The organism is Micromonospora sp. WMMD736, assembly GCF_049179015.1.
Taxonomy (GTDB): Bacteria; Actinomycetota; Actinomycetes; order Mycobacteriales; family Micromonosporaceae; genus Micromonospora.
This window is the reverse complement of record NZ_JBMHMI010000001.1, coordinates 4,262,876-4,319,269: the sequence shown is the minus strand read 5'-3', so window position 1 is coordinate 4,319,269 and position 56,394 is coordinate 4,262,876. Positions and strand designations below refer to the sequence as shown.

Sequence of the window (56,394 nt, the reverse complement as noted above, 5' to 3'; positions counted from 1 at the left end):
GCAACGTGCAGTTCCAGGCCCTGGGCTCGGGCGGCCTCGGCAAGTTCCTCAAGCAGAAGCTCACCGGCGAGGGCGTCCCGCTGATGAAGGTCACCGGTCAGGGTGACGTCTTCCTCGCCGAACTGGCCAAGGACGTCCACATCATCGACCTGGAGCCGGGCGACGCGCTCTCCATCAACGGCTCCAGCGTGCTCGCCTTCGACTCGACCCTGCAGTACGACATCAGGATGGTCGGCGGCGCCGGCATGGCCTCCTCGTCCGGGCTGTTCAACTGCGTGTTCAGCGGCTACGGCCGGATCGCCATCACGACCAAGGGCACCCCGGTGGTGCTCAACGTGGACGCCCCCACGTACGTCGACCCGCAGGCCGCCGTCTGCTGGTCGGCCAACCTCCAGACCGGCTACCACCGGGCCGAGCAGCTCGGTCTCGGCACGCTGCTCGGTCGGCGCACCGGCGAGTCGTTCACCATGAGCTTCGCCGGTCAGGGCTTCGTCGTGGTGCAGCCGTCCGAGGAGCCGCCCGTCATGGGCAGCGGTCAGCAGCAGCAGGAGGGCGGCCTGCTCGGCGGTCTGCTGAGCTGAGCGTCGACGCGGCCGGGGCGCGCGCCACCCGCCCCGGTCAACTCATCTCGCCGGTGCGCAGTCGCGCCAGCCAGGCCGCCGCGTCGGCGTAGTCGACGTCCGACAGGCCGGCAGGCGCGGGCACCCGCCGCTCGCCGGCCTCGACCCAACGGTGTCGGGGGTAGGACCCGAGGAAGCGGACCTCCGCGCACACCCGGCGCAGTCCTTGCAACGCCTCACCGAGGCGTACGTCGGCAACGTGCCCGGTGCAGTCGAGGAAGAAGACGTACCGGCCCAGCGCCTCACCGGTCGGGCGGGACTCGATCCGGGTCAGGTTCACCCCCCGTACGGCCAGCTCGACCAGCACCGACAGCAGCGCGCCCACCCGGTCGTGGGCGATGTAGACGGCCAGCGAGGTGAGGTCGTCACCACTCGGCGGTGGGGGTGGCCCGGGACGGGAGACCAGCACGAACCGGGTCACCGCGTCGGGGTGGTCGGCGATCTTGTCGGCGAGCAGCGTGAGCCGGTGCCGGGCCGCCCCGATGGGCGCGCAGATCGCCGCGTCGTACTCGCCGGACCCGACGCCGGCCGCCGCCGCGCCGTTGGAGAGGACATCGACGACCGTCGCGTCGGGCACGTGGTCGCGCAGCCAGCCCCGGCACTGGGTGGATGCCTGCGGGTGTGCCGCGATCGAGCGGACCGTCGACAGCGCGGTGCCCGTTCGCGCGGCGAGCACGAACTCCACCGGCAGGATCACCTCGCGGGTGATCACCAGTGGCTCACCTTCGACGATCTCGTCGAGGGTGACGCCGACTGCCCCGCCGATCGAGTTCTCCAGCGGTACGAGGGCGGCGTCGGCATCCCCGGCCCGGATGCTGTCGAGCGCCTCCCCCACGCTGCGAGCCGGCGTACGGGAGCCCTGTTCGGCGGCCGGGATGGTGCGCAGGGCCTGCTCGGCGAAGGTGCCCTCGGGGCCGAGGTAGACGAAGCGCGTAGGTGGTGTTCCGGGCATGCCGCCCAGACTACGCACCCGGTCCGATCGACGGAGAAGGATCGCAGGCGAGCGTACGGATCCCGGCCGGCCCGGTGGCACGGACCTCGATGGTGCACACGTCGGTGCCGGCCGTGACCAGTTGCAGAGCCGCTGGCCCGCCCTGGGTGACGACCTGAAGCTCCTCGTGCCCGGTCACCTCCAGCACGGTGTACTGCCAGTCCCCGGCGCACAACGGGCCGGTGCGGACCCGGACCCGGACGTTGTCCGGGAGCACCGAGGCCCGGCCGCGGAGCAACTGCACCACCCGCTGCCCGGTCGGCCCGTTCCGGCAGGCCGTCGCCACCAGGCCGGGCTCCGGGGTGGCCGGGCCGGTGGTCGGTGGCGGTGCGGTCGGCGCGGTCGGCGCGGTCGAGGGGGTGCCCGTCGCGACGACGGTCGGGCCCGACGGCCTGGGACTGCTGGCCCCGGTGGGCACGCCGGCCGGGTCACGCAGCTCGGGAGGGGCTCCGCAGCCGGTCAGCGCTCCGATCGTGAGGAGCGCCAGCAGCGCGGCCCGCACGGGCGCGGTGGGGGCAGCCGGGTGGCGGGGTGGGGTGAACGGCACGGGCCGGTCCTCGGGACATCGGGATACGTCGCGGCCGGGGTGGCCGAGCCCATCGTAGGGCGAGCGGTCGGCCGGGTGAAGCTCAGCCGAGGACGCGGTGTCCGGCGCGTTCCAACGCGGTCGTGCCCTCGGCCAGTCGGACGGCCGGCAGCAGCACGTAGTCGGTCTCGAAGGTGGAGAAGGTGACCATGCTGACCCGGGCCGCGGCGAGTGGGTCCACGAGGGCCGCGAGCGTGCCGGTGCCGTCCAGGCCCGCTGGAGCGGCCACTCGGAGGCAGCGCCAGATGGTCTCCACCACGGCCTCGTCGGGCAACCGGTCGGCCGGGCAGATCACCGAGATCCCGTCGGCGGTCCAGCTCACCATGACGACGTCGGCGCGACCCAGTCCGCTCGACAACGCGGCCGGCAGGGTGGTGCCGCCACCCAGCCGGGACACGGCGTACTCCCCCGGCAACAGAGTGATATCGAGCATGAGGGCACCTTACGGCGTGGAAGCGAGCCCATCCGGGCATCGCCGCGTGCGGCGAACGCCACAAAACGCCGCAGGTCAGACCTCGGAGAAGAAGGTGAGCGAGCCCGCGACGACGCCGTCGGAGAGCACCGGGGTGGAGATCGCGTCGACCGTCGCGTCGGGGCCGCCGGTGGAGGCGGCCTGCACCCGCAGCAGGCCCCGGGCGAGCCGGCCGGAAGAGAGCGCCAACAGGGGCGGAATCTTGTCGATCTCGGCTTCGGTCAGCTCGCCCCGGTTGGCGGTGAAGTCGAGCAGGCGAAGACCGCCGTCGAGGAGCGGACGCCCGATCAGGCCGGCGGGCTCGCCCAGGCAGAGCAGCGCGCAGCCGGCGGCGGAGATGGCCACCACGCGGGTGTCGGCGTCGATGAGCAGGCAGGGCTCGTCCGCCCGCCCGACGGTCGAGGACCACTGGCCGACATTGTCGAACTCGGGCTCTGTCGAGGCTCGGGCCGACGGCGCGAACACTTCCGAGAGCGAGAGTTCGACGTGGGCCACCGCGCCTCCTATGTACAACGACGGACTGTCCACGCTAGCCGGTCAACGACGGATTCACCGAGCGAGCCGGGTCACCGCACCACAGCGGAGAACCTCCGGGCGGCCGGCGACGGCGCGGGAGCCGGTGGGTAGGTGGGGGACCGGGGCCGCGTGGCGTCGCCGGTGACGTTACCGGCGGTGGGCCGCCTTGTCAGCGGCCGTTCGGCCCTCCTCGTACCACCGGTAGTCGGCCGATGGACGGTACGTGCCGCTCAGCCAGGTGCTCGGGTGCTGCGCCACCCGGGCCAGCTTCTCGGCCGTGGTCGGGCTGATCCGGTTGCCCCCGGCGACGAGGAGCCGGTCCAGCTCCCGGTGGGTGGCCATCAGACAGTCCTTCGGGAGGCCGTAGACGCTGATCACGCCAGAACCCACGAAGGTCAGCACCGGCGTCACCGGGATGGTCAGCCCCACCGCGTCGGAGAGGGCCTTGCTGGCCCGCTTGGCGTCCCGTCGGGCCTCGGTCACGTACGGGGGTCGCTTCCCGTTGATCTGTACGACGTCCCCGGCGACGAGCACCCGGGCCCGGCCGTGGTCGGCGACGGTCACCGCGAACAGCCCGCTCGGCCCGATGGCGAGGAATCCGGCGCGGTCGTCCTGGGCGCGGTCGAGCAGGACGTCCGCCACGTCGGTGCGGGGCCACTCGATGACGTGCCAGGACGGCCCGAGGTGGTCGAGTTGACCGAGCGCCCGCGCTCCGGCTGCCTCCAGCCGCCGGGCGCCTCGCTCGGCACGACGGCGGCGGGCCCACTCGAGCGGTGTGGGGCGGACCGGTTCCAGAGCCCCCGGCGCCTCGACGCGGGGGTGGGGCACCGCAATGGGCGGCAGTGCCCGTGCGGTCGGTACGGCTCGTCGTGCGGGAAAGACAGTCATCGCGACCTCCGGCAAAAGGTCCCTCGAAGTTATGTCCTCACTACCCTACGTTGCCACTGTGGGTGTTCGGCAAGCCGGAGCGCCGGAGTGACTGTGGATGAATGCCATATTCATCCACAGTTCTTTTCTCGGATGCCGCCAAACCCTGCCCTACGCTGCGGGAGTGACCCACTACGTCGACAGTGAAGTCGGCCGGCTCGGCACCGTCCTGCTGCACCGGCCCGGCCCGGAACTGGCCCGGCTCACCCCGCGCAACAACGACTCGCTCCTGTTCGACGCGATCCCCTGGGTCGGCCGCGCCCAGGAGGAGCACGACGCCTTCGCGGCCGCGCTGCGCGAACGCGGGGTCGAAGTGCTCTACCTGGCCACCCTGCTGGCCGAGACGCTGGCCGTCGAGGACGCCCGCGCCGAACTGACCGAGCAGGTGCTGCGCTCGCGCCGCCTCGGCGACACGCTCCGCGCCCGGGTCGCCGATCACCTCGCCTACCTGGACCCGGTCGCGCTGGCCGACGTGCTGACCGCCGGGCTGGCCCACGAGGAGCTGCGGATCAGCTCGGAGCGGCCGGGCGGGCTCGTCTACACCCTGATGGACCGCCACGACTTCGTCATCGACCCGCTGCCCAACCTGCTCTTCACCCGGGACTCGTCGCTGTGGATCGGCGACCGGGTCGGCGTCACCAGCCTCGCCATGCCGGCCCGCCGCCGGGAGACCACCCTGACCGACGCCATCTACCGGCACCACCCCCGGTTCGCCGGCACCGACTTCGTCTACCGGCCCGACCTGGAACACCTGGAGGGCGGGGACGTGTTGCTGCTCGCACCCGGCGTGCTCGCGGTCGGCGTGGGTGAGCGGACCACTCCGGCGGGCGCGGAACGCCTCGGCCGGCAGGTCTTCGCCGCCGGCCTGGCCCACACCATCCTGGTGGTGCCGATCGCCCAGAAGCGCGCCACGATGCACCTGGACACGGTCTGCACGATGGTCGACGTCGACGCCGTCCTGATGTATCCGAACATCGCCAGCACGCTCTCGGCGTACACCGTCATCGCCGGCGCGGACGGCGAGGACCCACGGGTGGACGGCCCGGCGCCCTTCCTGCGGGCCGCTGCCGACGCGATGGACCTGGACCAGCTCCGGGTCATCGACACCGGCCTGGACCCGGTGACGGCGGAACGCGAGCAGTGGGACGACGGCAACAACACCCTCGCCCTCGCGCCCCGGCTCTGCGTCGGTTATGAGCGCAACACGGAGACCAACGCGCAGTTGGAGCGGGCCGGCATCGAGATCATCCCGATTGCCGGGTCGGAGCTGGGCTCCGGCCGGGGCGGCCCGCGCTGCATGTCCTGCCCGATCGTCCGCGAGCCGCTGCGCGTCCGCGGCTGAACCCGGCCACCGCTGCCCGGTGGGGCGTAACGGGCAGCGGTAGCCGGGTCAGCGCAGGGTGAGCTGGCGGCCGAGCAGCCCCTGGCGGGCCCGCCGACCTGCGGCGTCCAACGCCTCGGTGCTGGCGAGGGCCTCCGCGTAGCGCTTGGCGAACTGTGCGACCGGGTCCTCCCACTCGCTCGCCGGCGTCTCCTCCGGCAGGTCCCAGACGGGGACCAGCCGGCCGTGGGCGCGGAACATCCCGGCGAACTTCGTCTGGTCGCCGAGCGTCAGCGTGCCGGCCGCGCCGAGCCGGGCCAGCGCGTCGAGGGCGGCGTCCTCGTCGTCCGGCAGCACCCAGCGCACGTGCGACTTCTCGGGGACCCGGCACCAGTACGCGGCCTTCGCGGCGGTCATCCGCACGGTCGGGTAGATGGCGGCGTTCGCCCGTTCCAGGGAAGCCTGGACGCCCGGGTCGTCGGTCGCGCCGGGATCGAGCCAGAACTCGAACCCGTCGTGCATGGTGATCTCCAGCGGGCCGTCCACCAGGATGTCCTGGAGTCGCGGCCCGGCCCCGGGCAGCGGCGGCACGGACACCTGGCCGCCCGGCTCGGTGCGTAGCGCGCAGAGCAGTGCCTCGGCCAGGTCCCGGGAGACGTCGCCGGACTGCTGGTGCCGCTGGAGTCCGATGAGCACCTGGCCGTCCGGCTTGCTCACGGCGGGCGCGGCCATCGGCAGCACCGTGGCCAGGGTCGCCGACCGGTCGCCGAACTCCTCGACCAGGGCGGGCGCCAGTCGCAGCGGGGCGGACGCGGCGGGCACCAGCTCGCGCAGCGCGATCCACTCAGGCTCGTCCACCAGGCCCTCGAAGGGGCGCGGCACGAAAACGTCCCGCACCTTGTCCCGACGGGGGGTGGTGTCGCTGGCTGCTCGCTGGCTCTTTCGACGCTTGCTCACGGCGTCACAGCCTAGAGCCCTCGACCGTGCACCGTGGCCCGGACCCGCCACCGGGGAGTCAGTTCGCCGCGACCAGCCGGGGAGTGGGATCGAACTCCGCCCAGACGCGCTGGCCCATGCCGTCCCGCTCGACGCCCCAGCGGGTCGCCAGGCCGGCCACGATGTGCAGGCCCCGCCCGTCCGCCGCGTCGAGGCCGGCGGTGCGGATCCGGGGGCCGGTGGCCGCGCCGCCGTCGGTCACCCGCAACTGGATCCGTGGGCCGTTGGCGGACGGCCGCAGCCGCCAGGCCACCCGGACCACACCGCCGGGCAGGGGACGGGCGTGCCGGACCGAGTTGCCCACCAGTTCGGCCAGCACCGCGATCAGGTCCGCGAGGAGCGCCGGGGGTACGACGTCCGCCAGGTCGTCGGCGAGCCGATGCCGGGCCAGTCGTGCGCCGGCGGGGTGATGGGGAACCACCACGCACCACGCCCGATCCCTCGCCGCCGTCGCCACCGTCGCCTCCACGTCGCGCCCCGCTGGTCAACCGCGCGGTAGTCGCACCTCTGCGACCGTACCGCCGTCGGTCCTCGGACGTAGGGATACCCATCCATTCTGTTGTTCAACGATCCGACGGACGAGATAGAGGCCGAGCCCCGCTCCGGGGTAACCGCGCCGGTCACCGGACTCGCCCTGCCAGAACCGGTCGAAAGCGCGTTCCACGTGCTCCGGCCGGATGCTGATGCCGCGGTCACTCACCCGGAACGCGACCAACTGACCGTCGACCCCGGCAGTGACTTCAATGGGGGAGCCCGGCGGCGAGTACTTTCCGGCATTGGTCACCAGCTCGGTCAGGACGGTCGCCAGGCTGGGCCGGTGGCCGAGCGCCTTGGGCAGGTCGACGGGCAGCCGAAGCGTCAGCCGGTGCCGTAGCTCCGCCGGCAGGTCCACCACTGCGGCGCGCAGCGCCGCACCGAGGTCGAACGGGGTGGGCGGCTCGTCCGCGGGTCCTGTCTCGGCCGCCGAGGAGAGCAGCCGGTCGACCAGCCGGGCCAGTTCGTTGGCGCGCTGCCCGATCACCCGGGCCGCCTGCCGCCGGTCGCCGTCGGTCAGCGACTCCCAGTGGTCGGTGAGGGTGTCCGCGTACCCCTTGATGACGGTGACCGGCGTGCGTAGCTCGTGGCTGGTCACCGCGACGAACAGTTCCCGGTCGTGGTCGCGGCGCTGCTGGTCGGTGATGTCGCGGAAGGTGACCACCCGCAGCGCGCCCGGGCCGGGCAGGTCGCCGGAGGTGATGCGCAGCCAGCGCCCGTCCGGCAGCCGGTGGTCGCGGACCTGCCCGGCGGGCGGCAGCGGCAACGGCAGCGGCCGGTTCAGGGCCTGATCCGTCGCGCAGCCGGTCACCTGGACGGCGGCCGGGTTCCACAGCCGGACGTGCCCGTCCCGGTCGACCACCGCCAGCCCGTCGGCGAGCGCCGCCACCACCGGCCCGTCCCCGTGCACCGGCAATCCGCTCTGGTCGCCGTACATGTGGGCGACGCAGGAGGCGAGGTACGCGATGACGCCCTGCTGCTCGGCGCCCGGCTCGTCGTCGCCCGGATAGAGGGCGTGCAGGCTGCCGACGGTGTGACCGCCGATCTCGGCCCGGGAGACCACCATCCGGCGTAGTCCGCTGCCGGCCAGTTCGGCGGCGAGCTTGCCGCTCAGGTCGGTCACCCGGACCTGGCTCACCCGGGGGCCGGAGAGCAGGCGGACCGTGTCCGGGTCGTCCGCCGCGAGCGGCCGGCCGAGGGCCCACTCCGCCGCGCCGGTGGCCGCGATCACCCGGCCGCCGGTCGGACCGAACTCGACGAACGCCATCCCGCTCGCGCGCAGCGCCGGTTGGGTCATCCGGAGGAGTTGGGTGAGGACCGGCAGGCCCGCGTCCCCCGCATTGATCATCTCGATCACGACGGTGTGGCCGGCGAGGAGAGCGGGAAAGTCGATACGCTCCGGCATGTGCCGAGTCTGCCCCGCCGGCCCGGCTTTCGGCACCCCTGGTCGTCGTGTGTTCAGCGGTCCCGCCGGGCCAGGACGTGCGCCGGTCGGTCCGTGATGATCCCGTCCACCTCCTCGGCCAGCACCAGCTCCACGTCGGCCGGCTCGTTGACCGTCCAGACGTACACCTGGTTACCGGCGGCGCGCAGCGCGGGCAGCAGGTGGGGGCGGGCCCGGAGCAGGCCGATGCCCGGGCCGGCGATGCGGGCGCCGAACGGCAACCGGCCGAGACGCAGCCAGGGTGGCAGCACCTCCAGCAGCAGCACCGTGGGCAGCGCCGGGGCCAGCTCCCGGATCCGTCGTACGGCCAGCGGAGAGAACGACATGACGGTCACCTGGACCGGATCGTCGGGTGCCGGATCGACCAGCCCGTACTGCCGTAGCAGGTCGACCAGCCGCCGCTCCACCAGTGAGCCGAAGCGCGACGGATGCTTCGTCTCCACGAGCAACCGGACGGGCCGCCCGGCGGCGAGCACCGCGTCGAGCAGCCGGGCCAGGGTCAACAGCCGGGTGTGCGACTCGTCCGGCGGCAGGTCACCGCCCGGCGCGCCGGCCGGATGCCACGAACCGAAGTCCAGCGCGTCCAACTCGGCGAGAGTACGCGCGCTGACCAGCCCGCGACCGTTGCTCGTGCGGTCCAGCCGCCGGTCGTGTACGCAGACCAGATGACCGTCCCGGGTCAGCCGGACGTCGCACTCCAGCCCGTCGGCACCCTCGTCGAGGGCGCGCAGGTATGCGGCGAGGGTGTGCTCCGGAAGGTCGTACGAGGCGCCGCGGTGCGCGAAGACCAGTGGTCCGCCCATCCCGCCCGCCTCAGATGACCTGGCCGGGCTGCCCGTTCGCGTCGACCACCGGCCGGCCGACCGCCGCCCACTGGCGCATCCCGCCGTCGGCGTTGCGTACCTGCCCCCAACCGTTATTGATTAGGTAGGCGACGACCTGGGCGGATCGTCCACCGGAGCGGCAGATGACGGCCACGTCCCGGTCGGTCGGCACCTCGGCCAGCCGAGCGGGCAACTCCATCATCGGCAGGTGGTGTGCGGTGGGGGCGTGGCCGGCCGCCCATTCGTCGGCCTCCCGCACGTCGAGCAGGTAGGTGTCGTCGGCGATCTCGGTCACGGGCACGGTGGGAACCTGGGGTCCGAACACAGGAAGCAACACTAGATCCTCGGCGGCCGGATCGGCACCGACCCGGCCGTCGCCACGGTTACAACCGGGTCACCCAGCGCGGGTTGGCCTGCGCCCAGGCCGGTACGCGGGTGCCCCGGACCGCCTCGAACAGCCCATTGCCGCCGTTGTCGAGCACCACGTACGAGACCTGGTCGATGGTCTGCGGGGACGAGGGCACCTGGACGCCGCGCATCCCGTCGGGCGGCAGCGCGCGGAGCGCGACGAGCAGGTCCTCGAGGGGTACGCCGTTGGTGTCGACGGTCAGCGAGCCACCGACCGCCCGGAGCACCTGGTCCAGCTTCACCGGATTGTTCCGCAGGTCGGCGTCGCCGGCGCTGTCCAGCATCGCCCGCAGGAGTTGCTGCTGGTGGCGTTGTCGGTCGAAGTCGCCCCCGGGCAGGTCGTAGCGCTGCCGTACGTAGTCCAGCGCCTGTGCCCCGTCCATCCGCTGGCAGCCGGTCCGGAAGACCCGATTGGTGTGGATCGAGCGCACCTCGGTGTCGACGCACATCTGCACCCCGCCCAGGAGGTCGATCACCTTCCGGAAGCCGGCGAAGTCGATCAGGGCGGCACCGTCGAACCGGATGCCGGTGAGCCGGTTCAGGGTGGTGGAGAGCAGTCGGCTGCCGGCCGGTCCGCCGCCGCCGTGCTCGTACGCGGCATTGATCTTGTCGGGGCCGCCGCCGAAGCCGTTCGCCGGTGGGATGGCGACCAGCAGGTCACGCGGAATGGAGACCAGATACGCCGCACGCCGTCCGGCGGGCACGTGCACGATGAGGATGGTGTCGGAGCGCTGGTCCGGCTCGCTGCTGCCGGCCCGCCGGTCGGTGCCGATCAGCAGGTAGTTGAGCGCCCCGTCGAGGTCGGTCCGGTCGGTGCGGGCGTCGGCGTCGAGCAACTGCTCCTTGGTGACCGTTCGGTCGTACCGGTGGGTCAGTGTCTTGAGGCCCGCCACGGCGAGCCCGGCCAGCAGGACGAGGGCCAGGCCGACACCGAGCAGGAGGCGTGGCCAGCGATCGCGGCGCGACCCGGCCGGGCGTGCCCGGCTGGCCGCGTTCCGTCCCCACCTGGACGTGACCGCCTCCCCGCAGCCGATACGTGAACATTGCTCACGTCAGGCTACGGTCAGTGACGGGACCGTCGCCGGGCTTTGCGCGACTTGGTCCCGCGCGCGCCCGCTACTTCCGGCCGGAGATCACCTGGGGGTGGGTGAAGACGAACTCGGCGAGCTTGTCCTGCTTGACCGCCTCGAACATCTCCATCGTCTCCGCGCTCAACGCCTCACGGTTGTTGCCGTTGCCGTTGAAGTTGCCGTTGTTGGTCTTCAACATGGTCAACTCGTTCGCGGTCACGCCACGCATGGTGAAGATGAAGTTCTCGATCGGCACGCCGCCGGTGTCCAGGACGAAGGCCTTGCCGGCCGCCTTGATCAACGAGTTCATCTTGGCCGGGTTGGTCAGCATGCCGCCGTCGGTGGCCTTCCGGGCCATCGCCTTGATCAGCTGCTGCTGGTTCTGCTGCCGGTCGTAGTCGCCGCCGGGGAGGCCGTAGCGCTGCCGGGCGTAGTCGAGGGCGGCCCAGCCCTCCATCTCCTGGCAGCCCTTCTTGTGCACCACCGGGGTCATCGACTTGCCGGTCTTCTTGGCGTCGGCGTTCCACATCGGCTTGCCGTCGACGAACGACATGTGCTTCGACTTGACCTCGTGGCTGACGCAGATCTTGACCGTGCCCAACGTGTCGATGACGTTCTTGAAGCCGCCGAAGTTGATGATCGCCGCGCCGTCGAAGCTGACCCCGGTGAGGCGCTTGATCGTCTGAGCCATCAACTGGGCGCCACCCTCCCAGCCGCCGCCGTTCCGGGCACCGGCCTGGAAAGCGGCGTTGATCTTGTCGGTGCCGCCGGGGAAGCCGCTCTTCTTGAAGGGCGGGATCTGCGCCTCGGTGTCCCGGGGGATCGAGATCAGGTACGCCTGGTCGTGCGAGGCCGGGATGTGCAGGATGATGATGCTGTCCGACCGGACGTCGTCGGCGGCCCACCGCTCCCGCGCGTCCACGCCGAGCAGCAGCATGTCGATCGGGCCGTCCAGGCTCGCGCCGCCCTCGGCGTCGGTCTTGCCGGCTTCACCGAGCAGGTTGCGCTGGGCGATGTCGCCGGTGGCCTGACCGATCAGCACCTTCGAGCCGACGATGGCAACCCCGCTGCTGAGCATCAGTACCGCGCCGAAGATCACGGTCAGCCGGGCCCAGAGCGGATCCCTGCGCCGGGGCCGCTTCTTTGCCGGCCCCTTGCCGCCCGTCCGACTGCCACCATCACCCGGCGGACGACCGCCCGGACCACCGCCCGACGGGCCGGGCTGCACCGGTATGGACGCAGCGATACGACCGCTCTGCGCGGCGGATTTCGTGGACGGAGGGCGACGGCTGGCCTGAACCGGCATTCGTGCTCCAGCTCGTGATCAGGAGGGGGCGGCACCACTGTACGTACATCAATTCGACTTTGCGAGTTCATCTGGACTCAATTGGGACGACAGGTCCGGTCAACCGGGCGATCGGTCGTACTCGATCACCGAAACGGTGAGTCCATCTCGCGTTGGGTAACCCGCCGCCCCCTCCGCGCGCTCAGCCGCCGTCGGAGTTCTTCGGCGGGTTGGCCTTCACCCAGTCCGCCATCGTGTCCGCCGACATGGCCTTGTACATCGCCAGCGCCTTCTCCCGGTCCGAGACCACCACCGACTCGCCGTTGATCGTGTCGCTGCCCGAGTTCGGGCTGGTCAGGAACGTCAGGTTCTCGCCGCGCAGGTTGCGGAACTGCACCGCCATATCGGTCAACGAGAAACCCTGGTCGACGGTCACCGCCGCGGTCACCGACTTGAGGAAGTCGTTGAGCTTCTTCGGGTTCGCCAAGGTGCCCGTGCTCGCCGCCTTGTCCATCAGCGCCCGCAGGAACTCCTGCTGGTGCCGCATCCGGGCGAAGTCGCCGTCCGGGAACTGCTTGCGCTGCCGGATCCAGTCCAGCGCCTCCGCGCCGTCCATGTGGTTGGTGCCCTTGGTGAACGTCCGGTACGGCTTGTGGATCGAGGTGATCGTCCGCTCCACCTTCAGGTCCACCCCGCCGAGGGCGTCGGTGACCTCCTTGAAGCCGCCGAAGTCGATCGCCATGACGTGGTCGATCCGCACGTCGCTGAAGCACTCGACGGTACGGACCGCCAGCGGCAGGCCACCGAAGGCGAACGCCGCGTTGATCTTCGCGCGCTGGCCGGAGCCGCAGTCCGCGCCGGCGCTCTCCGGGATCGGCACGTACAGGTCACGCGGAATGGAGACCAGGTACGCCTCCTGGTGGTCGGCGGGGATGTGCATCACGATGATGGTGTCGGCCCGCCACTGGCTCTTGGTGTCGACCGGCGCGTCCGGGTCCCGGGAGTCGCTGCCGACCAGCAGGATGTTCAACGCGCCGTCGACAGCCTTCGCCGGCCGACCGCCGGTGATCTCCGCGAAGGGGTCGGTGCGGGCCAGGTCGTTGTTGAGGTTGCGCGCGTACAGCCACGCGCCCAGGCCGCCGAGCAGCGCCAGCACCAGCACCGCGATGCCCGCCACCAGGCCGATCCGGCCCCAGCGGGGGCGGGGGCCACGCCGTCCCGGCCCACCGGTGCCACCCGGTCCGCCGGGTCCCGTCGGTCCCACCGGGCCGCGCGGGCCGCCCGGCCGGTCGTCGTACGACGGGTAGAAGCGCGCCTCGGCCGGACGGGCGCGCCCGGAGGCGCCCCGGTCGGGGCCGGGCACCGAGGCGCGCCCGGCGCTGCGGTGCAGGTACGGATGGGGAACGCCGGCAGAGGTCGCTGACATGCAAATCAGGGTACGTAGCGGGAGCCACTACCGCCCTCAGGTGACACTCAGCGATCGGCGGTCCGCCGCGAACCGGCTACCCTAGCCGCGCCCGGAAGTACTCGATCGTGCGTCGCAGGCCGTCTTCCGGCGTCACGGTCGGCTCGTATCCGAGCAGTTCACGGGCGAGGGTCAGATCGGGGCGGCGCATCTCGGGGTCGTCGGCGCTACGCGTGATGTACGTCACCTCCGAGTTGCTGTCGGAGAGCGACACGATCAACTCGGCGAGTTGACGCATCGACATCTCGTGCTCGGTGCCGCAGTTGACCGGGCCGGTTTCGGTCGAGTCGAGCAGCAGCAGGATGCCCCGCACCAGATCCTCGACGAAGCAGATCGACCGGGTCTGGTTGCCGGTGCCGTGCACGGTGATGGGCTCGTCGCGCAGCGCCTGGGAGATGAACGTCGGGATGGCGCGACCGTCGTCCGGGCGCATCCGCGGGCCGTATGTGTTGAAGATCCGCACGATTGCGGCGTCCAGCCCCCGGTACCGGTGGTACGCCATGGTGGCCGCCTCGGAGAAGCGCTTCGCCTCGTCGTAGACGCTGCGTACGCCGATGGGGTTGACGTTGCCCCAGTAGGTCTCGCGCTGCGGGTGCTCCTTCGGGTCCCCGTACGCCTCGGAGGTGGAGGCCATCAGGAACCGGGCACCGTCGGCGACCGCGCGGTCCAGCAGGTGCAGGGTGCCCACCGAGCCGACCCGCAGGATCTCCACCGGAAGCTGGGCGAAGTCGGTGGGGCTGGCCGGAGAGGCCATGTGCAGGATCGCGTCGAAGCGCTCGGCCAGCGCGGGGTGGTGCGTCGGCAGACCGTCGGAGATGTCCGCCTCGACCAGGGTGAAGGTCGGCCGGTCCAGCAGGTGGGCGACGTTCTCCTTGGACCCGGTGACGAAGTTGTCCAGCGCCACCACCGTGCAGCCCCGGGCGAGCAGGGAGTCGACCAGGTGCGACGGAACGAAGCCGGCGCCGCCGGTGACGAGAATGCGGTGACCGGAACCGAAGCGCTCAACAACCTTCATGCCGGTCAGCCTACCGACCCCCCTGAGCAGCCAGAGGCCCCCTGTCGACGCGTGGCGTCGACAGGGGGCCCAGTGCCTCGATCAGTGGGCGCCCGCGCCGGTGAGGGAGCGGACCTCCAGCTCGGCGTACTTGTCCTCGTCGTGCTCCTTGGAGATGAGCGTGCCGACGAACCCGCAGAGGAACCCGAACGGGATGGACAGGATGCCCGGGTTGGACAGCGGGAACCACTGCCAGTCGTGGTCCGGGAACATCGACGTCGCCGCGCCCGAGACCACCGGTGAGAAGAACACCAGCACCACGGCCGAGAGCAGGCCGCCGTAGATCGCCCACACCGCTCCGGAGGTGTTGAACCGCTTCCAGAACAGGCTGTAGAGGATCGCCGGCAGGTTGCCCGAGGCGGCGACCGCGAAGGCCAGCGCCACCAGGAACGCCACGTTGAGGTTCTGCGCGTAGATCGACAGCAGGATCGAGATCGCGCCGATCACCAGGGCGGAGATCCGGGCGACCCGTACCTCCTGGCGCTCGGAGGTCTCGCCCTTCTTCAGGACGTTCGCGTAGAAGTCGTGGGCCAGGCTGGACGAGGAGGCCAGCGTCAACCCGGCGACCACGGCCAGGATGGTGGCGAAGGCGACCGCCGCGATGATCGCCAGCAGGGCCGCACCACCCAGTTCACCACCGAAGAACTCCAGGCCGAGCGCCTCGGCCAACTGCGGCGCGGCGGTGTTGCCGGCCTTGTCCTGTGCGGTGATCGCCTCGCCGCCCACCATCGCCGCCGCGCCGAAGCCGAGGGCCAGGGTGAGCAGGTAGAAGGTGCCGATGATGCCGATGGCCCAGAGCACGCTCTTACGGGCCGCCTTGGCGGTCGGCACGGTGTAGAAGCGGATCAGGATGTGCGGCAGACCGGCGGTGCCGAGCACCAGGGCGATGCCGAGCGAGAGCAGGTCCATCTTGTTGTAGAACGTCTGCGTGGCGTTCCCGGCGACCTCGACCCCGTACCGCAGGCCCGGTTCCAGGAGCTTGTCGCCCTTGCCGGACGCGGAGGCGGCGGCGCCCAGCAGCTCGGAGAGGTTGAAGTGGTACTTCGCCAGCACCAGCACGGTCATCAGCAGCGCGCCGCTCATCAGCAGGAACGCCTTGACGATCTGCACGTACGTGGTGCCCTTCATGCCACCCACGGTCACGTAGATGATCATCAGGGCGCCGACCATGATGATGGTCGCCACCTTGGCGGTGGCGGCGTCCATGCCGAGGAACGTCGTCCCGGGCTTGATGCCGAGCAGCAGCGCGACGAGCGCGCCGGCGCCGACCATCTGGGCGAGCAGGTAGAAGATCGAGACGGTGATGGTGGAGACGGCGGCCGCCGTCCGCACCGGACGCTGCCGCATCCGGAACGCCAGCACGTCGGCCATCGTGTACCGGCCGGAGTTGCGCAGCAGCTCCGCGACCAGCAGGAGGGCCACCAGCCAGGCGACCAGGAACCCGATCGAGTAGAGGAAGCCGTCGTAGCCGTAGAGCGCGATGATGCCGGCGATGCCGAGGAACGAGGCGGCCGACATGTAGTCGCCGCCGATCGCCATGCCGTTCTGGAACCCGGAGAAGGACCGGCCGCCGGCGTAGAAGTCGGTGGCCGTCTTGGTCTGCCGGCTGGCCCAGATGGTGATGCCCAGGGTCACCGCCACGAACACCAGGAACAGCGTGATGGTCAGGTTGCGGGCCGTGTGGTTCGTCGCGTCGGCCGCGAGGAGCAGGTCAGCCGCGTGGACCGTCGTCATGGGTCACCTCCCCGATCTCGGCGCGGATCCGGTCGGCGACCGGGTCGATCTTGCGGTCGGCGTACCGGGAGTAGAGCCAGGCGATCAGGAACGTCGAGACGAACTGGAGCAGGCCGAAGACCAGGGCAACGTTGATGTTGCTGCCGAACAGCTTCGTGCCCATGAAGTCCCGGGCGTACGCGGAGAGAATGACGTAGAGCGCGTACCACAGGAAGAACGCGACGGTCATCGGGAAGACGAAGCCGCGCAGCGCGCGCCGCAACCCGGCGAACTCGTCTGACTGTTGTACGGCCAGGTACTTGTCCGGCTGGGAAGCGGTCGGCGCGGGTGTGTCCGTGGACATCTGTGGATCACCACCTTCACAGGCGTCGGGGGTAGTTGCGCGCACCGTAGGAGGCACGCTCCCCGACGGGGAAGGTCGAGATCGACGCCGGTCGTGGAGTGCGCCGAGCGGTTGACTGGGTGCGCCGAGTGACCCAAGTCACTCCGGTGACCGGTCGCGCTTCCTGGTCAGCCCGGCAGCTCGTGGTACCGCCCCCGGTAGTGCAGGAGCGGCGTGGTGTCCTCGATCAGGTCGACGGCCTCGATGGTGGCCTCCACCAGCAGACCCCAGCCGTACTCCCGGGCGGTGTCCAGCTGGCACCCCGCCCAGCCGCCGGCGTCGGACGGCACCGGCCCGTAGGGCGTGTCGGTCCACGACCCGGCGGCGAAGAGTCCTCCCGGCGCGGGAAAGAGGCCGGCGAAGCGGTCGGCGAGCTGCCGGTGTGGCGGGCCGAGTGGTGCGACCGCGAACCGGCCCGCCTCCTCGGCGGCCGCCCAGAGGTCGGACTCCGGGTCGATCAGCCCGAGCAGTCGGTCCGGCTCCCCCTCCGCGACCATCGTCGACGACACCGTCAGACCGGCCGGGCCGGGCGCCGTCCAGAGGGTGACCGGCGCGGCGAGCCGACCCCGCAGCCGGCGGGCCGGTGACCGTTGCCCGGTCGGCACGGCGAACGGGTCGGTGTGGTGGATCTCGGCGCCCGGCTCATGATTCACGTGAAACATTGTGCCGCCCCGGCCCCGCACCCAACCGACGAAGCGCGCGTGCAGGTCGGCGGGTCGCCCGTTCAGCCGGGCGAGCTGGTCGCCCGCCTCCGCCACAGCGGTCGCATCGGCAGGTGCGGCCGACTCACCGCACACCTCCGGCGGCCGCCGGGAGGCAACACCTCAGTGAGCGTGATGCCTGTGCGTCATCAAGATGACCCACCGGCATCACGCTTGTGAGGGTGGCAGGTCCCCGGGCGCCGCGCGACGCGCCGCCGCGTGCCGGCTCGATCGCGCCCGGCACGGCCGTCGCTCACGTTCAGCCCGTCGGCCTGGGCCGATTTCCTCGCGGCCCACGCGTCTCGCGGCCCGGTCGCCTAGATGACCTATCACGGGAGTTGACCGCCGACGTCCACCGGTCGAGGACGTGTCGCTGCGAGTTGACCCTCGGTCACGGCAGGGACAGGTGCTCCCGTGCGGCACGACCTCGGGCGCTTCAGCGATCTTCGACCATCAGACGCACCAACACCCCCGCTCACCGAGCCCTTGGAACAGGTCGGCTAGCGACGGGGCGTGACGGTGGCCAGCAGCTCCGGCTGACGCCGGTCCAGTACGTCACCGGCCAGGTACGCGCCGAGCAGCGCCGCGCCCAGCCCGTACCCCGTGCCGAGCGGAAGGGCCAGCCAGAGCCAGGCGTCGCCGAGCAGCGCGGCGGCAACCACCATCGGCACCCCGATGACCGCCGTGGTGATCATGGCCAGCAGGGTGAGCACCCCCTTCGCCATACCGGCACCGCTGTTCATCCCGAACGGGTTGCTCGTCTCCGGCAGTGAGTACGCCCCGAGCACCGAGAGGAAGCTGTTCACCGCCAGCCCGGCGCCGTAGGTGGCGAGCAGACTGCCGACCATCAGCCCGATCCACTGCGGTCGACTGAGCAGTACCGACAGCACCACCGCGACGAGCGCCAGCATCGGCAGGACGTACAGCGAGAACGCGGTCATCCGCGCGCGCAGCTCGACCCCACCGGGCACGCCGGCCACGACGTTCGCGGCGTACGCGCTGCCGTCGAAGCCGAACTGGTTGGCGAGGGTGGCCGAGGCGACGATGCCGACGAGGAGCAGGGAGAGGGTGACCACGACCGGTGAGCTGTCGCCGGCCGCTGCCGTGAGCCCTCCGTCCTGCGACGCGAAGTCCCCGCCCATCACGTTGATCAGGACGGGCACGAAGATCCCGACCACCGCGATGGTGATCAGGTTGGCTCGGCGACGAGCGTCGCGCCACCAGTAGCGCGCCTCGCGGGCGACGAGTGCGCCGAACCGGTCCCGCCGCGCCCAGGTGGCGGCCCGGGGAAAGAGTTGGGCGACCGCGCCGCCGTCGACGCTGCGTCGGGCCGGTGCCGGGCCGGCGGTCGCCGAGCCCACCATCGCCGACTCCAGCGATCGCGACCACCAGGTCAGCAGGGCGGCGATGGCCGCCACCGTGATCAGCAGCTTGAGCGGGGCGGCCCACACCCGCCCCTGCGCCACGTCGATGCCGGCGGTCCACGGTGCCCCGAACGGGGTCCACCCGAGCACCGACGCGGGCCCGGTCAGTCGGGTCCAGTCCGTCTGGCGCAGCGCCGCCAAGCCGAAGACCTGCAACGGACCGAGGAGCGCGGCGGTCACCGCCAGCAGTACGGCAGCCAGGTCGCGTACCCGACGGGACCGCAGCATGCTGGCGAAGGCACTGGTCACCGCGCGGCTCGCGGCCACACAGAGCAACAACCCGGAGAGTACGCCGAGCACCGCCACCACACCGGCGGACCAACCGCCCAGCGCCCAGGCGGTCAGCACCAGCCCCAGCGAGGCGATCGACGCCGCGAGTACCGGAACGCTGACCAGCGCGGCGGCGAACAGGCCGACGACCAGGGTGCGGCGCGGCAGCGGCAGCAGCGCGAACCGGGCCGGATCGAGTGTCTCGTCCACCCCGAAGAAGACCAGCGGCAGCAGCAGCCAACCGAGCACGAGCAGGCCCCCGCCGGCCGCCGCGACCAGCACCGCGTACTGGCCGTTGCCCGTCATGCCCGGCGCGGCGAACAGGAAGAAGCCACTGGCCGCGAACCAGAGGCCGACCAGCGCCCCGCCGACGAACATGGCGATCCGCCAGCCCTGGCCCCGGAAGTTGTTGCCCATCACCCGCAGCTTGAGCCGCACGAAGTGCCGCGCCGAGACCCTTCGCGCCGGGGTTGCGGGCGCAGTGGCCGCGGTGGCCGGGGTCACCGAGACAGCCATGACAACTCGTCACCGGTCGCGGTACGCCCGCCGACCACCTCGACGAAGACCTGCTCCAGCGACCGGTCGCCCCGGACGTCCGCGATCGTGCCGACCCGCTTGATGGTGCCCTGGGCCAGGATCGCCACGTGCGAGCAGAGCCGCTCGACGACCTCCATCACGTGACTGGAGAAGACCACCGTGCCGCCTCCGGCCGCGTACCGGGTGAGGATGTCGCGGATCAGCGCCGCCGACACCGGGTCGACCGCCTCGAACGGCTCGTCCAGCACCAGCACCCGGGGGCCGTGCAGCAACGCGCAGGCCAGGCCGATCTTCTTCTTCATGCCCGCCGAGTAGTCCACCACCAGCGTCCGGCCGGCGTCGCCGAGCGCCAGTACGTCCAGCAGTTCCGCGGCCCGCTGGTCGACCACCGCCGGGTCCATCCCCCGCAGCAGCCCGTGGTACGCCAGCAGTTCCGCGCCGCTGAGCCGGTCGAACAGCCGTACGCCGTCGGGCATCACGCCGAGCAGTTGCTTGGCCGTGACCGGGTCGCGCCACACGTCCTGACCGAGCACCCACGCCGAGCCGGCGTCCGGTCGTAACAGGCCGACCGCCATCGACAGGGTGGTGGTCTTGCCGGCGCCGTTGGGACCGAGCAGCCCGTAGAAGGACCCGGCGGGCACGTCCAGGTCGACACCGGCGACCGCCACCGTGCCGTCGAACCGCTTAGCCAGACCACGCAGCACGAGCGCGGGATGCTCACCAGTCATGGCCCGACGTTATCCGCCGACCGCCAGATCCGCCGTCCGGCGACAGGCGGACCCACGATCATCCCCAAGACGTAGCCCCTGCCCCGCGCGGGAAGTCGATCACGCGACCGTCACAGCCCCGGGTACGGGTGCGCCCGACCGTTCTCGCTCTCCCACTCGACGACCGCCCGCGTGCGGTCCGGGTCCTCGGCAAGCAGTCGCCAGTACTGCGCAACGACCCGCCGGGTCTCCGCCAGCGGATAACGGGCGTGCAAGACATCCCGCCAGAGATTCTGCAGGTCGACGCCTTCCGCGCTCAGCTCGGCGGCCCAGGCGTTCCCCTCCCAGCTCTCGCTCTCCTTGCGCCCGGCGGCGATGTCCTCAAGATCGGCCAACAGGTCGAGGCAGAGTTCGTGCACGCTCTGGATGTCGTCGGTCAACCACATCCCGAGGCAGGCGAGCCGCTGGTCCGTCGACTGGTACTCGGCGATGCGCTCCTTGGACCAGTGGAACTCGATAGTGCTCAAGGAGTGCCTCCAGGCAGAGTGGGGTAGCCGTGGCTGAGGGTGTCGGTTTCTGGATCGTAGAAGCCTTTCAGATGGACACCGTTGAACTTGCCTGACCACCGTCCAGTCTGTGGATCCTTGACGACATCTGGCGAGTTGAATCCACGCGTGATCGCGTTGTCGACGTCCTGCGGTGTCCAGTGGTCGGGGAAGAAGGTGCTACCACCGCGTTTCTCCTGCCACTCACCATTGCGTCGGTTCTGCATGGCGACCTTGCCGTTGTAGACGCCGGTTCGGCTGTCTCGTTTCGTCACCTTGATCAGCTTTGCGCCCGGTGGGTCGATGCCGCCCGGTCGGTGGTGCCAGCCCGACGCTCTGCCGTCGCGTTCCCCGAGCAGGGTGTGCCGCAGGCGTTCCGGCGTCATGCCGTCCGTCCGTTGACCGCGCCGCGCTCGTGCCCGCTGTTTGCGCAGGTGGGAGAGGGCGGCTCGAATGAATGTTCCCCGCCCGCGCTTACCCATCGAGGAGCGCGCCGATCACCTGGTCGATCAGCAGGCCGACGATCTCGCGGGTGATCATCTGGAAGATGGGGATCTCCGCCAGCGAGGCGCCGAACGTGGCCACCGCCGTCGCCACCGCCTGGGCGATCTCCACCGACAGGATCACCAGCTGCACGATGACCTGGATCTTCAGGGCGAGGACGATGGCGCCGATGATGATCAGGCCGGTGCCGGCCAGGGTGGCGGCGAGCGCGCCGTCCTGTAGCACCTGCACCGGCCCGTCCTGCTCGGTCCAGTACGCCTGGAAGGCGTCGATGTCGGCGCCCGCGTTGCCGGCGCCGACCGGCTGGGCCGCCTGTCCCGCCTCCGTCGTCAGGTTCTGCAGGGTGCCGCTGAAGGCGAGCCACCGTTGGCCCATCTCGACCAGCGCGGTCTCGTCCGCCTGCGGCCAGTCGTACCCGATCATGCTGAGGAAGCTGGTCAGCTCACCCGGCAGTTGCAGTCCCACGTCGCCTCACCCGAGTTCCTGGCCGAGCCCGCTGAGGTGGGCCGTGATGGCCCGCTCGTCCTCCTCGACGAGGTGTGCCATCCGGTTGAGGTCCACGCCGACGACGCCAAGCTCCTCGATCGCCGACTCGAAGCACTCCGCGGCGTACGCGGTCACCTCCTCGCAGGCCGCGCCGATCAGGCTGCCGATGTCGTCGTTGCCCCAGGGTGCCCCGAACCCCTGCAGGTCGGTCAGGAAGGTGCGCAGTTCGGTGAGGAAACGATCGGAGATGTCCTGGAGGCTGGTGCCTGCCCCGCGCAGACTGTCCGGGTCGACCATGCGGGCCACGTCAGGGCCTTCCGCCGGAGGCGAGCCGGTCCTGCACGCTGCCGAGGGTGTCGATGAGACCCTGCAACTGCGGTACGGCACCACGTTGCAGCTCACGCAACTGTTCCAGCATGGCAGCCGTGTCTGGCGTGGCGGTCGCGTCGGCCAGCGCCGCCCGTAGGTCTGCCAGGGCCGCGTTGGTGGCCGTACGGATCTCCTCGGCCAGGCTCTCCGACGCCGATCGCATCAGCTTCGGGTCGATCCACACCGACTCGATCTGTCCACCCGGGACGGCGACCACGCGTACCAGCCCGTCGGCAGCCTCACCGACGCCCTGTACGGGCGGCGCAGCTTCGCTGGGCGCTGCTGGACCGCCTCCGGCGTGACCGCGGTCGAGCGTCGACAACAGCTCCGAAATGGACCTGCTCAAATCCGAGGGGTTTGCCACGATCCGCAGTGTAGTAATCCCGCGACCGTCACCTCAGCCCCGAAGCCGTCCCACCCTCGCGTCGATCTTGCACATTCTGTCGCCTTATTGCGAAGAATGACCGCTATGCCGCGACAGAAAGTGCAAGATCGCGGGGTGGGGGTGGGGGCGGGGGGTGGGGGGCTACAGGCGGAGGGCTTCGGGGGTGTGCAGGCGGAGCATGGTGGCGGCTACGTCGGCCGGTGCTCGGCGGCGGGTCGCCATCGACACCGCGACCATCACCGTGAAGGCCAGCGGGACCGTCCAGGCGGCCGGCTGCGCGGTGAGGGTGGCGGGCCAGCCGGACAGCGGCGGGCCGAGGACGGTCACCAGCACCGCTCCGATGGCTGCCCCGCCGCCGGCCAGCACCCCGGCGGCCGCGCCCAGGTCGGTCAGACCGCGCCACCAGATGCCCAGCACCAGCAGCGGGCAGAAGCTCGACGCGGCGACGGCGAAGGCCAACCCGACCACCTGTGAGACGTCCAGGCCGGAGACGTGCAAGGCCAGCGCCGCCGGTACGCCCCCGGCGATGACGGTCGCCCAGCGGAAGCCGCGTACCGAGCCGCGGCCGAGCACGTCCGTCGAGATCACCCCGGCGACGCTGGTCAGCAGGCCCGACGAGGTGGACAGGAAGGCGGCGAACGCTCCCGCCGCGACCAGCGCGGCGAGCAGCCGCCCGGCCAGCCCGTCACCGAGGACCGCGCCGGGCAGCAGGACCACCACGGCGTCGGTCTGCCCGCTGACGAGCAGTTGCGGGGTGTAGATCCGGCCCAGCACCCCGTACAGGGTGGGCAGCAGGTAGAAGGCGCCGACCAGGGCCAGCACCACCAGTGTCGTCCGGCGGGCCGCCGCGCCATCGGGGTTGGTGTAGAAGCGGACCAGCACGTGCGGCAGCCCCATGGTGCCCAGGAAGGTGGCCAGGATCAGCGAGTACGTGCCGAACAGGCCCCGGTCGTCGGCGCCCGCGGCGCTGGGCAGCAGCCAGTCCGCCGCGTCGGTGGTTACTCCGGACACCTGCGGCACCGGGTCGCCGGCCGCGAAGGTCAGCTCGTCTCCGGGGCGTACCTCCCGGATGTCACCGTCGGCCAGGGTGAGGGTCGCGCGGTGCTCGACCACGACGGTGGTCGCGGCCCGGAACGTCGGTCCGTCCGGCGGCGTCACCGCCGGGCGGGCATCGGCCTGCCACTGCAGCGCCAGGAAGATCACGGGTACGGCGAGAGCGGTCAACTTGAGCCAGTACTGGAACGCCTGGACGAAGGTAATGGCCCGCATCCCGCCGAGCGCCACGTTCGCGGTGACCACGGCCGCGACCAGCAGGGCACCCACCGGGTACGGGGAGCCGGCCACCGTGGCCAGCGTGAGCCCGGCACCCTGCAACTGCGGCACCAGGTAGAGCCAGCCGATGAAGATCACGAAGGCGGTGGCGAGGATGCGCAGGCGGCGTGAGCCCAGCCGCAGCTCGCAGAAGTCGGGCAGCGTGAACGCCCCGGAGCGGCGCAGTGGCGCGGCCACGAACAGCAGCAGAGCCAGGTAACCCGCGGCGAAGCCGACCGGGTACCAGAGCACGTCCACGCCGTACTTGAGGACCAGGCCGGCGATGCCGAGGAAGCTCGCGGCCGACAGGTACTCCCCGCCGATGGCGGCGGCGTTCCACGTCGGACTGATCGCCCGAGAGGCGACCAGGAAGTCGGACGTGGTCCGGGCCAGCCGCAGCCCGTAGAAGCCGATGCCGACGGTGACCAGGGTGACCGCGACGATGGCCGGAACCACGTAGTCGTTGCCCACGTCACTGCTCCGGCCGTTGCACCAGGTCGGTGAAGTCCTGCTCGTTGCGCTCGGCCAGCCGCACGTACGCCCAGCCCACCGCGATCAGGAACGGGAACGACGCCACCCCGAGCAGCAGCCACGGCAGGTTGACGCCGGCCACGGTGGTCCGGCCGAGTGACGGCGCGATGGCGAACAGCCAGGGCAGGCCGCCCAGCCCGATGGCGACCACCAGCGACAACCGCAACGCCAGCGCGAGCTGGGCCCGGACCAGGCCACGGACCAGCGCCTCGCCGACCTGGGTCTGCTGGGCCAGCTCGGCGCGGGTCCGCTCGGAGCGCGTGTCGCGCCGGGTGATGTCGGCCAACACGATCCGTTCCCGCCGGGGCGGCGGGACCGCACCACCCGACCCCACGTCAGGGAGTTGCTTGGCCACCCGGGCAGTCTTGCCCGCCTCGCGCGATTGTCAAGCGTCGACGCTCACCAGTACCGCAGGCCGAGGCAGTACGTCGAGGTGGTGTTCACCGGAATCCTGTCCAGTTCGGGGCGGGCACGCTCCCGGCCGACGTTCGTCGCCCAGAGGCCGTCCCGGGGCAGGTCGGCGGCGAGCCGGGACAGCGCGCAGATCCGCATCGGCTCGGGCAGCCGGGCCAGGGCCGGTACGGCGTCCGCCGACAGTCCGGACACGTAGTCGGCGTCCAACCGGCCGGTCTCGAGGTACCTGTCGACGTTCCGGTCAGCGATCAGTCGATCGGGGTTGACCAGGGCCAGCCCGAGCAGCGCCAACACCGCCGTGCCGATCACCAGTCGGGGCAGCCAGGTGGCCCGTAGCCGTACCACGGCCACGCCGACCAGCACGAACAGCAGCCCGAGCCACAGTTCGACGGTGGCCACGACGAGCCGCAGGCGGGTGGCGCCGTACGCGTCGGCGTAGACCTGCATCCGGTAGAGCGCCGAAGCCACGATCACCAGGCTGAGCGCGGTGAGCGCCCCGAGCAGTGTGCGGACCAGCAGCCGGTCGGTCGGCGTGGCCTTGGGTGCCCGACGGGCGGCGACGGCGATCACCAGCAGGGTGAGGCCGGTGACGGCGAGCAGTTGCCAGAAGCCACCGCGCGCGTACTGCGCGTAGGTGAGCCCGGCCGTGCGCAGCACGTGCGCCGAGCCACCGAACAGCACCGTCAACTGGACCAGTACGAACGCCGCGAACAGGGCATCGAGCAGTACCAGCGGGAGCGTCCACTCCAGCCGGTGCGCCGGCCGTGCCGGCGACGGCCGCAGGTCGTCGAGGTGGGGCGGCCGACTGACCAGGTACGCGGCACCCAGCAGACCGCCGCCGATCAGCAGCAGACGGAACGTCCACCCGATCGTGCCGGGTAGCGAGATGTCGGGCAACAAGCCGCTGACCAGGTCGGCGAAGACCGCGTCGGCGGAGGAGAAGAGCAGGCCGAACAGCATCAGCAGACCGGCGGAGATCGCCACGCTGGTCAGGACCCGTCCGACGGCGATACCCGAGCCGGCCGGTCGGTTGTCGCGCAGCCCGCGTACCGCCCAGGGGAGCGCCCGTACCGTCGCGGCCGGCGGCAGGACCGCAGCCAGCAGCATGCCGAGCGGGCTCCGCCCGCCGGTCACCGTGAGCGTCCCGGTCACCACGGCGGCAAGCAGGCAGAGTGCGAAGAGCCAGCCGGCTGCCCGGAGAGTGCCCACGCCCACCAACGCGACGGTCGCGGCGGCCCAGACGACCTGCGCCGCCCGCCCCGATGCCCCCGTGGCATCGGGACGGGCGGTGGTCGCCGGGGCAACCCGGCCTGTCGACGTGGCCTGGGTCGCCGCTGTGGTGGGTGGAGCGGTCGACGAGGTCGTACGCACGACGGCGGCGACGGCGAGGACGGCGGTGCCGGCCAGCGCGGCCACCAGCCAACCGAGTCCGGGACGAACCATCGTGATCGTCGACGCGCCGAGGACGGCAGCCGCCGTCAGGACCGCCAGGACGAGCGGCCGCGCGGCACCCGCTGGTCCGGGCCAGCGCCGCTCGATCAGCGACGGTGGCCGGGGCACAGCCGCCATCGGCTGGGGCCAGGCCGGGAGCGGCCGCCCAGGGCCGATGGCCGGTGCGGCGGGGCCACCAGGCTGCGGTGCGGCTGGGCCACCGGTCGGCGGTGCCGCTGGGCCGCTGGTCGGCGGTGCCGCCGGGCCGCCGGTCGGTGGTGTCGACGGGTTGGCTGTCGGCCCCGCCGGTGCTTCGGCGACCGGCGTCGCCGGGCCGCTGGTCGGAGGCGGAGTGCTGCCAGGGGTGGTCATGCGAGCTCTCCTCGGTGTGGGCCGTTGTTCGGGATGGTGACCTGGATGCGGCAGCCCGGACGGCCGCCCTTGACGGCGCCGACCGGGTCGAGGACCGCGATCCGGCCGCCGTGGAGTTCGACGACCCAGCGGGCGATGGCCAGTCCGAGGCCGGTGCCACCCCAGGCGGCGCGGTCACCGCGGGTGAACCGTTCGAACACCCGGGACCGCTCGGCCGTCGGGATGCCGGGTCCCTCGTCGCTCACCTCGAACTGGAGTTGGCCGGCGTGCTCCTCGGCGCGTACCCGCACGGTGCCGCCCGGTGGGCTGTGCCGGGCCGCGTTGTCGAGCAGGTTCGTGAACACCTGGTGCAGCCGCCACGGGTCGGCGTGCACGGTCAACGGCCCGGCCAACTCGTGCAACCGGAAATCGACGTCCAGCCCCGCGCCGGCCGCGCTGGCCGTGGCGTGCTCCACCGCTTCGTCGAGGAAATCCCCCACGTCCAGGTGGACCCGGCGCAGCGGCACCACCCCGGCGTCGAGACGGGACAGGTCGAGCAGGTCGGCGACGAGATGCCCGAGCCGTTCGGTCTGGGACAGCGCCGCGCGCAGGGCCGCCGGCTCCGGTTCGGCCACCCCGTCCACCATGTTCTCCAGTACGCCCTGCAGTGCGGTGATCGGCGTCCGCAGCTCGTGGGAGACGTTGGCGATCAGCTCACGCCGCCGCTGGTCCGCCGCGTGCAGGTCCTCGGCCATCTTGTTGAACGCCTGGGCCAGCTCACCCACCTCGTCCCGGGAGGTGGCGCGTACCCGACGGGTGTAGTCGCCGCGGGCCATCGCCCCGGCGGCGGCCGTCATCTCGCGCAGCGGTGAGGTCATCCCGTGGGCGAGCACCTGTGAGATGACAAGCGCGATGCCGATGGAGGTGATCGCCGTGCCCGGTGGGAGCCAGCCGACGCCGTACCAGAAGTAGCCGATGGCCACCGCCCAGGAGGCGACCAGCAGCACGCCGAGCTTCATCTTTATCGAGCGGACCGGGTCGAGGGGCCGGGGAAGCACCCGGTTCAGCCAGTCCACCAGCCGGCCGGTCACGCGGGGACCTCCAGGGCGTACCCGACGCCGTGGACGGTCCGGATCAGGTCGGCGCCGAGCTTGCGGCGCAACGCCTTCACGTGGCTGTCCACCGTGCGGGTGCCGGTGCCGTCGGCCCAACCCCACACGTCGGCGAGCAGTCGTTCCCGGGGAAGCACCGTGCGCGGTCGACCGGCGAGGTGCAGCAGGAGGTCGAACTCGGTCGGCGTGAGGTGCACGTCCGCGCCGGCCCGGCGGACCCGCCGCTCGGCTTCATTGATCTCGATGTCGCCGAGGCGGATGGCGGGTGGTGCGGGGGTCGCGGCCCGTTCCATGCGGCGCAGCAGCACGTGGACGCGGGCAGCCAGTTCGCGCATCGAGAACGGTTTGGTGAGGTAGTCGTCCGCACCGACGGCGAGCCCGACCAGCAGATCTGTCTCGTCGTCGCGGGCGGTGAGCATCAGCACCGGGACCGGCCGGACCGCCTGGATGCGCCGGCACACCTCCAGACCGTCGAAGCCGGGCAGCATCACGTCGAGGACGACGAGGTCCGGCTGCCCGGTCCGGAACCGCTCGACCGCGCCGGGGCCGTCCGTGGCGATCTCCACCGCGAAACCCTCGGCGCGGAGTCGGGCGGCGACCGACTCGGCGATGGTGCGTTCGTCCTCGACGACCAGGACGCGACGTTCCTTCATGGGGTCTGACTGTAGGGAGCCGCCGTGGAGATCAGTGGGTGGCGTTGTGAACAACCTGTGGAGAACCGATCAGCCCTGTGGATAACTCGACGGTGATGGCCGCCGGCCTCCCCGAACGTCCGAGGTTCGTTGTGGACGACCAACCGAGCTGTCAGGGTGGACCGGTAGAGAGGAGGTGTGACGGTGACCAATCCTGCCCGGCCCGGCCGGGGTGACGCCTGGACGGTGGACGACCTCCAGGGCCTCCCCGAGGGCAACCAGGTCTACGAGATCTTCGACGGGAGCCTGCTCGTGTCCCCCCACGCGGACGTCTTCCACGGGGCGGTCGCCAACCGCCTCCGCCGGCTGCTCGACCGACAGGCGCCGGCCAACCTGCTCGTCGGGCAGGACATCGGCGTCAGCGCCAAGCGCTCGTCGTATTTCCTTCCGGACCTGTTCGTCGCGCACGAGAGTGCGATGGATCGGGGTGGTGCCGCGCTCCACCCGGGCGACGTGCTTCTCGTCGTCGAGGTGATCTCGCCGAGCAACGCCGGTCGGGATCTGGTGCTCAAACGGCACGAGTACGCGGCGGCCGGTATTCCGCTCTACTGGCTGGTGGAGCCCCGCAAGCAAACCCTGACGGTGCTCGTGAACGGTCCGGGCGGTTACCGCGAGCAGGCAACCGTCGCCACGGGCGAGACCTATCTTGGCGAGCAGCCGTTCCCCCTCACGCTCCCGCTCGCCGACATCTTCTGACGGCCACCCGTCCGCTCGGCGGTTGCCGGGCTCAGTCCAGGCCGACGCGTTCGGGGCGGGCCGAGGCGGAGCCGAGCCAGGTGTGCGGGTTGCCGTACCAGCACCAGCCGAGCTTCGGTGCGCCCTGGCTGATCCACAGCGCCGGCACCCGCTTGTCGCCGCACCGCGATCCGACCAGAGAGAAGCACCTGTTGCTGGCCAGCGCCTCGGGGTACAGCGTGATGAGGGCGAGCCCCTCGTCGATGGTGAGCGGCAGCCGGTCCTGAGCGGTCATGCCCTCCATGGCCACCGCCGGGGCGAGGTTGCGGAACTCCTCACCACGGTCGACGTCGAAGAGGAGGTACGTCGGCCCGGCGGGCACCTCCAGCTCCTTGATGGGGTCGAAGCGCGGCAGGTCGTCCTCGGCGTAGTGCCGGTCGAGGAAGCCGGGCTTGCGCTTGCCGGCCAGGGTGGTGAGTTCGAGTCGGGGCTCCACGCCGATCAGGTCCCGCGTGACGACCAGCAGGAAGGGCACCCGCGCGTCGGTGGGCGCAGGCAGGCCGGCGGCACCGTCGACCGCTCGGGCCCGCAGGGGCGCGACCAGGTCACGGAAGGCGCTCTCGGTCATCCCGGCCAGGGTCGGGTAGCCCAACCTCACCAGGCGGTCGAGCTGGCTGTCGAACTCGGTCTCGGCGTCGAACGGGGTTTCGGTCACGGCGGCCCTCCCGGATGTCGTACGGCCTAGCGTACAACGTACGGGACGGTTGCCGGCATTCCCGGTTCAGCGGCTCCAATCCTGCTTCGCGGCCCTGACCAGCTTGTCCTTCAGCTCGCGGGTGTGCCGCCGGCTCACCGGTAGCTCGGTGGAGTCGACCACCACCACGTAGCCGGAGTTGACCAGGCGTAGTTCCGCGATCAACTTCAACTGCACCAGGTACGACCGGTGCACCCGTACGAACCCCGCGTCCGCCCAGCGCTCGGCGAGCGTCGCCAGCGACACCCGCACCAGGTGCGAGCCCTCGGCGGTGTGCAGCCGGGCGTAGTCGCCCTGCGCCTCCACCCACCGCACCGCCGAACGCGGCAGCATGCGGGTCGTCCCGGCCAGCTCGATCGGGATCGTCGGATCCTCCTCGGCTCGGGCCAGCGCCGCCGGGTGCGACGGCACCACCCGCGAACCGATCACCCGCCGCAGCGACTCGGCCAGCCGCTCGGCGCGTACCGGTTTGCGGACGTAGTCCGTGGCGCCCAGGTCGAAGGCGTCCACCGCACCGTCGTCGTACGCGGTGACGAAGACGATCGCCGGTGGCCGGGCGAACCGGCGCAGCACCCGGGCCAGCTCCATGCCGTCCAGGCCGGGCATCCGGATGTCCAGGAAGACCACGTCCACGTCGCCGTCGCGCAGCAGCCGCAGCGCCTCCGTGGCATCCCCGGCCGTGTGCAGCCGGGCCACCCGGGGATCGGCCCGCAGGTGGTACGCCAACTCGTCGAGCGCGGGCGGTTCGTCGTCCACCGCCAACACCCGCAGGAACCCGGTGGTCACGACCCTGCCCGTACGCCCGGGTGGAACTTCGGCACCCGCACGCTCACCCGCGTCCCCGAGCCCAGCCCGGTCTCGACGACCAGCCCGAAACGGTCACCGAAGACCGAGCGCAGCCGCTCGTCGACGTTCGACAGGCCGACGTGCTGGCCCGTGTCGTCGCCCGGGTCGCCGGTGCTGCGGGCCAGCTCGGCGATACCGGTGGTCAGCGTGGTCGGATCCATACCCACCCCGTCGTCCTCCACCGTGATGTGGCATTCGGCGCCCGCGTCCCGGGCCTCGATGCTCACCATGCCCGTGCCCGGCTTGCGGGACAACCCGTGCCGGACGGCGTTCTCCACCAACGGCTGGAGACAGAGGAACGGCAGCGTCACCGGCAGCACCTCGGGCGCGATCTGCAACCGCACCTGCAACCGGTCGCCGAAGCGGGCCCGCTCGATCGTCAGGTACCGGTCGATCGACCGCAGCTCCTCCGCGAGGGTGGTGAACTCGCCGTGCGCCCGGAACGAGTACCTGGTGAACTCCGCGAACTCCAGGATCAACTCCCGGGCGCGCTCCGGGTCGGTGCGCACGAACGAGCCGATCGCGGTCAACGCGTTGTAGATGAAGTGTGGGCTGATCTGCGCCCGCAACGCCCGGATCTCGGCCCGTGCCAGCCGCTCCCGGGACGAGTCCAGCTCGGCCAGGGCGAGCTGGTTGCCGGCCCAGTGCGCGGTCTCCAGGGTGGCCTGCACCAACCCCGGCGCCGGGGCGTTGTCGGCGATCGCCACCAGCGCCCCGACCACCCGGGCGTCGGCCCCGTGCAGGGGCGCGACGACGGCCCCACGGATCGGGCAGTCCACCCGGTCGCAGCGCAGGTCGGACTCCCCGAGCACGGTCGACCGCCCGGAGCTGACCGACCGCTGGGCCGCCGCGAGCAGTTGGTCGCCGTGGTGCGTGCCGCGTCCGTCGAGGGCGAGCACCTCGTCGGCGTCCGTGAGTGCCAGCCCGACCGCGCCCACCAGGGCCCGCAGATGGCGTACGGCCTTCGCCGCGCCCGCCGCACTGAGCCCTGCCCGCAGCGGCTCGGCGGCCAGTCCGGCGGTGTGCAGCACCTCGTAGGTGGCCCGCTGGGTGGCGGTGGCGATGCCGCGCCGGGCGCGCAGTCGCAGCACCGCCAGCAGGGCTGCGGTCAGCGCGGTTACCAGCGAGACGACGCCGACGACGGCGGAGAGGTTGCCACCCACGCAGCGATCCTGACGGCTCGCCGCCGCTGGCGCTAGTACGCGCCCTTGCGGGCGAGCACCACCCCGACGGTGCGCCACAGGATGCTCAGGTCGTACGCCAGCGACCAGTTGTCGACGTAGTAGAGGTCGAGCCGGACGGCCTCGTCCCACGACAGGTCGGAGCGACCGGAGACCTGCCACAGCCCGGTCATGCCGGGGCGCACCAGCAGCCGGCGTCGCACGTCGCCCAGGAAGTCGCCGTCGTCGGCGGGCAGCGGACGCGGCCCGACCAGCGACATCTCGCCCCAGAGCACGTTGATCAACTGCGGCAGCTCGTCCAGCGACGAAGCCCGCAGGAAGCGGCCCACCGGGAAGACCCGGGGATCCTGCTTCATCTTGAACAGCATGCCGTCGGTTTCGTTCTGGTCGGTCAGGCTGGCCAGCCGGTCCTCGGCGTCGACGTACATGGTCCGGAACTTCCACACCCGGAACGTGCGTCCCTCGTGCCCCACCCGGGGCTGGCGGAAGAAGACCGGCCCGGGGTCGGAGATCCGGATCGCCACCGCGATCGAGATGAAGAGCGGGATCAGCAGCAGCAGACCGAGGCCGGCGGCGACCCGGTCCATCAGGTTCTTGGCCAGCAGCGCCGGCCCGGAGAGGGTCGGCTCCTCGACGTGCAGCAGCGGCAGACCCTCGATCGGCCGGATGTGCACACGCGGGCCGGCGATGTCGGTCAACTGCGGGGCGACCACGAGATCCACCCCGGAGCCTTCGAGCTGCCAGGCCAGTCGGCGCAGCTCACCGGGCTCGGCGCTGGCCGACCCGCACACGGCGATGGTGTCCCCGCCGACCTCGCGGACCAGGGCGAGGACGTCCCGGCCGGAGTGCACCGGCACCGGAGTCGGCACCCCGCGGGCCGCCGCGTAACCATCGGTGATGTGGATGGCGACCGGCATCAGGCCGGCGGCCGGGCTGCGGGTGACCGCCGCGTAGACCTCCAGGCACTCCGGCAGGGTGCCGACCAGCACCATCCGGTGCGCGGCCTGACCGGCCCGCCGACGGATGTAGTGCAGCGCCCAGCGGGCCACGAAACGGCACCACAGGATCAGCAGCAGCGCGCCGAGCAGCGCCGTGCCCACCGTCCACCGCGACAGCGCGGTCTTGGTGGCGAAGGCGAGGAAGGAGACGCTGGCCGCCACCGTGACCGCGGCCCTGATGACTCGCTTGAACTCGTCCGGGCCGAGCCCCAGATACCGCCGGTCGTACGCCCGGTTGCTCCAGAGGATGACCACCCAGCCCAGCGGGAGCAGGAGGTAGGAGATGGTGTGGAACCAGGTCGGGTCCTGGTTGGTGCCGGAGAAACCCGAGGCGGCCTGGTCGAAGAGTTGGATCGCGATCCAACTGGCGAACGCCGCCGCGCCGAAGTCGAGCAGCAGCAGGATCGCGGTGTAGGGGCGGTGCCATCGGGAGACACGGCGTCGCGCCCTGGCCCACGCCGACCGAGGCACGCCGTTGTGTGACGGCGGCGTCGGCGGCTGGATCTCGAAGCTGTCGACGTGCCGCACGAGTCTGCTCCGGCCTTCGTTGGATACCGGGCGCTGGAGGCTTGCCGTCACCTCACCCATGTCCTCCCGCATGACACGTGCCGCTCACTCGCCGTGAGGGCCCGGGTCGCCCACCGTCCCAGTCTCCCACGCGGGCTCCGGCCGGTCGCCGCCCCGCAGGAGATTGGCGACCGATGGTGTCGGCGGGATCTGGCCGGCTCCGCACCATTTCAGAAGCCGGGGACCGGGCCACTATACCGATGGATGCCCGTGTGGCGAGAACGGTGGACCGGAGGTTCGGCTCACTCGGGCCGATTCCGCTCTGTAGTCGCTTCGTGGGATTACTCACCGTACGAGACGGGACAACCGTCGGTCAGCCAGCGGCTTCCCGCCGGTCTGACACGTGGCGCAGTACTGCAGGCTCGAGTCGGCGAACGACACCTCCCGGACGGTGTCCCCACAGACCGGGCAGGGCAGGCCGGTACGGGCGTGCACCTTCAACCCGGACCGCTTCTCGCCCTTGAGTTCGGCGGCACGCTGACCGAGGGACCGCTCGACCGCGTCGCCGAGCACCTGCCGAGTCGCCGCGTGCAGGGTGGCGAGCTGGGCGTCCGTGAGCCGATCGGTGATCACGAACGGGGACAGCTTCGCGGCGTGCAGGATCTCGTCGGAGTACGCGTTACCCACCCCGGACAGCACCGACTGGTCGGTCAACACCCCCTTGACCTGCCCGCGTCGGCTGCGCAGCCGCTCGGCGAAGGTGGGCAGGTCGGCGGCGAGCGCGTCCGGGCCCAGCTTGGCCACCCCGGGCACCGCCGCCGGGTCGGTGACCAGGTACGCGGCCAGCTTCTTCTGCGTACCGGCCTCGGTGAGGTCGAAGCCGGAACCGTCGTCGAGCCGGACCCGCACGGCGATCGGGCCCTTGCCGGGGCGCAGCGGGGTCGCGGAGGGAAACGCCTCCCGGTAGTGCAGCCAGCCCGCCCGGGCCAGGTGCACCACGAGATGCAGGTCACCCTCGATCACCACGTCGAGGAACTTGCCGTGCCGACGGGCGTCGACCACCGTCCTGCCGGCGACGGCGGTGGGTGCCGGGTCGTACGTCTTCAGGGCGCTGATCGCGGCGATCTCCAGCCGGTCGACACGCCGCCCCACCGCGCGCTGCCGCAGGTAACCCGCGAGCGCTTCAACCTCCGGTAGTTCGGGCACCAGCCAACGGTAGCCTTCTTTCCCGTGAGCGTGAGGAATGAGCTTGCGAGTCCCGCAATCGCGAACGAAGGGCAAGCTCAGTGAGAATCGTGGTGGCGCACAACCGGTACCGGGAAGCTCAGCCCTCCGGCGAGAACACCATCGTCGACGTGGAGATCGCCCAGCTCACCGCCGCCGGTGTCGAGGTGCTGCCCTTCATCCGCAGCTCGGACGAGATCCCCTCGATGTCGAAGGCCGCCAAGGCGCTGCTGCCGATCTCACCGATCTGGGCGCCCCGCGCACAGCAGGACCTGAGCCGGCTGCTCACCGAGCACCGGCCGGACGTCCTGCACCTGCACAACCCGTACCCCCTGATCTCGCCGTGGGTGGTGCGGACCGCGCACCGGCACGGCGTGCCGGTGGTGCAGACGGTGCACAACTACCGGCAGGTCTGCTCTTCGGGGATCTACTTCCGGGACGGTGTGATCTGCCAGGACTGCAAGGGCCGGGCGCTGGGGGTGCCGGCGATCAGGCACCGGTGCTACCGCGACTCGGCGGCGCAGAGCGCGCTGATGGCGACCACCCTGGCGGTGCACCGGGGCACCTGGCGGTCGGTGGACCGGTTCGTCGCGCTCACCTCGGCGATCGCCGACCACCTGCGCGACTACGGCATCCCGGACGACCGGATCGTGGTCAAGCCGAACGCCGTGCCCGATCCGGGTCGACCGGCGCCGCTCGGTGACGGCTTCCTCTACATGGCCCGGCTCTCTCCTGAGAAGGGCGTCGACCTGCTGCTGGACGCCTGGCGGCGGCACCCGGTGGGCACCCTGGGCACGCTGCGGATCGCGGGCGACGGCGAACTGCGCGCGCTGGTGGAGGCGGCCGCCGCCGAGCGACCCGACGTGGTCTACCTCGGTCAGCTCGACCGTGCCGGGGTCCGGGCTGCGGTCGAGGCCAGTGCCGTGGTGATCGCCGCCTCGATGTGGCACGACGTACTGCCGACGGTGATCATCGAGGCGCTGGCGAGTGGTCGCCCGGTCCTCGGCACCGCACTGGGTGGCATCCCGTACCTCGTGGGAGCGGACGCCCCGCACGAGCCCGCCGGCACCGGCCCGGCCGAGACCGCCTCGGCGGTCTCCGGGGGCGGCTCGCCCATGCCGGCCGGGATCGGGCTGGGCGAGGCCGGCTGGGTCGTCGCCCCGGAGCCGGCCGCGCTCGCCGCCGCCCTGCCCGTGGCCCGTGCCGGCGCGCCCGGGTTGGCGCTGGCCGCTCGTGCCCGCTACGAGCGCACCTTCCACCCCGACGTGGTGACGAAGCAGCTCATCGACATCTACGCGGGCGTCGCCCGCAGTCCCCACCGCGCCTGACCCGGCCAGACGACCCACGCCGGCACCTCGTGCCCCCGCAAGATCGTGCTCGATCCAGGGTCCAACATCAGGGAAACTGCTGCCTTCCGCATCCAGAAGGCAGCAGTTTCGGGGAAGTTGTGCGGATCTTGCGGAACGCGGCGGGGGCGGGGTCAGCGCAGGGAGGCTCGGGCGGAGAAGGCGATGCTCGCCAGCAGGAAGCCGCCGTTGACGACGGTGAACGCGACCAGCACCCACAGGACGAGCGCGGGGGCCACGGCGAGCACCAGGGCGGCCACGAAGATCACCGCGCCGTAGTCGCGGACCAGCTTCACCAGGCGTACGGGCAGCGAGGTCGAGGTGACCATGCTGGCGGCGTTCGGGCCGGCCTGCATCACCGAGGTGACCAGGTTGACCATCCAGGTGCCCGCGAAGGTGGCCACCAGCCAGGTCGGGGTGGACGGCTCCTGCGCCACGGCGGTGGCGGCCAGGGCGGCCACCAGGGCGATCTGCGCGGCCACGTCGCAGAGCACGTCGACCCGGGCCCCGGCCGCGCTGCCCTGGCCGGTCACGCGGGCGAGCTGTCCGTCGGCGCAGTCCAGGGAGTACGCGACCTGCCAGCCGACGAGCGCGACCAGCCCGACCACCCAGGCCGGTACGTCCCCGGCGGCGACCGGCCCGGCGAGCGCCACCACGGAGATCGAGGTGGCCAGCCCGAGTACCAGGTTGGTGATGGTCAGCGCGGTCGGACGCAGCCCGAGGCGTTGCGCGACAAGCGCGAACACCGCGCCGAGCCACTGGCTGATCGACTCGCTGAACAGGCCGCCGCCCCGGTTGACCCGGTGGAAGTCGGCGACGGTGGGACGGGGGTCAGCCAAGCTGGTCGCGGATTGCACCGGCGTAGTCTGCCAGCCGCTCCCGCGTCTCGGTAGGCGACAGGGCCAGGTGCTCGAGGATGGTGTACCGGTCCGGCCGGGTCCGCGGCGCGAACTGCACCGCCTCGACGAACTGGTCGTCGGTGAGCCCCAGATCGCCCGGAACGGTGGCCAGGCCGTGCCGGTGCAGGCAGCGGGCGAGTTGCCCGAAGCGCTCCGGGTCGTCGCGGAGGAAGGTGCAGAAGAGCGCGCCGAGCCCGACCTGCTCGCCGTGCGAGCCGGTGCCGGGATAGAGCCGGTCGATGGCGTGGGAGATCTCGTGGTCACCGCCGCTGGCCGGTCGGGTCGACCCGCACACCGAGCTGGCGATTCCGCCGAGGATCAGCGCCTCGGCCAGTGTGGTGAGGAACGCATCGTCGGTGATCTTGCCCGGATGGTTGATCAACGCTTCGGCGCCGGTCCGCGCCAGCGTCACGGCGAGGCCGTCGATCGGTTCGCCCCGGACCTCGTGCGCCAACTCCCAGTCGGCGCAGGCGCTCACGTTGCTCACCGCGTCGCCGATGCCGGCCTGGGTCTGGCTGTCCGGGCCGTTCTCCACGAAGTCCAGGTCGACGATCACCGCGATCGGGATGTGCACGCCGTAGGAACCCTTGCCGCCCTCGTGGTCAAGTGAGGCGGTGGGAGAGGCGATGCCGTCGTTGGCCAGGCTGGTCGCCACGGTCACCATCGGCATGCCGTACCGGGTGGCGGCGTACTTCGTGGTGTCGATGGTCTTCCCACCGCCGATGCCGATCACCGCGTCGTACGAGCGGGCACGGAGCCGGTCACCGAGTTCGTTGGCGGCGTCGATGGTGCCGCCGGTGACGGTGAAGACGTCGGCCGACCCGAGACTCGGCCGGCACAGCTCGGCGATCTTCTCGCCCTGACCGGGGCCGACCACCACCGCGACGTCGCCGCCAGCGGAGATCCGCCGGTCCGCCAACAACGGCCCCAGGTCCGCCACCGCACCCCGCCGGACTTCGATCAACAGCGGGGTGTTGACCGTACGCGCTAGTAGCGGCACGCGATCTCCCGCGCGCGGGCCAGGTCGGCGTGGTTGTCGACCTCGACCCACGGGACGTCACCGATCGGCGCGGCCCGGACCTCGCCACCACGGTCGGCGAACTCCTGGTAGCCGTCCTCGTAGTAGAGGTTCGGGTCCCGCCGCCAGGTCGCCTCCAGCGCGTCGGCGAGCGCGTCGGCGACCTGCGGCTCGATCAGCGTCGCGCCGATGTACTCGCCGTACGCCTCACCCGGGTCCATGATCTTGGTGATCCGGGTGAGCTGGCCGGCGGCGTCGAAGGTGGTCTTCATCTCCTCCTCGGCGAGCGGCTTGAGGGTGTCCACCGCGAGCAGGATGCCCGGACCGCGCTCGGCCAGCAGGGTCTTCTCCACGCTCACCGGGTGCACGGTGTCGCCGTTGACCAGCAACACCCCGCGTGCGAAGTGCTCCCGGGCCAGCCAGAGGGAGTACGCGTTGTTCCACTCCTCGGCCTTGTCGTTGTGCACCAGGGTGAGGGTGACCCCGTACTTCTTCTCCAGCTCGGCCTGCCGCGCTTGGACCGCGTCCGCCGCGTAGCCGACCACGATCACGATGTCGGTGAGCCCGACCTCGGCGAGGTTGCCCAGCGCGATGTCGAGGATCGTGATCTCGCCATCCACCGGCACCAGCGCCTTCGGCAGCGTGTCGGTGTACGGGCGCAGCCGACGCCCCGCCCCGGCCGCGAGCACCATTCCGATCATCGCGACATCCTCCCTCGTCCTGCTCCCGTCACCGCTGGAGGATAGCCCTGGGGAGCCCGGCGACTCCGGCCAACCGGTCAGCCGGGCAACGCCGCGAGGTCGGCCAGCATGGTCAGCCGCTCCTCGGCGGCGAGCACGGCGTACGGCCCGGCGGCCCGGCGGTCGGTCTCCAGCTCGATGGCGAGCCGCTCCGGGCCGGGCGGCAGGGCGGTGACGCTGGACGCGGTGTGCCCGGCGGCGGTCCAGGCGGCGGCGTGCGCGTCGGCCCGGTGGTAGCGCAGGGTGCCGAGTCGGTTGAGCAGCAGCACACCGGGCGCGGTGCCGTCCGGCTCGTACGGGGGCGCCATCGCGGCGAACGCCGGCCACTCCCGGACGCCGTCCTCGTCGACGAGCACCACGGCGTACGCCAACAGCCGGCCGAGAGCCGCGGTGAGCCGGGCGACCCGTTCGTCGTGCCCCGCCCACAGCTCCTCGGTGACCTCGGCGTGTATCTGGTGCAGCTCGGCCAGGAAGGCGGTGCCGCGCTCGGTGGCGGACAGCCGTCCGTCCGGACGACGGTGGATCATGCCGTGCGCGACCTGCTTGTCCACCGCGCGGCGGCTGACGACCGGATCGCGGTAGCGCGTGATGGCGGCGAATCCGGGCTCGTCGACCGTGCCACCGGGCGCCGCCAGGCGGGTCCGCAACTCGACCAGGAGCCCGGTGGCGGTCGGTCCGCCGTACCGCTGGCTCAGCTCGGCGCCACCCCAGTCGTGCCCGGCGGCCATGCCAGCGCGGAAGACCCGGTCCACGGCCGGGGCGAGCAGCCCGGCGATCCGGTGCGGCGGCAGGTCGACGGTGTTCACCGGCCGATCGACCGCAGGAGCGCGAAGCCCTCCTCCGCGATCCGCCGGATCAGGCCGTCGTTGACGTCGCGGTTCTCGTCCAGCACGGTCACCTCGTGCTCGGCCAGCCAGCGGTGCTCGGTGTGCTTGCCCGCCTCCAACCTCGGATGGCCGAGGTCGCCGTCCACGCGGACCAGGAAGTCGTACTCGACGCGGGCCAGGCCGTCGTCGCCGACGTAGCGGTACTCGCCCACCTGACCGAGTACCTCCGAGACGAACCAACCGGTCTCCTCGGTGACCTCTCGGCGCAGCGCCTCGTCGATCCCCTCGCCCGGTTCCAGGTGGCCGCCGACGATGTCCCAACAGTCGGGAAACAGGCGCCGGTGTGGCGAGCGGCGCTGGAAGAAGATGCGGCCGGCGTGGTCGACGATCAGCGCGCCGGCGCAGCGCAGGGGCTCGGTGGACACGCGTCGACAGTAGCGAGCGCCGCCGCATCCCGACGATGTCCGGTCTTGTCCCGGAAACATCCACGGACGACCATGTCCGTACCGAATGCCACGGTCCCAAAGGGGTGATGCGTGATGCAGGTACGGGAAGCAATGTCCAGCCAGGTCCTCGTCGTCGGTCCGGAGCACACGCTCCGTCAGGCGGCCCGGATGATGTCGGCCCGCGGTGTCGGGTCGGCGGTCGTGATCGATCCCGAGTCCGAGGGAATCGGCATCATGACCGAACGCGACGTGTTGAAGGCCATCGGCGCGGGTCTCGACTGCGACACCGAGCGGACCGGCGCCCACCTCACCTGGGACGTCGTGTACGCGGCGCCGGAGTGGACGGTGGCCGAGGCGGCCGCCGCGATGGCCCGAGGTGGTTTCCGGCACCTCGTGGTGCTCGACGGCCGGGAGGTGGCCGGGGTGATCTCGGTGCGGGACATCATGCGCGTCTGGGCCCAGGGCGAGGTGGCCGCCACGACCTGAACCGCTCAGGTGTGCCGGGTCGGATCGAAGGGTAAGGATCCCTCGCGGGCACGGAAATGCCGTGGCCCGCGGGGGAGGGCCCGATGCGTGACGCGGAGCGCCTGGTCGAGCAGCAGTACGCGATGCTCCTGCGGCGGGACGTGGCCCGACTGCCGGACCTGTACGCCCCGGAGGCGTTCTACTCCATGCCGGGTGTCACGGTCCGACCGATCGAGCTGCCGGCGCTGCTGCGTACCTGGACGGGTGCCTTTCCGGACCTGCTGGTCGACCCGCTCGGCGCGGTGCGTACGTCCAGCGGCGCGGCCGTGGAGCTGCGCCTCAGTGGCACCCACACCGGCACGTTGCACTCGCCGTACGGCACCGTCGCTCCGACCGGCCGCTCGGTGAGTTGGGAGGTCGCCGACGTGGTCCGGGCACGCCGGGGCCGGATCGTCGCGTGGCGCTCCTACTTCGACTGGAGCCAGCTCCTCGACTCGCTCGGCGTGCAGTTCGACGGCCTCTCCCGGGCGGCGCAGCACGACTCGCTCGCACTTCCGGTCTGATCTGTCGCCATCCGGCGCGGCCGGGTCACCCGTCCCGGTGGCTCAGGATGCGGACATCGCCGTGCCGTCGGCGCGTCCCCCGCCGCCGCCCGTACGCTCAATATCCATGACCGCCGAGCAGCTGATCTCCTTTGCCCGTGGGGCCCCCTCGCTGGACATCGTCGATGTCGAAGGGCTCAAGGCCGCCGCCGTACGCGCCTTCGACGCCGATCCCGCGGGGGTCACGGCGTACGGCACCTCCGTCGGCTACGTTCCGCTGCGCAAGTGGATCGCCGAGAAGCACGGCGTCGCGGCCGACCAGGTGCTGGTCACCAACGGCTCGTTGCAGGCCGACGCGTTCCTCTTCGACCACCTGATCCGCCCCGGCGACGCGGTGGTCGTCGAGCGTCCGACGTACGACCGCACCCTGCTCAACCTTCAGCGGATGGGCAGCGAGCTGCACGGGGTCACGGTCCAGCCGGACGGCCTGGACACTGCCGAGCTGCGCAAGCTGCTGGAGTCCGGGGTACGCCCTCGGCTGGCGCACGTCATCCCGAACTACCAGAACCCGGCCGGCGTGACGCTGTCGCTGGAGAAGCGCCGTGAGCTGCTCGACCTGGCCGCCGAGTACCACTTCACGATCTTCGAGGACGACCCGTACGCGGACATCCGCTTCCGGGGCGAGGCGCTGCCGTCGATGCTCTCGATGGACACCCGCAACGTCGTCGTGCACGCGTCGAGCTTCACGAAGACGGTCTGCCCGGGCGTACGCGTCGGCTACCTGGTCGGCCCGGCGGATCTGATCGCCGACATCGCCAAGAACGCCACGAGTCTCTACATCTCGCCCGGCATGGTGTCGCAGGCGATCGTGCACCAGTTCTGCGTCTCCGGCGACATCGACCGCTCGATCGAGACCGTCCGGGCGGCGCTGGGCGAGCGGGCCCAGGTGCTGGCCGAGTCGCTGCGCCGGCACCTGCCGCAGGCGCGGTTCGTCGAGCCCGACGGCGGCTACTTCCTGTGGGTGGAGTTCCCCGAGGACGTGCTGGTGGACCGGCTCGCCCCGGCGGCGGCCGAGCGTGGCGTCGCCGTCGTCAAGGGCAGTGACTTCGTCCTCGACGGCGGGCGGCACGCCCTGCGGTTGGCCTTCTCGGCGGTGACGGCCGACCGGATCGACGAGGGTGTCCGCCGGCTCGCCGAGGCCGTCGAGGCCAGCCGAAGCTGAAAATCTGTCGGGTTTCCGACAAAAGGACGATGCCGGCCGTCCCGGGTCTCCCCAGCGGGCGGCCGGCGGCCCACAATGCTGCGAGCGTCATCCGTCAGGTGTAGCGGAGATCACCGCCCGCCCACCCCGGATGACGCGTGCAGCACAACCCCCGCCCCCACGGGCGCCGGGTGGGCCGTGTCGTCCCTTCACCCCCCGATGCGGCCCGGCCCGCCCGGCGCCGCACCCGCGACCGCCGTCACACCTGCCGGTGGCCACCATCGGCGTAGCCTGCAAGCCGCAGGCGAGCGCGGGGAGGTGTCGCGATGACGGATCGGGCAGAGCGGGGCCGGACGGCGCCGTTGAACACATCTCGGGTGCTGCGACCCCGAGCCTGGGCGTCCCCGGTCCGGGCGATGACCAGGATGCTCAACGCCGACGGTTCACCACCCACCCCGGCGCCCACCGGCACCGGGCGCAGCGGAGTGGTCGACTGTGCGCTCTATATCGACGGCAAGCGGCAGCCCGGCGACTGGACGTACGCCGAGGCGCTGGAGGCCGCGCGCCGCGAGGAGCACGGCTTCGTCTGGATCGGGCTGCACCAGCCCGAGCTGGCCGAGATGACCGCCATCGCGGAGACGTACGGCCTGCACGAGCTGGCCGTCGAGGACGCCGTGAAGGCCGAGCAGCGGCCCAAGCTGGAGCGCTTCGGCGACGTCAGCTTCCTGGTGCTGCGCACTGCCCGGTACTGCGAGCACACCGAGCTGACCGAGACCTCCGAGGTGGTCGAGACCGGTCAGGTGATGCTCTTCATCGGCCCGAACTTCCTGATCAGTGTCCGGCACGGTGACGCCTGTCGGCTCTCCCCGGTCCGGGCGGATCTGGAGACCAAAGAGGAACTGCTGCTCCAGGGCCCGTGGGCGGTGGCGTACGGGGTGACCGACCGGGTGGTCGACCTCTACCTCGAGGTGGCCGAGCAGCTCGAGGACGACCTGGACCAGTTGGAGGCCGAGGTCTTCGACCGCAACAGCCACGGGCGCATCCAGCGGATCTACCAGATGAAGCGGGAGTTGGTGGAGTTCAAGCGGGCGGTGGTCCCCCTGCAGCGGCCGCTGATGAACCTGACCTCGCAGGTCAGTCGGGACGTACCCAAGGAGATCCGCAAGTACTTCCGGGACGTGCAGGACCACCTGAGCCGCACGGTCGAGCAGGTGAACTCGTACGACGACCTGCTGAACTCGATCCTCCAGGCGCGGCTGGCCCAGGTGTCCGTCGACCAGAACAACGACATGCGCAAGATCGCCGCGTGGGCGGCCATCGCCGCAGTCTGGACGTCCATCGCCGGCGTCGAGGGCATGAACTTCGAGAACATGCCCGAGCTGAAGATGACGTACGGCTATCCGGTGGCTCTGGCCCTCATGCTCGGCGTCTCGCTGGCCCTCTACCGCTGGTTCCGCCGCAACGGTTGGCTCTGACCGGACGTCCGCAGGCAGCGCACACGCCCAGCGCCGGCGCGCGGGGGGCAAGCCCGCGTCGCCGGCGCTCGTCGCGTTGCTGTAGGGGTCAGCGGCGGCCGTTGGTCCGGGCCGTGTCCTTGCCCAGCGCCTTGGTGAGGTCGTCGGCCGGGCGTCCCGACACGTCCTTGGCGCCCTCGGCGACCGAGGGAACCTTGTCGGTCGGACGCACACCGGTCGGCTTCGGCGTGGTGGTGGTGCTGGCGCTGGCGCCGCCGGCCACCGCCGAGCTGCCCGCGCCGGTCATCCCGGAGATGGCGGACCCGTCGGACCCCTTGGTCGCGGACGGGGTACGCACCTCGATCGAGTCGACCTCGTTGCGCATCGGCTCCAGCGTGCGGGTCGGGTCGTACTCGGCCCACTCCTGCTGCTCGCGGCGGCGGCGCAGCGCGACCGCGCCGACCAGGCCGGCGATGGCGCCCGCGGCCAGCAGGCCGGTCATCTTCGAGCCGCGACGGCGCGGCTGCTTCTTCTTCCCCGTGATCCGCATGGTCTTCGACTTGGCCTTCCTGGTCAGCGGCCCTGCTTGCGCGGCGCCGTCACGAGCCGCCGCGGCCAGTGGTGCCAGCGTGGTGAGTGTCGTCCCCCAACCGGTCGACGCGCGGTCGCGCACCTTCACCGCGGCCGGCCCGACGTAGCCCCGGGCCGCCTGCACCCGCGGGCCGACCGACGCGCCGGCGCCCTTGGCGGCGTGGTTGGCTGCCTGCATCAGGTGGCTGATGCTCTGGTTCAGCTCTGCCTTGGCGAGCTGGCCCTGGGACTTACGCCGCCCGATTCCAAACACGGTCCTACCTCCTGGGAGTTGTTCCTTCGTCATCCTCCACCTTCGGATGCCTCCGCGATGCCAGATCGGGCACATGGGAGGATCCGCATGGAACTGACCAACGAGTGAGGAGTACCCGTGGCCGAGGCTGTCTACGCCACCCTGCACACCAACGCTGGCCCGATCCGGCTGGAGCTCTTCCCGAACCACGCGCCGAAGACCGTCCGCAACTTCGTCGACCTGGCTGAGGGCAACCGGGAGTACACCGACCCGCGCACCGGCCAGCCGGGCAACGGGCCGTACTACGACGGCACCATCTCGCACCGTGTGATCAGCGGTTTCATGGTCCAGATGGGCGACCCGACCGGCACCGGTCGGGGCGGGCCGGGCTACAAGTTCGCCGACGAGTTCCACCCGGAGCTGCGGTTCGACCGTCCCTACCTGCTGGCGATGGCGAACGCCGGACCGGGCACCAACGGTTCGCAGTTCTTCATCACCGTGTCCCCGACGCCGCACCTCAACAACCGGCACACCATCTTCGGCCAGGTCGCCGACGAGGAGTCGGTGAAGGTCGTCGACTCGATCGCGAACACCCCGACCGGCCCGAGTGACCGTCCGCTGCAGGACGTCGTCATCGAGCGGGTCGAGATCGAGCGGTCCGCTGCCTGACGACACCGCGAGGTACCTTTGCTCGCATGATTGAGCGCTCCGGAGCACCGCGCCGGCCGGCGTCGGTGTGTCGCGCGGTGGCGGATGGAGGGCCGACCCGGTGAGCGAGTCCCCACCGACCACCCCGGTCTGCTACCGGCACCCCGGTCGGGAGACCTACGTCCGGTGCACCCGCTGCGATCGGCCGATCTGTCCGGAGTGCATGCGGGAGGCGTCCGTCGGGCACCAGTGCCCGGAGTGCGTCGACGAGGGTCGTCGTAGTGTCCGGCCGGCGCGTACCGCCTTCGGTGGCGGTGCCGCCGGCCGGCACGGCTACGTCACCAAGGCGCTCATCGCGCTGAACGTGTTGTTCTTCGTGCTCTCCGTCGCCTCCGCCCGGTCCTTGACCGCGGTGGTGGGCGGCTCCGGCCTCGGCGGGCTGGCCGGCGACGGAACGCCGCTGACCCGCTGGGGGGGCGTGCTCGGCTACGCCTCGTACGTTGCCTTCGAGCCGGTGCACGGTGTCGCGGCCGGTGAGTGGTACCGCCTGGTCACCGCCATGTTCCTGCACTACGGCGTGTTCCACCTGCTGCTGAACATGTGGGCGCTGTGGGTACTCGGCCGGGAGCTGGAGGGCGTGCTCGGGCGCGCCCGCTTCCTCGCCCTCTATCTGATCGCGGGAATCGGGGGCAATGTCGCCGTCTTCCTGTTCAGTAGACCCAACGAAGGCCCGACTGTCGGCGCGTCGACGGCCACCTTCGGACTCTTCGCCGCGATCTTCGTGATCATGCGCCGTCTCGGCCTGAACACCTCGGCGATCGTGCCGCTCCTCGTCGTCAACCTTGTCTTCACCTTCGCCGTGCAGAGCATCTCGAAATCCGGGCACATCGGTGGCCTGGTGGTCGGCGCGGCGATGGCGGCGGTGCTCGCGTACGCGCCACGGGAGCGGCGCACGCTGGTGCAGGTCGCCGGTGGCGCGATCATCGTGCTGATCCTGCTCGCCCTGGTGATCTTCCGAACCGCGCAACTGCTCAACTGACCGGGCGGGCCGCCCGCAGCGCCCCGGCCACCTCTTCCGGGGTGGCCCCCAGGTCGTACCTGCCGAACAGGTGCAGCGACTCGCCCGCGTCGATCTCCAGGATCTCGCCGGTCAACCCCAGCCGCTGGCGGCGGTCCACCCTGATCGCCTCGACCGTCGACCAGGGCAGCAGCCGCCGGCCGGCGAAGCCGCGGATGACGGTGAGCCCCGCCGGGTCGACCGCCAGCCGGACCGGCGCCACCAGGTCGCGTACCGCCCAGACGGCCAGCGCGACGGCGGCCACGGCGGCCACGACCAGCCGCACCGGGTCACCGTCGGCGAAGAGCAGACCGAGTGCGATCAGCAGAACGGCACCGGCCAGCTTCGCCACCGGCAGGGTCGACGGCACCCGCCACTGCCGGGGTCCGGTGATGTCATCCACCCGCCCAGCATGCCAGCAGCCCTGGCCGCCCGCTGCCGTCGATCATGGAGTTGTGGTGCGCCACAAATGGTGCGAAGTGGAAACTTCTCCCCACCACCACTCCATGATCGACGCCGGAGAGGGGTGGGCGGCGGCCCGCCGCGTCAGCGTAGGATCGGGACAGCCAAGTTACCGGGGAGTAAACATGAGTGACGCGGTCATCGTCGGCGCGGTACGCACCCCGGTCGGGCGACGCAAGGGCGGTCTCGCCGGGGTCCACCCGGTCGACCTGTCGGCGCACGTGCTGCGCGCCCTCGCCGAGCGCACCGGGCTGGACCCGGCGCAGGTCGACGACGTCTTCTGGGGCTGCGTGTCCCAGGTCGGCGAGCAGTCGTGGAACATCGCCCGCAACGCCGTCCTCGCCGCCGGTTGGCCGGAGGCGGTGCCCGGCACCACGCTCGACCGGCAGTGCGGCTCCAGCCAGCAGGCCCTGCACTTCGCCGCCGCGACCGTGCTCTCCGGCCAGGCCGACCTGGTGGTTGCCGGTGGGGTGGAGTCGATGACCCGGGTGCCGATGGGTTCCAGCGTGGCGGACGGCCTGCCGTTCAGCGACCAGCTCCGCGCCCGCTACCGGGGCGTGGAGGGCTTCGCGGACGACGCGCCGCTCCCGTTCAACCAGGGCGTCGGTGCCGAGCTGATCGCCCAGCGGTGGCGGCTCTCGCGGACGCAACTGGACGAGTTCGCGCTGGCCAGCCATGAGAAGGCAGCCGCCGCACAGGACGCCGGCGCGTTCGACCCGGAGCTGACCCCGGTGCCGCTCGCCGACGGCGGCACGTTCGCCGCCGACGAGGGCATCCGTCGGGAGACCTCGTTGGAGAAGCTCGGCGAGCTGGCCACCCCGTTCCGCGCCGACGGCGTGGTCACCGCCGGGTCCGCGTCGCAGATCTCCGACGGCGCCGCCGCGCTCGCCGTGACCACGTCCGACTGGGCCAGCCGGCACGGACTGCGCCCGCTGGCCCGCATCCACACCGCCGTGGTCGCCGCCGACGATCCGGTCACCATGCTCACCGCGCCCATCCCGGCCACCGCGAAGGCGCTGCGCCGCGCGGGGCTGGGCATCGAGGAGATCGGGGTGTACGAGGTGAACGAGGCGTTCGCCCCCGTACCGCTGGCCTGGCTGGCGGAGACCGAGGCGGACCCGGAGCGGCTGAACCCGCGGGGCGGGGCGATCGCCCTCGGCCATCCGCTCGGTGGCTCCGGCGCCCGGATCATGACGTCGATGCTGGCGCACATGCGGGACAACGGCATCCGCTACGGCCTGCAGACCATGTGCGAGGGCGGCGGCATGGCCAACGCGACGATCGTCGAGTTGGTCTGACGCCGGGCGGGAATGGTCTCGCCTACGGCGGGCACGCCGCCTAGGGTGCCCCTCGTGACGACGATCGCCGACGAGCGCGCTCCCGACTGGTCCAGCGTGCAGTGGCAGCAGCAGGCCCGGTCATGGGTCGACGAGCAGCTTGCCGGTGCCGGCCGGCGGGTCAGTGGCCCGGTCGAGTCCCGGGTCCGGCCCTGGTCGCTGGTCTGGCGGATGCCGACCGACGAGGGGCCGGTCTGGTTCAAGGCCAACAACTCCGGTACGACGCACGAGGCGGTCCTGATCGCGACGCTGGCCGCGTTGACGCCGGAGCGGGTGCTCACCCCGATCGGGGTGGACCGGGAGCGGGGCTGGTCGCTGCTTCCCGACGGTGGGGAGTCGCTGCGCGACGTGCTGGGCCGCGACCCCGACCTGACGCACTGGGAGCGGGCCCTGCCCGGGTACGCGGCGCTGCAACTCGCCACCGCGTCGCTCGGCGACGAGCTGGTCGCCCTCGGCGTGCCGGACCACCGTCCGGAGGCGCTGGCCGGACTGCTCGCCGACCTGCTCGACGATTCCGAGTCGCTGCGCGTCGGCGCGGAGGGCGGACTGACCGTCGAGACGTACGAGCGGTTGCGGGCGGAGGTTCCGGCGTACGCCCGGCGGTGCCGTCGGCTCGCGGACATCGGCATCGAGGCGACCGTGCAGCACGACGACCTGCACGACGGCAACATCTTCGTCGGGTCGGCCGGGTACCGCTACTTCGACTGGGGCGACGCCTCGGTGGCGCACCCGTTCGGCACGCTGCTGGTGACCCTGCGGTCCATCCGGTACGCCACCGCGTTGTCCGCGGACGACGCCAGCCTGGCCCGGCTGCGCGACGCCTATCTGGAGGCGTGGACCGACCGCTACGACCGCCGCACCCTCGTCGAGGCCGCCGACCTGGCGATGAACCTGGGCGCGGTGAGCCGGTCGCTCTCCTGGCGGCGGGCACTCGACACGACCGACCCGGGCCGCGCGGAGTACGCCGAGGCGGTGCCGGGCTGGCTCGCCGAACTGTTCGCCGCTACCCCGCTTCAGCCGGAAAGCTGACCGGGATCCGTCCGGGTCGGAAATCGGACAGGCAGTGCGACGGTCCGGCGTGGAACTTCCAAAAGTTTGCCGTGACCCACGTCACCCCGCCCGGGAGGTCGTTGGGCAGGTCATGGACGTCTTCTCCCGAACGTTCCTCCCGGCCGCCACCGAGGCCGGCCTCGCCGTGCAGACCGTGAGCCGGCACATGCCGGTGTTCCGCCGCTGCGTCGGCTCCGGTGACGCGACCATCCTCGTCACCCGTTGCAGCCGCCCCGACCGTCCGGTCACCGGCGACTACCTGCTGCTGCTCACCCATCGCCGACTGGTGGTGACCCAGCAGACCCGACTCCTGCACCGACTGCGCCTGCACCTCAACACCGAGCTGCGCGAGCTGAGCAACGTCACGTGGAGTCCCGACCCGCGGCTGCACTCGGTCGAGCTGGCCGCGACGGCGATCGACGGGATCCGCGAGCGGTTCCTCATCCGCACCAGCCACCCGAAGCAGGTGTGGCAGCTCGACGCGCTGCTCAACCACGCCTTCCGGACCCGTCTGCGGGCACCCCGCGAACGGGTTCTCGCCACCATCGGCGACACGCCGGCCCCCGTACGGTCCAGCGTGTTCCGTGCCGCCGTCGCACACTGACGCCGGCCTTTACCGAACTCGAACACGCAGCGATCGCGCCGGGCCACCGGGTCGGCAATCATGAGCCGGTGACTCTGGAAACGCCGCACCGCGGGCTCGTCCTCGTGGTCGAGGACGAGCCGGCCATCGCCGACCTGGTCCGGCTCTACCTCGGCCGCGACGGGTTCGGCGTCCACCTCGAACGCGACGGTGAGGCCGGCCTGAACGCCGCCCGCCGGTTGCGCCCGGTGGCCTGCGTCCTGGACATCGCCCTGCCCGGCCTGCCGGGCACCGAGATCTGCCGACGGCTGCGCGAGGCCGGCGACTGGACGCCGGTCATCTTCCTCACCGCCCGCGACGACGAGGTCGACCGGATCGTCGGGCTGGAACTGGGCGCCGACGACTACGTGACGAAGCCGTTCAGCCCGCGCGAGCTTGTCGCCCGGGTACGCGCCGTGCTGCGCCGCAGCGCCGGTGGACCGGAGGGCGCCGAACGCCCGCGCGTCGTCGGCCCGGTGACCCTCGACCCGGCCCGCCGGACGGTCACCGCCGGGGGCGTACCGGTGCAGCTCACCTCGACCGAATTCGACCTGCTGGCACACCTCATGGCCCGGCCGGGGCGGGTCTTCACCCGCGAGGAGTTGCTGGCCGGGGTCTGGGGATACGCCGCGCACGCCGGCACCCGGACCGTGGACGTGCACGTCGCCCAGGTACGCGCGAAGCTCGGCCCGGCCAGCGTCATCCGCACCCACCGCGGCGTGGGGTACGCGGTCGATGCCTGAACAGCCGGTACGCGCCGAGTCGCCGACCATGGCGCTGCCACTCGTCGACGCGCGCCCCCCGGCGCGGCCGGGACGCAACCGGTTCGGCCGGACCCTGACCGCCCGCGCGGTGCTGGTCACCTGTGCGGTGGCACTGGTGTCGGTGCTCGTCACGGCGATCGTCGCCGTGCCGCTGGCGATCCGGGGCGCGGAGCGACGCGATCAGGACGCCCTCGCCGCCCAGGCGCGACTCGCCGCCGAGGTGCTGCGGACCCGGTTGGACCGGGGACGCGCCGCCGACGAGGAGCGGCTCATCCAGCAACTCCGTGACCAGGGCATCGACGCGTACCTGATCCGGCACGGGACCGTCGACCGTTCGGGCCTGCCGCCGCGCGTGGTGCAGCGGATCGGGCAGGGCCGCAACGTGTCGGCCCGCCGGTCGGTCAACGGTCACCGCGCCCTGGTGGAGGGCCGGGCGCTGCCCGGCGGCAACGGGGTGGTGCTCTCCCGCGCCACGTCGGACGGGCTGTGGGCGCAGGTGCTGCTCAGCCTGTGGCTGCCCCTGCTGGCCGGGCTGGCCGCCGGTGTGGTGGCCGGTCTCCTGTTGGCCCGCCGGCTGGCCCGGCCGATCCGTGTCGCGGCCACCGCCGCCGCCCGGTTGCGCGCCGGGGACCGTGCCGTACGGGTGCCGGTCGAACCGCCGGACGAGGTCGCCGACCTGGCCGAGGCGTTGAACGGTCTGGCTGCCGCGCTGACCACCAGCGAGGGTCGGCAGCGCGAGTTCCTCCTGTCCGTGTCGCACGAGCTGCGCACCCCGCTGACCGCGATCCGGGGGTACGCCGAGGCGCTGGCCGACGGGGTCATCGACGCGGACGGCAGCGCCGACACCGGCCGGACCATGCTGGCCGAGGCCCAGCACCTCGATCGGCTGATCGGCGACCTGTTGGCGCTGGCCCGGTTGGAGGCCGCCGACTTCCCGCTGGAGCCGGTACCCGTCGACCTGACCCGACTGGCCGCCGACGCCGAGCCCACCTGGTCCGGTCGGTGTGCCGCGGTCGGTGTGCCGTTCCGCCTGGAGACGCCCGGTGGGCCGGTGTCCGCGTACACCGATCCGGGTCGGATCCGGCAGGTGCTGGACGGGCTGTTGGAGAACGCGCTGCGGGTCGTACCCCCGGGTGCGCCCGTGGTGCTCGCGGTCCGGCCGGTCGGCGCGGACCCGGCGGCCGGCGGTGTGCTGGAGATCCGTGACGGCGGGCCCGGCTTCACCGACGACGACCTGGCGGTGGCGTTCGAGCGCGGGGCGCTGCACGAGCGGTACCGGGGGGTGCGCAAGGTGGGCAGCGGGCTCGGTCTGGCGCTCGCCGCCGGGTTGGTGCGCCGGCTCGGCGGGGAGATCGTCGCGGGTCACGCGCCCGAGGGTGGGGCCGCCTTCACGGTCCGGCTGCCCGGTGATCCTTACCGGACCCGAACATCGGCCTGACGGTCCGCTCGTCCTTTCCGGCAAGGCTGAGGGCTCCACGGACGAGAGGGAGAGTCATGCCACGTTGGGGATTCGTCACCGGCACCACGGCACTGTTCGCGGCGGTGGCGCTCGGCGTCAGCGGGTGCGGCGCGGCCGAGGTGGCCAGCCAGCCCGCGCGGGACGCGGCGGTCGAGGTCGCCGCCGCGATGGGGGTGGAGGGTCAGGCGCTCACCGCGATGGGCTTCGACGCCGCCGACCTGGACGTGCAGACCGTCGCCGCCCCGGCGACGCCCGAGCCCTCCCCCACGGCGGCCGACAAGGGCAAGCACAAGCGGGGCGAGGAGTGGCGCAAGCGTCGCCAGGCCCGCGTGCTGCTGCGGAAGAACACCCTGCACGGCGAGGCGGTGGTGCAGACCAAGGAGAACGGTACGCAGACCGTCGCCGTCCAGCGCGGTGCGGTGACCGCCGTCGACGGCGACTCGATGACCGTCAAGTCCACCGACGGCTTCACGATGACCTGGACGTTCGGCGACGACCTACGCGTCGTCGAGAAGCGGTCGACGGTGCAGCCCAGCGAGGTGAAGGTCGGCACCACGGTCGGCGTCGCCGGCACCAAGGACGGGGACAAGGGCGTCGCCCGGCTCGTCCTCGTCCCGCGCGCCAAGTAGGCAGGCGAGGGCCCCGCACGCCGTACGTGCGGGGCCCTCGCCTGCCGTCGTCTCAGCGGCCCGGCGGTAGGGCGTAGCCGACGTAGTCGCGGAACTCCAACCGCCACCCGGCCGGGACCAGCTTGGCGCAGGTCGGTCGGCTGCCGGTGCAGACGATCGCGTCCACCGAGGCCGGGTCGGCCGGCGGTCGCTCCGGCAGCACCGACTGCAACGACACCAGATCCGGCGAGCTGCCGTCCGGTTGGCGCAGCAGCAGCCACCACGGGTACTCCCAGTCGTCGTTCCGCTCGACCAGACCGATCCGGCGCGCGCCGCTGTCGCGGACCGCCGCCGCGGCCCAGCGGAACTCGTCGGCCCACTCGGGCCGCCGCAGGAATCGGGTGTCCCAGTCCGAGGTGGTGAAGACCGACCCGGTGCCGACCAGCCGGCGCGGAAAGCCGTACGACAGCGCGAGCACCCCGGCCAGCGCCGATGTGGCGAGCACGACGACGACCGCCACGGCGGCCACCGTTCGTCGCCCCCGCCCCGGTTGGTCGCCGCCACGCCGCAGCACCGAGTCCAGCCACACGCCGGCGAGCGGGACGGCGAGCACCAGGGCGTAGAGGATCAGTCGGTTGCCCCACGGCTGCCACTTGATCATCGAGGTGTGCAGCAGCACGGCGGCCAGCACCACCACGGCGTACGCCCGCAGCGGCCCGGCCTGCACGGGATCGATCCGGCGCGGGCGGACGAGGGCGACCAGCGCTCCGATCAGCGCCAGCGACCCGGCGATCGGGAACGCCACCCGATCCTCGTCCGGATACCAGGCGGGCACCGGGAACACCTCCCGGCCGAAGGTGATCGCCCGGTCCTGGGGGTCTACGCCGATCGCCTCCGCGCCGCCGATGATCGCGTCCGCGCCCGCGACCCGGAGCGGCGCGATCGGCGTGTCGAACGCGGTGTGCCCGATGCGCAGCGCGTTGACCAGGATCGAGGCCGGGTCGTGCCGTTCCATCGGGATCGACTCGCGTAGTCGGGGCGGGCCCAACGGGTGCCCGAACTCGGCCGTCACCCGGGCCAGGAACGGGCCGACGACAAGCGCCGCGACCGCCAGGATCAGCACCGAACCGCCGACGACCCGGAACACCGGCCGCACCCGAGCGGCCGCCGCCCCGACGGTCGGCGCTCGACCCGCCGTCGCCACGCTCGCCGTCTGACCCGCCGGTTCAGCGGCTGATGGCCGAGCCGCCAGGGCCAGCCGGAGCTGGGCCAGGCCCCAGAGCACCAGCAGCGGACCCACCGCGATCAGGCCACTGGTCTTCGTCACGGCGGTCAACCCGGTGGCCGCGCCCAGGCCGAGTACGGTTCCCCAGCCGGTGCGTCGGCGCAGACCGTCAAGCGCGAGGGTCGCCGCGCACGCCACCCACGCCGCACAGACCAGGTCGGTCTGCGTGCTGGTCGCCTGTAGCGCGACCATCGGGGTGCTGGCCAGCACGAACGCGGTGATCAACTGGGCTCGCCGGCCGCCTCCGAGCTGCGCGGTGATCCGGGCGGCCACCAGGAGGCAGAGCACTCCGGCGGCCCACTGCACCAGGTTGTGCAGCACGTCGGAACCGGTGAGCAGGCGCAGGTGCAGGAGGAGGTACTCCGCGCCGGGCGGGATGGTCACCTGCCGGTGGATGGCGGTGGGCCAGAAGTCGAGGTCGCCCTGGGCCACCCAGTGCTCGACCTTCGGCAGGTGGTACGTCTGCGAGTCGAAGTTGTTCGGCTCCGCCAGCAGCGCGATCAGCAACTCCACCAGCACCAGGCCGCCGACGCCGCCCGCGAGCAGCCGCTCGCCCCGACCCGCCGTACGCCAGCTCTCGGTTACCCGGGCGAGCAGTCTGGCGCGTACTCCCTGGGTCCGGGTCGGTGCGGCGTCGCGCCCGCCCACCAGGTCGTGGTCGACGGCCGGGGCGGGTGTGTCCGGGGTGGTGCCGGCGGGCACCGCCGTGCCCACCGGCACCGGGCGCGGCGTCGCGGCGCTCGGGCGGGCGGCCGGGGTGTCCCGCCGCCGGCGCAGCGCCACCGCCGTCGCGGCGGCGAGGAGGAAGATCAGCCAGGCGGCGACGAACGCCGGCCGGGTCAGCGCGTGCAGCGCGCCGAGCACCTCGACGACGAGCACCGCGTACGCCCCGGTGAGCAGTGCGGCGCGTACCGCGGCGAGCCGGGACGGGGCTACCGCAGCCGTCCCGCGCGGCGTCGACGCGACAGTGAGCAGGAGCACCGAGGCGGCAGGAAGCACCGCGAGCAGGGAGCCGGCAGCCGACATGGCGGGAAGTAAACACCATCGGGCTGAAACCGCCACGCCGGCTGTCCGACGGTGGCGGCCACCGTTGGGCTGACCAGCCAGGCTAGGCTAGGCCCGACGTGTTGTCGCCACCGTGGAGATTCCCGTGAAGCTGTCGATCCTCATGCCGGTCTACAACGAGGAAGAACGCATCGCGGATGCCCTCAAGCAGGCATTGGCGGTGGACTACCCCTGCGAGATCGAGCTGGTCGTGGTCGACGACGGCAGCCGCGACGGCACCGGCGAGGTCCTCGGTCGCGCCGACGACGCGCGCCTGCGGGTGATCACGCACCAGCGCAACGCGGGTAAGGGCGCGGCCATCAAGACGGCGGTGGACAGCGCCGAGGGTGAATACATGGTCATCCTGGACGCCGACCTCGAATACGACCCGCAGGACATCCCGAAGCTGCTCGCCCCGGTGCTCGACGGGCGGGCCACGGTCGTCTACGGCAATCGCACGTTCGGCAGCCACAGCGCCTACAGCTTCTGGTACGTGATGGGCAACAAGGGCGTCACGATGGCGGCGAACGTCCTGTTCAACTCGTACATCGGTGACCTGGAGACCTGCTTCAAGCTGATGCCGGTGGAGCTGTACCGGTCCCTCGAGGTGCGCTCGCGGGGCTTCGGCATGGAGGCCGAGGTGACCGGCAAGCTGCTGCGCCGCCGCATCCGCCCGTACGAGGTGCCGATCAGCTACCGGGCCCGGGGCCGCGAAGAGGGCAAGAAGATCACCTGGAAGGACGGCGTCGAGGCGATCTGGATCCTCGGTCGCGAGCGCGCACGCCGCCGCCCGGCGGTCTCGTCCGCGCGCTGATCACCGGTAACCTTGAGTTGAAGTCCACTTCAACTCAAGGATGCGCTGATGCAGGACGCGTTGACGATCGGTGAGCTGTCCGTACGCTCCGGCGTGGCTCCGTCCGCGCTGCGCTACTACGAGCGACTCGGCCTGATCCGCGCCGACCGCACCGGCGGCAACCAGCGCCGCTACGCCCGCGCCGAGTTGCGGCGGGTCGCCTTCATCCGGATCTCCCAGCAGGTCGGCGTCTCACTCGACGAGATCCGCGAGGCGCTGGAATCGCTGCCCGGCAGCCGCACCCCCAGCCCGCAGGACTGGGAGCGTCTCTCCGCGAGCTGGCGCGGCCGGCTCGACGAGAAGATCCGACTGCTCACCAAGCTCCGCGACGACCTCGACGGCTGCATCGGCTGCGGCTGCCTGTCGCTGCAACGGTGCATGCTCAACAACCCCGGCGACACCCTCGCCGCACAGGGCCCGGGCGCCCGCCTCCTGCTGCCGCCCGCCTCACCCGAGGGTGAGTAGTACCTTCCCGACGTGGTCGCTCGATTCGACCAGCCGGTGCGCCTCGGCCGCCTCGGCCATCGGCAGCCGCCGGTCCACCACCGGGCGGACCGCGCCGGCCGCGACCAACGGCCACACCTCATCGCGTACGCCCCGGACGATCGCCGCCTTCTCGCCCAGCGGCCGGGAGCGCAGCGCGGTCGCCGACACGCTGGCCCGCTTGGCCAACAACGCGCCGAGATCCAGCTCGGCCTTGCGGCCCCCCTGCATCCCGATCACCACGAGCCGCCCGCCGGTGGCCAGCGCTGCCACGTTCCGCCCCAGGTAGGACGCGCCCAGAATGTCGAGGATGACGTCCGCGCCGTGGCCGTCGGTGGCCTCGCGGACCTCCTCGACGAAGTCCTGGTCCCGATAGT

The 56,394-nt window shown here is 71.8% G+C and carries 61 protein-coding genes (2 of these 61 only partly in view); 18 read left to right on the top strand and 43 right to left on the bottom strand.

Features of this window, described 5'->3' with window-relative positions; translation table 11 throughout:
• Positions 1-581: the 3' portion of an AIM24 family protein gene (locus tag ACN269_RS19355; RefSeq protein WP_357131467.1), read on the top strand. Its footprint begins 142 nt before the window's first position; 581 of the gene's 723 nt are visible here — the last part of the coding sequence; its start codon lies off the left edge, out of view; the stop codon is at positions 579-581.
• A 37-nt stretch (positions 582-618) separates the two neighbouring features.
• Here ACN269_RS19355 and pheA read toward each other — a convergent pair whose 3' ends face one another.
• The 5 genes from pheA to ACN269_RS19330 all read right to left on the bottom strand — a co-directional run bounded on the left by pheA (position 619) and on the right by ACN269_RS19330 (position 4,073).
• Entirely contained in the window at positions 619-1,572 is a 954-nt protein-coding gene (gene pheA / locus ACN269_RS19350; protein WP_421473751.1) for a prephenate dehydratase, read from the bottom strand.
• A gap of 10 nt (positions 1,573-1,582) precedes the next feature.
• Positions 1,583-2,158 carry a hypothetical protein gene (locus ACN269_RS19345; protein WP_421473750.1) on the bottom strand — a complete coding sequence of 192 codons (576 nt, stop codon included), beginning with the start codon at positions 2,156-2,158 and terminating at the stop codon, positions 1,583-1,585.
• An 82-nt stretch (positions 2,159-2,240) separates the two neighbouring features.
• Positions 2,241-2,630 (bottom strand): ACT domain-containing protein, encoded by a 390-nt coding sequence (locus ACN269_RS19340; RefSeq protein ID WP_421473749.1) that lies wholly within the window; start codon positions 2,628-2,630, stop codon positions 2,241-2,243.
• A gap of 75 nt (positions 2,631-2,705) precedes the next feature.
• Positions 2,706-3,164, bottom strand: coding sequence for a hypothetical protein (locus ACN269_RS19335; protein ID WP_421473748.1), 459 nt, complete (start codon positions 3,162-3,164; stop codon positions 2,706-2,708).
• 168 nt (positions 3,165-3,332) lie between these two features.
• Positions 3,333-4,073 carry a hypothetical protein gene (locus tag ACN269_RS19330; RefSeq protein ID WP_421473747.1) on the bottom strand — a complete coding sequence of 247 codons (741 nt, stop codon included), beginning with the start codon at positions 4,071-4,073 and terminating at the stop codon, positions 3,333-3,335.
• A 163-nt stretch (positions 4,074-4,236) separates the two neighbouring features.
• Here ACN269_RS19330 and ACN269_RS19325 point away from each other — a divergent pair, with 163 nt between their 5' ends.
• Positions 4,237-5,454 carry an arginine deiminase gene (locus ACN269_RS19325; RefSeq protein ID WP_421473746.1) on the top strand — a complete coding sequence of 406 codons (1,218 nt, stop codon included), beginning with the start codon at positions 4,237-4,239 and terminating at the stop codon, positions 5,452-5,454.
• Positions 5,455-5,502: 48 nt separating this feature from the next.
• On the opposite strand, the gene ACN269_RS19320 is transcribed toward ACN269_RS19325, so the two are convergent.
• The 24 genes from ACN269_RS19320 to ACN269_RS19205 form a co-directional block, all read right to left on the bottom strand.
• The gene (locus ACN269_RS19320) at positions 5,503-6,390 is read right to left on the bottom strand and encodes a DUF5926 family protein (protein WP_421473745.1); all 888 of its coding nucleotides are present in this window, start codon (positions 6,388-6,390) and stop codon (positions 5,503-5,505) included.
• Between the two features lie 58 nt (positions 6,391-6,448).
• Positions 6,449-6,853 (bottom strand): ATP-binding protein, encoded by a 405-nt coding sequence (locus ACN269_RS19315; protein ID WP_421476430.1) that lies wholly within the window; start codon positions 6,851-6,853, stop codon positions 6,449-6,451.
• Positions 6,854-6,913: 60 nt separating this feature from the next.
• Positions 6,914-8,368 (bottom strand): ATP-binding protein, encoded by a 1,455-nt coding sequence (locus ACN269_RS19310; RefSeq protein WP_421473744.1) that lies wholly within the window; start codon positions 8,366-8,368, stop codon positions 6,914-6,916.
• 53 nt (positions 8,369-8,421) lie between these two features.
• Positions 8,422-9,210, bottom strand: coding sequence for a glycerophosphodiester phosphodiesterase (locus ACN269_RS19305; protein WP_421473743.1), 789 nt, complete (start codon positions 9,208-9,210; stop codon positions 8,422-8,424).
• Positions 9,211-9,220: 10 nt separating this feature from the next.
• Positions 9,221-9,556: a rhodanese-like domain-containing protein gene (locus ACN269_RS19300; RefSeq protein WP_355048654.1), complete on the bottom strand. Its 336-nt coding sequence runs from the start codon at positions 9,554-9,556 to the stop codon at positions 9,221-9,223.
• 58 nt (positions 9,557-9,614) lie between these two features.
• The gene (locus ACN269_RS19295; protein WP_421473742.1) at positions 9,615-10,532 is read right to left on the bottom strand and encodes an LCP family protein; all 918 of its coding nucleotides are present in this window, start codon (positions 10,530-10,532) and stop codon (positions 9,615-9,617) included.
• Positions 10,533-10,755: 223 nt separating this feature from the next.
• Positions 10,756-12,015 carry an LCP family protein gene (locus ACN269_RS19290; protein WP_421473741.1) on the bottom strand — a complete coding sequence of 420 codons (1,260 nt, stop codon included), beginning with the start codon at positions 12,013-12,015 and terminating at the stop codon, positions 10,756-10,758.
• 181 nt (positions 12,016-12,196) lie between these two features.
• Positions 12,197-13,420, bottom strand: a complete 1,224-nt coding sequence (locus tag ACN269_RS19285) for an LCP family protein (protein WP_421473740.1) — start codon at positions 13,418-13,420, stop codon at positions 12,197-12,199.
• Positions 13,421-13,496: 76 nt separating this feature from the next.
• Positions 13,497-14,474, bottom strand: coding sequence for an NAD-dependent epimerase/dehydratase family protein (locus ACN269_RS19280; protein WP_421473739.1), 978 nt, complete (start codon positions 14,472-14,474; stop codon positions 13,497-13,499).
• Between the two features lie 81 nt (positions 14,475-14,555).
• The gene (locus ACN269_RS19275; protein WP_421473738.1) at positions 14,556-16,247 is read right to left on the bottom strand and encodes a cation acetate symporter; all 1,692 of its coding nucleotides are present in this window, start codon (positions 16,245-16,247) and stop codon (positions 14,556-14,558) included.
• Positions 16,225-16,590 carry a DUF485 domain-containing protein gene (locus ACN269_RS19270; RefSeq protein WP_355048660.1) on the bottom strand — a complete coding sequence of 122 codons (366 nt, stop codon included), beginning with the start codon at positions 16,588-16,590 and terminating at the stop codon, positions 16,225-16,227. Before ACN269_RS19270 ends, ACN269_RS19275 begins: the two co-directional genes overlap by 23 nt.
• Positions 16,591-16,757: 167 nt before the next feature.
• Positions 16,758-17,387 (bottom strand): flavin reductase family protein, encoded by a 630-nt coding sequence (locus ACN269_RS19265; protein WP_421473737.1) that lies wholly within the window; start codon positions 17,385-17,387, stop codon positions 16,758-16,760.
• Between the two features lie 443 nt (positions 17,388-17,830).
• Positions 17,831-19,540, bottom strand: a complete 1,710-nt coding sequence (locus tag ACN269_RS19260; protein WP_421473736.1) for an ABC transporter permease — start codon at positions 19,538-19,540, stop codon at positions 17,831-17,833.
• Positions 19,525-20,289 (bottom strand): ABC transporter ATP-binding protein, encoded by a 765-nt coding sequence (locus ACN269_RS19255; protein ID WP_396803399.1) that lies wholly within the window; start codon positions 20,287-20,289, stop codon positions 19,525-19,527. The genes ACN269_RS19260 and ACN269_RS19255 overlap by 16 nt, the downstream gene beginning before the upstream one ends.
• A 110-nt stretch (positions 20,290-20,399) precedes the next feature.
• Positions 20,400-20,795, bottom strand: a complete 396-nt coding sequence (locus tag ACN269_RS19250) for a hypothetical protein (RefSeq protein ID WP_421473735.1) — start codon at positions 20,793-20,795, stop codon at positions 20,400-20,402.
• Positions 20,792-21,199 carry an EndoU domain-containing protein gene (locus tag ACN269_RS19245; protein ID WP_421473734.1) on the bottom strand — a complete coding sequence of 136 codons (408 nt, stop codon included), beginning with the start codon at positions 21,197-21,199 and terminating at the stop codon, positions 20,792-20,794. The genes ACN269_RS19250 and ACN269_RS19245 overlap by 4 nt, the downstream gene beginning before the upstream one ends.
• A gap of 88 nt (positions 21,200-21,287) precedes the next feature.
• Positions 21,288-21,782 (bottom strand): hypothetical protein, encoded by a 495-nt coding sequence (locus ACN269_RS19240; protein WP_421473733.1) that lies wholly within the window; start codon positions 21,780-21,782, stop codon positions 21,288-21,290.
• A 6-nt stretch (positions 21,783-21,788) separates the two neighbouring features.
• Positions 21,789-22,100: a hypothetical protein gene (locus ACN269_RS19235; RefSeq protein ID WP_421476428.1), complete on the bottom strand. Its 312-nt coding sequence runs from the start codon at positions 22,098-22,100 to the stop codon at positions 21,789-21,791.
• A gap of 10 nt (positions 22,101-22,110) precedes the next feature.
• Complete coding sequence (locus ACN269_RS19230; RefSeq protein ID WP_421473732.1) at positions 22,111-22,536, bottom strand: YbaB/EbfC family nucleoid-associated protein; 426 nt, start codon at positions 22,534-22,536, stop codon at positions 22,111-22,113.
• A 162-nt stretch (positions 22,537-22,698) separates the two neighbouring features.
• Entirely contained in the window at positions 22,699-24,339 is a 1,641-nt protein-coding gene (locus tag ACN269_RS19225) for a cation acetate symporter (protein ID WP_421473731.1), read from the bottom strand.
• 1 nt (position 24,340) lies between these two features.
• The gene (locus tag ACN269_RS19220; RefSeq protein ID WP_421473730.1) at positions 24,341-24,754 is read right to left on the bottom strand and encodes a hypothetical protein; all 414 of its coding nucleotides are present in this window, start codon (positions 24,752-24,754) and stop codon (positions 24,341-24,343) included.
• Between the two features lie 44 nt (positions 24,755-24,798).
• A complete protein-coding gene (locus ACN269_RS19215; protein WP_421473729.1) occupies positions 24,799-26,616 on the bottom strand; it encodes a DUF4153 domain-containing protein in 1,818 nt (605 codons plus the stop codon).
• Positions 26,613-27,686, bottom strand: a complete 1,074-nt coding sequence (locus ACN269_RS19210) for an ATP-binding protein (protein ID WP_421473728.1) — start codon at positions 27,684-27,686, stop codon at positions 26,613-26,615. The genes ACN269_RS19215 and ACN269_RS19210 overlap by 4 nt, the downstream gene beginning before the upstream one ends.
• A complete protein-coding gene (locus tag ACN269_RS19205; protein WP_421473727.1) occupies positions 27,683-28,360 on the bottom strand; it encodes a response regulator transcription factor in 678 nt (225 codons plus the stop codon). Before ACN269_RS19205 ends, ACN269_RS19210 begins: the two co-directional genes overlap by 4 nt.
• Positions 28,361-28,543: 183 nt before the next feature.
• On the opposite strand from ACN269_RS19205, the gene ACN269_RS19200 reads away from it, so the two are divergent.
• Positions 28,544-29,095, top strand: a complete 552-nt coding sequence (locus ACN269_RS19200; RefSeq protein WP_421473726.1) for a Uma2 family endonuclease — start codon at positions 28,544-28,546, stop codon at positions 29,093-29,095.
• A gap of 31 nt (positions 29,096-29,126) precedes the next feature.
• Here the strand turns inward: ACN269_RS19200 and ACN269_RS19195 are convergent, their stop codons facing one another.
• From ACN269_RS19195 to ACN269_RS19175, 5 genes are all read right to left on the bottom strand, one after another.
• A complete protein-coding gene (locus tag ACN269_RS19195) occupies positions 29,127-29,789 on the bottom strand; it encodes a DUF5701 family protein (RefSeq protein ID WP_421473725.1) in 663 nt (220 codons plus the stop codon).
• 66 nt (positions 29,790-29,855) lie between these two features.
• Positions 29,856-30,614 (bottom strand): LytR/AlgR family response regulator transcription factor, encoded by a 759-nt coding sequence (locus tag ACN269_RS19190; RefSeq protein ID WP_053651534.1) that lies wholly within the window; start codon positions 30,612-30,614, stop codon positions 29,856-29,858.
• Positions 30,611-31,837: a sensor histidine kinase gene (locus ACN269_RS19185; RefSeq protein ID WP_421473724.1), complete on the bottom strand. Its 1,227-nt coding sequence runs from the start codon at positions 31,835-31,837 to the stop codon at positions 30,611-30,613. Before ACN269_RS19185 ends, ACN269_RS19190 begins: the two co-directional genes overlap by 4 nt.
• 32 nt (positions 31,838-31,869) lie before the next feature.
• Complete coding sequence (locus ACN269_RS19180; protein WP_421476426.1) at positions 31,870-33,441, bottom strand: sugar transferase; 1,572 nt, start codon at positions 33,439-33,441, stop codon at positions 31,870-31,872.
• Positions 33,442-33,705: 264 nt separating this feature from the next.
• Positions 33,706-34,566, bottom strand: a complete 861-nt coding sequence (locus ACN269_RS19175; RefSeq protein ID WP_421473723.1) for an Fpg/Nei family DNA glycosylase — start codon at positions 34,564-34,566, stop codon at positions 33,706-33,708.
• Between the two features lie 80 nt (positions 34,567-34,646).
• Between ACN269_RS19175 and ACN269_RS19170 the strand changes: the two genes are divergently transcribed.
• Positions 34,647-35,912 (top strand): glycosyltransferase, encoded by a 1,266-nt coding sequence (locus tag ACN269_RS19170; protein ID WP_421473722.1) that lies wholly within the window; start codon positions 34,647-34,649, stop codon positions 35,910-35,912.
• Positions 35,913-36,064: 152 nt separating this feature from the next.
• Here the strand turns inward: ACN269_RS19170 and ACN269_RS19165 are convergent, their stop codons facing one another.
• From ACN269_RS19165 to ACN269_RS19145, 5 genes are all read right to left on the bottom strand, one after another.
• The gene (locus tag ACN269_RS19165; protein ID WP_421473721.1) at positions 36,065-36,787 is read right to left on the bottom strand and encodes a CDP-alcohol phosphatidyltransferase family protein; all 723 of its coding nucleotides are present in this window, start codon (positions 36,785-36,787) and stop codon (positions 36,065-36,067) included.
• Positions 36,762-37,829 carry an iron-containing alcohol dehydrogenase family protein gene (locus ACN269_RS19160; protein WP_421473720.1) on the bottom strand — a complete coding sequence of 356 codons (1,068 nt, stop codon included), beginning with the start codon at positions 37,827-37,829 and terminating at the stop codon, positions 36,762-36,764. The genes ACN269_RS19165 and ACN269_RS19160 overlap by 26 nt, the downstream gene beginning before the upstream one ends.
• Entirely contained in the window at positions 37,817-38,548 is a 732-nt protein-coding gene (locus tag ACN269_RS19155; protein ID WP_421473719.1) for a sugar phosphate nucleotidyltransferase, read from the bottom strand. The genes ACN269_RS19160 and ACN269_RS19155 overlap by 13 nt, the downstream gene beginning before the upstream one ends.
• A 77-nt stretch (positions 38,549-38,625) precedes the next feature.
• Entirely contained in the window at positions 38,626-39,393 is a 768-nt protein-coding gene (locus tag ACN269_RS19150) for a hypothetical protein (RefSeq protein WP_421473718.1), read from the bottom strand.
• Positions 39,390-39,839: an NUDIX hydrolase gene (locus ACN269_RS19145; RefSeq protein WP_421473717.1), complete on the bottom strand. Its 450-nt coding sequence runs from the start codon at positions 39,837-39,839 to the stop codon at positions 39,390-39,392. The genes ACN269_RS19150 and ACN269_RS19145 overlap by 4 nt, the downstream gene beginning before the upstream one ends.
• Positions 39,840-39,953: 114 nt before the next feature.
• Here ACN269_RS19145 and ACN269_RS19140 point away from each other — a divergent pair, with 114 nt between their 5' ends.
• The 4 genes from ACN269_RS19140 to corA all read left to right on the top strand — a co-directional run bounded on the left by ACN269_RS19140 (position 39,954) and on the right by corA (position 43,543).
• Complete coding sequence (locus ACN269_RS19140; protein ID WP_421473716.1) at positions 39,954-40,346, top strand: cyclic nucleotide-binding/CBS domain-containing protein; 393 nt, start codon at positions 39,954-39,956, stop codon at positions 40,344-40,346.
• An 83-nt stretch (positions 40,347-40,429) separates the two neighbouring features.
• Positions 40,430-40,888 carry an ester cyclase gene (locus tag ACN269_RS19135; RefSeq protein ID WP_421473715.1) on the top strand — a complete coding sequence of 153 codons (459 nt, stop codon included), beginning with the start codon at positions 40,430-40,432 and terminating at the stop codon, positions 40,886-40,888.
• A gap of 106 nt (positions 40,889-40,994) precedes the next feature.
• Complete coding sequence (locus tag ACN269_RS19130; RefSeq protein ID WP_355048685.1) at positions 40,995-42,089, top strand: PLP-dependent aminotransferase family protein; 1,095 nt, start codon at positions 40,995-40,997, stop codon at positions 42,087-42,089.
• 305 nt (positions 42,090-42,394) lie between these two features.
• A complete protein-coding gene (gene corA, locus ACN269_RS19125) occupies positions 42,395-43,543 on the top strand; it encodes a magnesium/cobalt transporter CorA (protein ID WP_421473714.1) in 1,149 nt (382 codons plus the stop codon).
• A gap of 88 nt (positions 43,544-43,631) precedes the next feature.
• Here corA and ACN269_RS19120 read toward each other — a convergent pair whose 3' ends face one another.
• Positions 43,632-44,399 (bottom strand): hypothetical protein, encoded by a 768-nt coding sequence (locus ACN269_RS19120; RefSeq protein ID WP_421473713.1) that lies wholly within the window; start codon positions 44,397-44,399, stop codon positions 43,632-43,634.
• An 84-nt stretch (positions 44,400-44,483) separates the two neighbouring features.
• On the opposite strand from ACN269_RS19120, the gene ACN269_RS19115 reads away from it, so the two are divergent.
• Both ACN269_RS19115 and ACN269_RS19110 read left to right on the top strand, forming a co-directional pair.
• On the top strand, positions 44,484-45,014 hold the full coding sequence (locus ACN269_RS19115; RefSeq protein WP_421473712.1) for a peptidylprolyl isomerase: 531 nt from the start codon (positions 44,484-44,486) through the stop codon (positions 45,012-45,014).
• Positions 45,015-45,114: 100 nt separating this feature from the next.
• Complete coding sequence (locus ACN269_RS19110) at positions 45,115-46,032, top strand: rhomboid family intramembrane serine protease (RefSeq protein WP_421473711.1); 918 nt, start codon at positions 45,115-45,117, stop codon at positions 46,030-46,032.
• Here ACN269_RS19110 and ACN269_RS19105 read toward each other — a convergent pair.
• On the bottom strand, positions 46,025-46,453 hold the full coding sequence (locus tag ACN269_RS19105) for a PH domain-containing protein (protein ID WP_421473710.1): 429 nt from the start codon (positions 46,451-46,453) through the stop codon (positions 46,025-46,027). The genes ACN269_RS19110 and ACN269_RS19105 overlap by 8 nt on opposite strands.
• Positions 46,454-46,637: 184 nt before the next feature.
• On the opposite strand from ACN269_RS19105, the gene ACN269_RS19100 reads away from it, so the two are divergent.
• From ACN269_RS19100 to ACN269_RS19075, 6 genes are all read left to right on the top strand, one after another.
• Entirely contained in the window at positions 46,638-47,810 is a 1,173-nt protein-coding gene (locus ACN269_RS19100; protein ID WP_421473709.1) for a thiolase family protein, read from the top strand.
• A gap of 54 nt (positions 47,811-47,864) precedes the next feature.
• Positions 47,865-48,878, top strand: coding sequence for a phosphotransferase (locus ACN269_RS19095; protein WP_421473708.1), 1,014 nt, complete (start codon positions 47,865-47,867; stop codon positions 48,876-48,878).
• Between the two features lie 112 nt (positions 48,879-48,990).
• Complete coding sequence (locus tag ACN269_RS19090) at positions 48,991-49,503, top strand: hypothetical protein (protein ID WP_421473707.1); 513 nt, start codon at positions 48,991-48,993, stop codon at positions 49,501-49,503.
• Positions 49,504-49,571: 68 nt separating this feature from the next.
• Positions 49,572-50,264, top strand: a complete 693-nt coding sequence (locus tag ACN269_RS19085) for a response regulator transcription factor (RefSeq protein WP_396803362.1) — start codon at positions 49,572-49,574, stop codon at positions 50,262-50,264.
• A gap of 28 nt (positions 50,265-50,292) precedes the next feature.
• Positions 50,293-51,723: a histidine kinase dimerization/phospho-acceptor domain-containing protein gene (locus ACN269_RS19080; protein WP_421476424.1), complete on the top strand. Its 1,431-nt coding sequence runs from the start codon at positions 50,293-50,295 to the stop codon at positions 51,721-51,723.
• 56 nt (positions 51,724-51,779) lie between these two features.
• On the top strand, positions 51,780-52,373 hold the full coding sequence (locus ACN269_RS19075) for a hypothetical protein (protein WP_421473706.1): 594 nt from the start codon (positions 51,780-51,782) through the stop codon (positions 52,371-52,373).
• 52 nt (positions 52,374-52,425) lie between these two features.
• On the opposite strand, the gene ACN269_RS19070 is transcribed toward ACN269_RS19075, so the two are convergent.
• Positions 52,426-54,663, bottom strand: a complete 2,238-nt coding sequence (locus ACN269_RS19070) for a hypothetical protein (protein WP_421473705.1) — start codon at positions 54,661-54,663, stop codon at positions 52,426-52,428.
• Between the two features lie 124 nt (positions 54,664-54,787).
• Here ACN269_RS19070 and ACN269_RS19065 point away from each other — a divergent pair, with 124 nt between their 5' ends.
• Positions 54,788-55,495, top strand: coding sequence for a glycosyltransferase family 2 protein (locus ACN269_RS19065; RefSeq protein WP_355240514.1), 708 nt, complete (start codon positions 54,788-54,790; stop codon positions 55,493-55,495).
• 48 nt (positions 55,496-55,543) lie between these two features.
• Positions 55,544-55,999 carry a redox-sensitive transcriptional activator SoxR gene (soxR, locus tag ACN269_RS19060; RefSeq protein WP_421473704.1) on the top strand — a complete coding sequence of 152 codons (456 nt, stop codon included), beginning with the start codon at positions 55,544-55,546 and terminating at the stop codon, positions 55,997-55,999.
• On the opposite strand, the gene ACN269_RS19055 is transcribed toward soxR, so the two are convergent.
• On the bottom strand, positions 55,982-56,394 hold the 3' portion of the coding sequence (locus ACN269_RS19055; RefSeq protein WP_421473703.1) for an NAD(P)H-quinone oxidoreductase. The gene runs 565 nt beyond the window's last position; 413 of the gene's 978 nt are visible here — the last part of the coding sequence; its start codon lies off the right edge, out of view; its stop codon occupies positions 55,982-55,984. The two genes, soxR and ACN269_RS19055, sit on opposite strands and share 18 nt — an antisense overlap.

Coding starts and splice junctions, on each gene's coding strand:
- pheA (WP_421473751.1), bottom strand. CDS start 1,572: ATGCCCGGAACACCACCTACGCGCTTCGTCTACCTCGGCCCCGAGGGC.
- ACN269_RS19340 (WP_421473749.1), bottom strand. CDS start 2,630: ATGCTCGATATCACTCTGTTGCCGGGGGAGTACGCCGTGTCCCGGCTG.
- ACN269_RS19330 (WP_421473747.1), bottom strand. CDS start 4,073: ATGACTGTCTTTCCCGCACGACGAGCCGTACCGACCGCACGGGCACTG.
- ACN269_RS19310 (WP_421473744.1), bottom strand. CDS start 8,368: ATGCCGGAGCGTATCGACTTTCCCGCTCTCCTCGCCGGCCACACCGTC.
- ACN269_RS19305 (WP_421473743.1), bottom strand. CDS start 9,210: ATGGGCGGACCACTGGTCTTCGCGCACCGCGGCGCCTCGTACGACCTT.
- ACN269_RS19290 (WP_421473741.1), bottom strand. CDS start 12,015: ATGCCGGTTCAGGCCAGCCGTCGCCCTCCGTCCACGAAATCCGCCGCG.
- ACN269_RS19285 (WP_421473740.1), bottom strand. CDS start 13,420: ATGTCAGCGACCTCTGCCGGCGTTCCCCATCCGTACCTGCACCGCAGC.
- ACN269_RS19280 (WP_421473739.1), bottom strand. CDS start 14,474: ATGAAGGTTGTTGAGCGCTTCGGTTCCGGTCACCGCATTCTCGTCACC.
- ACN269_RS19275 (WP_421473738.1), bottom strand. CDS start 16,247: ATGACGACGGTCCACGCGGCTGACCTGCTCCTCGCGGCCGACGCGACG.
- ACN269_RS19270 (WP_355048660.1), bottom strand. CDS start 16,590: ATGTCCACGGACACACCCGCGCCGACCGCTTCCCAGCCGGACAAGTAC.
- ACN269_RS19260 (WP_421473736.1), bottom strand. CDS start 19,540: ATGGCTGTCTCGGTGACCCCGGCCACCGCGGCCACTGCGCCCGCAACC.
- ACN269_RS19255 (WP_396803399.1), bottom strand. CDS start 20,289: ATGACTGGTGAGCATCCCGCGCTCGTGCTGCGTGGTCTGGCTAAGCGG.
- ACN269_RS19245 (WP_421473734.1), bottom strand. CDS start 21,199: ATGACGCCGGAACGCCTGCGGCACACCCTGCTCGGGGAACGCGACGGC.
- ACN269_RS19235 (WP_421476428.1), bottom strand. CDS start 22,100: ATGGTCGACCCGGACAGTCTGCGCGGGGCAGGCACCAGCCTCCAGGAC.
- ACN269_RS19215 (WP_421473729.1), bottom strand. CDS start 26,616: ATGACCACCCCTGGCAGCACTCCGCCTCCGACCAGCGGCCCGGCGACG.
- ACN269_RS19205 (WP_421473727.1), bottom strand. CDS start 28,360: ATGAAGGAACGTCGCGTCCTGGTCGTCGAGGACGAACGCACCATCGCC.
- ACN269_RS19180 (WP_421476426.1), bottom strand. CDS start 33,441: ATGGGTGAGGTGACGGCAAGCCTCCAGCGCCCGGTATCCAACGAAGGC.
- ACN269_RS19155 (WP_421473719.1), bottom strand. CDS start 38,548: ATGATCGGAATGGTGCTCGCGGCCGGGGCGGGGCGTCGGCTGCGCCCG.
- ACN269_RS19140 (WP_421473716.1), top strand. CDS start 39,954: ATGCAGGTACGGGAAGCAATGTCCAGCCAGGTCCTCGTCGTCGGTCCG.
- ACN269_RS19135 (WP_421473715.1), top strand. CDS start 40,430: ATGCGTGACGCGGAGCGCCTGGTCGAGCAGCAGTACGCGATGCTCCTG.
- ACN269_RS19130 (WP_355048685.1), top strand. CDS start 40,995: ATGACCGCCGAGCAGCTGATCTCCTTTGCCCGTGGGGCCCCCTCGCTG.
- corA (WP_421473714.1), top strand. CDS start 42,395: ATGACGGATCGGGCAGAGCGGGGCCGGACGGCGCCGTTGAACACATCT.
- ACN269_RS19120 (WP_421473713.1), bottom strand. CDS start 44,399: ATGACGAAGGAACAACTCCCAGGAGGTAGGACCGTGTTTGGAATCGGG.
- ACN269_RS19100 (WP_421473709.1), top strand. CDS start 46,638: ATGAGTGACGCGGTCATCGTCGGCGCGGTACGCACCCCGGTCGGGCGA.
- ACN269_RS19090 (WP_421473707.1), top strand. CDS start 48,991: ATGGACGTCTTCTCCCGAACGTTCCTCCCGGCCGCCACCGAGGCCGGC.
- ACN269_RS19080 (WP_421476424.1), top strand. CDS start 50,293: ATGGCGCTGCCACTCGTCGACGCGCGCCCCCCGGCGCGGCCGGGACGC.
- ACN269_RS19075 (WP_421473706.1), top strand. CDS start 51,780: ATGCCACGTTGGGGATTCGTCACCGGCACCACGGCACTGTTCGCGGCG.
- ACN269_RS19070 (WP_421473705.1), bottom strand. CDS start 54,663: ATGTCGGCTGCCGGCTCCCTGCTCGCGGTGCTTCCTGCCGCCTCGGTG.
- soxR (WP_421473704.1), top strand. CDS start 55,544: ATGCAGGACGCGTTGACGATCGGTGAGCTGTCCGTACGCTCCGGCGTG.